Raw genomic sequence first — 57,671 nt, forward strand, 5'->3', positions numbered from 1 at the left:
CGCCCGCTCTGGCTGTTATCGAGGCTGGCGCTGGTGAGTGTCAGTTGCGCGTCGCTGAGTATCTGCCCGCCCCGGTTGACAACGCCGTCATTGATAATGATCGACGCAACACCGGCGCTGCTGACGCTGCCCGCGCTGTTGGCCAGCGAGGCTGCACTCCCGGTCAGTGAACCGTCGCTGCGCAGCACACCCTGATCATTCTTCAGTGCCCCGCTGACGGTCAGACCAAGACTGCTTTTGGCAAAAACGCTGCCCCCACCGGTATTGTTCAGTTGGCCCAGGTTCAGTTGCACGCCCTGCTGCCCGGAAACGATCCCGTTCAGGTTATTCAAGCCGCCCGCGGTCAATAGCAGCGCGCCATTGGCCAGCAGGCGACCTTTTTCGCGATTATCGAACTGGCCGATGGTGGCCGTCAGGCTGCCCAGGCTGGACAGTTCGGCGTTGCGGTTATCCAACGCTGCGGCGCTCAGGGTGACGCCGTTGGCGGAGATCTGCCCGCGCAGGTTGGTCAGCAGCTGAGCGATACGCACGATCAACGCTTTGTCGCTGACCAGCGAGCCGTCAGTGTTGTCCAACGAAGTCGCTGCCAGCGTGAAATCGTTGGCGCTGGAGATCTTGCCGCTCTGGTTATTGACCACTGTGAGGTTTTTCAGCAGCAACTGACCAGGTGCAGTGATCTGGCCGCCCTGGTTGGTCAACAGGCCATTGCTCAGGTCCAGGCTGACATCGCTGTTGCTGTACAAGCGCCCGTCATTGGTCTGATTGAGGCCCGTAACCACGGCAGTCAGAGCCATGGCGCTGGCAATACGACCGGCGTCACTGTTGTCGACCAGCCCGGCATTCAGCTGGAGTGCGCCGGTACTGGTCAGGTGGCCGTCCTGATGGTTGTCGAAGACTCCAGTACCGAGCACCAGACCTTTACCGGAAATACGACCGCTCCGGCTGTTATCAAGGCTGCCACTGGTGAGTGTCAGTTGTGCATCGCTGACTATCTGCCCACCCTGATTGACCACCGCACCGTTGAAATTGAGCACACCTGTGCCGGCACTGGTCACACTGCCGTTGGTGTTGGCCAGACCGGCTGCCTTGAGGTCCATTGCGCCATCACTGCGCAATACGCCCTGATCGTTTTGCAACACACCGCCCAGCGTCAGGTTCAGCGCATCCTTAGCGTAAACGCTGCCCCCACCGGTATTGTTCAATTGCCCCAGGTTCAGTTGCACGCCCTGCTGACCGGAAACGATCCCGTTCAGGTTGTTCAAGCCGTCCGCAGTCAACAGCAGCGCGCCACTGGCCAGCAGGCGGCCTTTTTCACGGTTATCGAACTGGCCAACGTTGGCCGTCAGCCTGCCAAGGCTGGATATTTCGCCATTGCGGTTGTTCAGTGAGCCCGCTGTCAGATCAAGACCGGTCGCAGAAACCAGACCGCGAAGGTTGGTCAGCAACTGATTGATGCGCACAACGAGCGCTTTATCGCTGAGTATCGAACCGTCGGTGTTGTCCAGCGAAGTGGCTGCCAGCGTGAAGCTGTTGGCGCTGGAAATCTTGCCGCTCTGATTATTGACCGCCGTGAGGTTTTTCAGCAGCAACTGACCAGGCGCAGTGATCTGGCCGCCCTGGTTGGTCAACAGGCCATTGCTCAGGTCCAGGCTGACATCGCTGTTGCTGTACAGTCGGCCATCGTTGGTCTGATCAAGGCCGGTAACCACGGCAGTCAGCGCCATGGCGCTGGCGATGCGACCGGCGTCGCTGTTGTTGACCAGCCCGGCGTTCAGTTGAAACGCGCCGGTACTGGTGACGCGGCCGTCCTGATGGTTGTCAAAAGCGCCAGTGGTAAGCACCACGCCATTGCCGGCAATGCGACCACTCTGACTGTTATCCAAACTGCCGCTGGAAAGCGTCAGGCCCGCATCGCTCAGAATCTGTCCGCCACGGTTGGCGACTGCGCCCGTTGTGCTGACGGTAGCCGTGCCGGCACTGGTCACGCTGCCGCTATTGTTACTCAGAGAGGCCGCGCGCACGGCCAGTGTGCCGTCGCTGCGCAGCACGCCCTGATCGTTGCCCAAAGCGCCGTTGACGGCCACATTCAGGTTGCTTTTGCCGTAGACACTGCCGTTGCCGGTGTTGGTCAGTTGCCCCAGATTCAGCTGTACGCCTTGCTGTCCGGCGACCGAGCCGTTCTGGTTGTTCAGGTGGTCAGAGGTCAGCTGCAGCGCGCCGTTGGCCAGCAGACGGCCTTTTTCGCGGTTGTCGAACTGGCTGACGGTCGAGGTCAGGCTGCCGAGACTGGAGATTTCCGCGCTGCGGTTGTCCACGCTTGCCGCGTTGAGCAGCAGATCGCCATTGGCGCTGATAAGCCCCAACTGGTTGAGCAACGGCCCGGAAATACGGGCGGACAAAGCGCTGCTGCTGAACAGCTTGCCTTGCTGGCTGTTGTCCAGCGAACCCGCAGTGATCGTCATAGTGCCATTGCTGCTGATCAGCCCGCTCTGGCTGTTGAGCACCTGAGACGCGTTGATATCGACAGTGCCGCCCTGGCTCAAAATTCGGCCTGACTGACGATTGTCGATGGCAGTAGCCACGATGCGTGTGCTCGACTGACCGTTCAGTGTAGCCCCCTGATTGTTCAGGGTCTGGCTGATGCTGGCTTGCAGGGCGCGGCTGGCGGTGATGCTGCCGCTGTTGTTCAGCCCGTTGGCAGACAGCGTCACATCGCCCGATATGTTGCGGCTGTTGTCTGCATTGACGCCCGCCTCGATCACCGCGGTGTTATTGATCTGACCGCCTGCGGAAAGTGTCAGTGCATCGCGTGCAGCGACGTTCTGCCGGGTGATGAGATCACCTGCCGTGGTCATGCCCAGTGACGACCCAGCATAAACCGGCCCGTTGACCTCGGCACTATTGGCCTTGACCGCCACAGCACCGCTGGCAGCGGTCTGCATCATGCTCAAGTGGCCGTTGGCATCAAGCTGGATATCTCCGCCACTGGCCGCCAGATCGCCAGCCAGCCTGACGCCGACACCCGCCTCGGTGCCCACCAGACGGATAGCGCCGGCATACATGCCGCCCAGCGCCGAGCTGTCGACGGCCAGTTCCGGTTTGGCGCTGCCGTCGTCAGGCAAGGCGGTGGGGTTCAGCGTCTGTGCGTCGACATCGTTGCGACCGGCAATGATGTTGAGGCGCTTGGCGTGTATCTCGGCATTGATCTTCGCGCTACGGGTGATGATGTCGAACTGGTCGACGTTGTCTGCGTTCAGCCCCACACCGTCGATGGATATGCTGCCGCCCTGCACATTGAAACGCTGCAACTGCCCGTTGGCATCCAGCACCGGTTTGCCGGTGGTCAGCGTGACCTGCGGGGTATTGATGAAACCGCAGCCGTTGCAACTGATGCCGTAGGGGTTGGCGACGATGACACGTGCCGCCTGCCCGGCCACTTCCGTATAGCCTCTAAGCTGACTGGCGTTGGCCCCGACCACTTCGTTGAGAATGGTGGTGGCCGCCGTGCCGCGCAGGTTGGAGTTGCCGACGATGATGCCGCCCAGTTGAGTGCTCTGGGTCTGGTTGGTGGAGTTGTTGAGGATGACGCCCTGGCTGTCGACGTTGAACTGCTGATACTGGTTGTGTGACAGGCCGCTGGCATTGGGCGCGGCAATATTGACGATAGGCACGCCATTGCCGGCCTGATTCAGGCTGGTATTCGTGCCGCTGACCACGATGCCTTCGGCTTGAACCAGCAGCGGCTGCCAGAACATCGCATTGGCGAGAATCAGCGCGAGGCCGCGCTTGGGCATTCCCCAGAAAGACCGGCGCTCGACCAGCACAGCAGAAGGCTGACGAGCAAGCAGAGCCAGTTGGTGAACGTCCATGTAAATGACCTCGGAACAGGTAGGTTGAATACGGTGTGGTTAGAGGAAAAAGTCCATACGGAAATAGATCGGCGCTTCGCGCTCGATCACATCGGGACGTTCCAGGGAATGAGCGAACGTCACTGAGGCAGCAACGTGCTGGCCACTCGTAAACAGCTCGAACGAGTTACTGGACAAGCGCCCATGCTGACTGCCGTTGTAACGATCGTTGCGGATAACACCCTGGTCGTAACCGGCAGCCGCGCCATACTCGGCGAACACCGGGCGCAGCCAGTCCAGGGCGACCGGGCGAGTCAGGCGCAACTCGTTACGCCAATAACCACCGCTGTCGCCAGACAGAAACTCATCCTTGTAACCGCGCACCGATGCTGATCCGCCCAGGCTGGTGCGTTGCGAGCTGAACAGCACATCCTCACTGCGCTGCCCGGTGGCCAGGCTGGTGAAGCTCAGGTTTTCGCCCCACAGTTGAAAGGGGTGCAGGTAGCTGAGGGTGCCGGTGTATTTGCGATAACGTGCATCAGCCTCACCCGGGCGAGGATCGTGGTTGCCCTGCGCGTCCAGTGCACCGATGCCTTGCTGCATGCCCAGATCGATGTTGACGAACGCCGAGCCAACCCGCCGCCCATGGTTGATACCGAACTGCGCCTCGGTGATGCGATTGCTGCTGACCGCCAGCTTGCTGTCTTCGACATAATTGTTGGTGCGCAGGTAGGACAGACCGGCATTGAGCGAGGTCTTGCTCAGCGCGTCGCGATACACGACCCGCTCGGCCTTGAACTGGTGGTTCTGGCTATCGCCGTCCTGCTTGAAGTTGACGTTCGAGGCCTGCGCCACCGAACGATATTCACTGGTGTTGTACAGGTAGCTGAACGTCCACCAGCCCCACGGCAGGCTGTAGGCAAGCGAGGCGTTGCGGGAGGCTTTCTGCCGATCGCTGATCGCATCGTGGCCGCCGCGCAGGCTGAACTGGTCGGCCAGCCCCAACGGATTATCCCACTCAAGGCCAGCGTTCCATTGCTGCTCGCCGGTGCTGCGCTGACCTTCGTTGGTACGCGACAGGTTGGCCCGCCATGGTTTTTGCGGAGTGTTCTTGACCACTACGTCACTGCCGCCGACGACTTGGCCGGGGGTCAGTTCCATCTGCGCCTGATTGGATGGCAGGCGATTGAGCTGATCGACCATCTGCTCGATTTCGCGCAGGTTGACCATCTGGCCTTCTTTACCGGGAAACGTCATGGCCAGCTCACGCGCCGACAGACCGCTGGCGGCATCGCCACGCAGATGCTCCAGCTTGCCTTCGATGACCAACACTTGCAGGTCGCCAGTGGACAGATCCTGTTGCGGCAGGTAGGCGCGAGTCGTCACCAGGCCTTTTTCGAGGTAGTGATCGGTGATGACTTTCAGAAGCTCATTGAGCTGCGCAACACCAAGGCACTTGCCAATATAGGGCTTGGTCAACGCATCGCGCTCGGCGGCCGACAGCGAGTCGGCGCCCTTGAGCTCGATACGATTGATGGTGAAACAACGTGTATCGGCCGGAGAACTCGGGGCAGCGGGTGCGGCTTGTTTGCCCGGCAGGTCCTTGAGTTCTTCAAGACGGCGGCGCTGCTCTTCGAGCAGGCGATCCTGACGATCACGAATAAGATCCTGGTCACCTGGCAAACTGGCGGGAGCAGTGGCTGCAAGCAAGGTAGCTGGCGCGAGGGCGAGCAGTAGCAGCAAAGCCAGTTTTAGGGCATGAGGATACACGGCGCGTCCTTGCGGTAGCATATTGATATCAAAAAGGCGGGCAATACTAGAACGCCATCATAGCGGCGTCAAATATTTGTATCGACCTTGTATCCGATTTGTTGAACTTTTTTTGAAGTTGATTTTTACAACACTGACCTTTAGCCAGCGCCCAAGGGTCATGTGCTTAGTATTGATAGGGGACAGCGTATCTTTTCGACATAGTATTAAGGTCATAATTAAATATATGCAGAAATGCTGATCGGCTAGCACGCGAAAACCGGCTCGTGTCAAGGCCGCAGATACACTATTAAAATGACTATGGTCTAAGGAAACAGGCGCAAGCATGCTGACCTTCCAGGGCTCTGGAGCGGCGCCGACGGTCCTTTTTTGCATGGACAGGGTGTAAAACAGAGGCAGCAGGTTTCGATCAAACCCTGTGGTGTGGCGCATGAGCAAAACGGGGATGAGCAATAACAACTAGTTGTCGGCCAACACTCGACAATGAACCGCTATGCCAGAATCAGTGCCGTCTCCCGCTGTATGCAGTATCGCGAGGTGTGCAGCCCTGCATTTGTTTAAAAGCGAGTCATCGACTCTACAGCCTCCCGCGCCACGCACGGGAGGCCTATCGAATCACTGTTGCCCGGACAACTTCATGATCATTCGCGACAGCAAGTAGATCCGCGGCGCCACGCTGCCCACTTCGGCATACTCTTCGGGCGTATGGATATTGCCGCCGACAATCCCGAAGCCGTCCAGCGTTGGTGTACCCACGCTGGCAGACAGGCTTGAATCTGCCGCCCCGCCGCTGCCCTCGATGGTCAGGGTGCGACCCAGTTCGCCGTAGATGCCTTGCGCCATCGCGACCAATGCATCGGACTGCGCGGTCTGCGGCATCGGTGGCAGGCCACGGACCAGACTGGTCTTGACCTCGGTATCGGGCACCAGCTTGTTGGCCGACACCCTGGCCAGGTCCTGCTCGACGCGGTCGAACTCTTCCGGTACGGCAGCGCGCACATCGGCCTTGGCGCTGGCCTGATCGGGAATCACGTTGGTGCGATCCCCCGCCTTGAGCACGGTGAAGTTGATGGTGGTTTTCTTCTCCTCGTCACCCAGCTTGCCGAGTTGCAGGATCTGATGGGCAACTTCGGTCGCGGCGTTACGTCCCAGCTCAGGCGCAACGCCTGCATGCGAGGCCTTGCCTTTGACTTCGACCAGCGCGGTTGCCGAGCCTTTGCGCCACACCACCAGACCGTCGGCCGGACGCCCCGGCTCCAGGTTGAGGGTGACGTCATGCTCCTTCGCGGTTTTCTTGATCAGCTCGGTAGCAACGCCTGAGCCGGTCTCCTCGCTGGCGTCGAGCAACACCGTGATTTGCGCGTAGTCGGTGAATTTCAAGTTGTGCAGCACCTTCAGTGCATAGATAGCTGCAACGATGCCGCCCTTGTCATCCATCACCCCTGGGCCATAGGCACGCCCGTCCTTGATGTGAAACGGACGCTCGGCCGCGGAGCCTTCCTTGAACACGGTGTCCATGTGCGCCATCAGCAGAATCTTCGCCTTGCCGGTGCCTTTCAGGGTGGCGATGACGTGGTTGCTGGCCTCTGGCGTATTTGGAACGAGCTCGATGGTGGCACCGAGCTTTTTCAGTTCTTCGATCGCGATGTCGCTGACCTTGGTCAGGCCCGGTACATACCCGGAACCCGAGTCGATGTTCACCAGACGCTCCAGCAGCTTCAAGGCTTCGTCCTTGTATTGCTCGGCATCGGCCTGGATGGCCTTGTGCGGTTCGGCCATGGCCAATGGCGCCAGGGCTGTCAACGCAAGCGCCAGGGCGAGATGGGCGGCCAGTGGCGAGCGGGTAAATGAGCGCATGTGTTTCATCCTTGTGTTCGATCATCGAGGTTTTCTCAGGACCATACCTTACACACGTACCGGCCGTCATGGCTCAGCTCGCCCTGCGCCAGCGCTCGAAGCGGTCGAACAGCAGCGCGTAGAGGATCGGAATCAGGCCCAGTGTCACCAGCGTACCCAACGCAAGGCCACCCATGATGGTGATCGCCATGCCCTCCCAGAGCGGGCCGGCAAACAGCATCAGCGGCACCAGCCCGATGATGCAGGTCAGTTTGGTCATCACGATCGGCCGCAAGCGCTTGATAGCTGCATTAACCACTGCATCACGCACCGCCAGGCCTTGCTCGCGTTCAGCCTCGATACGTTCGAGCAGCAGCACGGCGTTGTTGACGATGATGCCGGCCAGCGACAGCAGCCCGAAGGTGGCCATGAAGCCGAACGGATAGCCGGTGAGCACCAACGCCAGCGCCACGCCGATCAGCACGAAGGGCACGCTGGAGATGACGATCAGCAACTTGCGGAACGAATTGAACTGCCAGACGAACAACAACAGCATCGCGACCAGTGCATGCGGCATGTACTGCAACAGCGCCTGATTGGCTTCGGCCGAGTCTTCAATTTCGCCACCGGGTTCGATGTGGTAACCCGCCGGCAGGCTGATTGCAGCTATCTGCGGTGCCAACTGTTCGACGATCGAGGTCGCCGTCATTGACGGATTGTGCCCCACCACCGTGATTGCGCGTTGCAGATTACGCCGCTGAATAGTCGATGCCTCGGCCCTGGGCTCGACAGTGGCAATGGCCGACAACATCACCGGCGCGCCCCCGGAAGCCGGGTAAATCAGGGTGCTGTCCAGATCATTGCCCGGCTTGCTCAGGGTGCTCTGCTCTCGCGCCACAATGGCGACAGCAGTATCGCCATCCTGCAGCGACGACACGGACAGCCCGCTGTTTCTCAGTTGCAGGGCCTGGGCGATGTCCTGAGTGGCAACACCGGCCTGCAGGGCTTTGTACGGATCGACGACAACGTCGTAACGCAGCAATCGGGTCCGCCAGTCATCGTGCACGTCCAAGGTTCCGGGCAACGCCGACAACGCCTGCTCGATCTGTCGGGCAGTACCGCGCAACACTTCCTCATCAGGACCGATGACCCGGTAGACCGCAATCCCCGCCTCGGTGGTGCCCATCGAGAATCGTTTGGGCTGCGCTTCGATTTCGGGGTGCTGCGCGAGGATAAACTGTCGTGTGCGCTCGATCACCGCATCGAGGTCGGCACCTTCACGCACGCTGACAGTGAAATACGCGATATTCGGCGCGGGCAACGGGGGATTGAGGCCCAGCACGATCCGCGGCCCGCCACTGGCGACATAACCAATGCTGTGTTCCACATCCTGATCGCTGCTTAGCCATTGGCTGATATCACGCACCGCTCGAGACGTGTCTCGCGAGCTGCTGCCGGGCTCGAGCACCAGCGGAATCTGGAACTGCATGCGGTCCGACTTCGGCAGAAAATCGTACGGCACCCGGGTCAGCACCACGATCGCCAACGCCAGCAAACCCATCATGCAGGCGATGAAGAGCAGCGAGTGATTCAGCAAACGCTCGATGACCTTGCGATAGCCACGGTAGAACAGCGATGCATACTCATCGGCATGATCCGCCGACGCTTTGCCGGCCGGCACCCTGGCGAAGTAAAAGCACAACAGAGGCGTCACCGTGATGCTGAGCAGCCAGGAGCTGATCAGCGTCGTGGCGAGCACAACCGCCAGCGAACGCAGGTATTCGTTGGTACTGGTCTGCCCCAGAAAGAAGGGCGAAAACGCCAGGACGATGACCAGTGAAGAAGTCAGCAGAGGGATCATCAAAGTGCGCCCGGCCTCCTCACAGGCGCGCTGTCGATCCTCCCCCGCATGCAGGCGTCGCTCGATGTCTTCGGCGATGACAATGCCGTTGTCCACCAGCAAGCCCAGCGCCAGGATGATCGCGGCAATCGACACCGTCTGCAGCTCGATCCCCAGTGCGCGCATGACCAGCAGCGTACTGAGGATGGTCAAGGGCACAATCACCCCGACCACCAGCCCGGTGCGCCAGCCCAGAAACAGCATGACCACGCACATCACGATCACCACCGTCTCGGCCATGACGTGATACATCTTGCTCATCTCGTGCTCGACCACGCTGGACTGGAAGGTCACCACGTGCAAGGTAAAACCCGTCGGAAGTTGCTGCTCCAGCTCAGCGAGTCGCTTGCGCAAGGCATCACCGAAGGTTTGCACATTGAGGCCTGGCTGCATCGAAACGGCCAGTACCACAGCATCCTGTCCCTGATAGATCGCTTCGGTTTCCGGCGGGTCGACAGGGCTCACCGATACCCTGCTCAGGTTCTGCAACGCGACCTTCTGACCACTGGGCAACTGCACCGGGAACTGCCGAAGCTGCTCCGGCGAAAGCACCTCGCCACTGATCGAAAGCGTGGTGCTCTGCTGCCCGATGACCGGGTTGCCTCCCGTCGCGATCAGGTTGCGGGCCTGCAGTTGCTGAAGCAGCTGTTGCGGGGAAAGTCCGGCGGCGGCCAGCGTCTGGTGATTGAAGTCGAGGTAAATGCGTTCATTCTGCAGCCCATACAGCTGGACCTGATCGACGCCCTTGAGCTCATAAAGCTGATTACGCAAGCGCTTGATCGGGCCACGCATCTCGCCCATGGTGAAGCCCGGCGCGGTCAGCGCGATCGAAGCCACGGCGACGCGACCGAAATCATCATCGACAAAAGGCCCTTGGGTGCCGGGCGGAAAACCACCGCTCGTTTCACTCACCTTCGCCCGGAGCCGTTGCCACAGCAGCCCGAGATCCTTGACGTTGTCATACGCCGTAACCTGCACGATCACTCGGCCAGGCTGGACCGTGGTGAGCACGTTCTTGATCTCGGCCAGTTCACGGATACGCTCTTCGAGCGGCCTGGCGAGCAGTTCCTCGGTGCGCTCTGCGGACAGCCCTTCCAGAGACACGCTGACCAATGCGTCGCGAACGGTCACCGAAGGTTCTTCCTGAGAAGGAAAGCTCAAAAACGTGACAACACCGGCCAGCAAAATCAGCAAGGCAGCGAACAGGGTCAGGCGGCTTGCGCCCATGGCGCGGGAGGTAAGGTTCATTGCGCGTCACCGGTCAGGCGAGTGTCTGAATGAAACAGCGTGACGGGCTGACCGTCCTGCAGAAAAGCGGTGCCGGCAGTGACCACCTGCTCACCTGCGACCAGCCCGCTGACGACCAGTGCCCGACCTTCTCTGACCATACCCAGCGTCACGGAGCGTACGGCGACTGTTCCTCCCGCCTGGTAAACGAAGACTTCAGCAAGGTGGCTGTTGGCACCCATCCTTAACGCTTGCACTGGAACCGACAGCGACTGTGCGTCGGCAGCGGGATGCATTTGCACAAGCAGCGTGACGCCACTGGGCAGCCTGCCGGCAGGCCGCAGCACTCGGAACACAGCCGTTCTGACCAGCCCGTCATCAGCGCGGGGCGAAATGCCTTCCAGGGCGAGATCAAACCCTACCGTACCGTCTGCGCTGCTGGAGGCCCTGGCGAGGTCGCCCGGCTCAAGCGACTCGGCAAGTGCCAACGGAACAGCCGCCACCACTTGTTGCTCTGCGGCGGACTCTATATCCAGCAGCACCTGCCCGGCGGGCAACACGCTCTGCGGTTGTGCATGACGGGCCACCACGCGCCCGGCAAAGGGTGCGATCAAGCGGGTGCGATCCAGTTCGCGACGGGCCAGGTCCAGCTCGGCCTGCGTGCGCATCAGCTCGGCGCTGGCTTGTTCACTGGACGAGTGGGCCGACTCGACCACGCTCTGGGCGACACTGCCCGCTGCGAGCAGGTTTTGCTGACGCTGGTAGTTACGCTGGCGCTCCAGCGCCTGAGCCCGAGCCAGCCGCAAAGCGGCCTGCGCCTCCTGCAGACGCAATTGCGCAGGCTGCGGATCAAGGCGGGCGAGCACCTGGCCCGGCTTGACGCTATCACCAATGTCGGCCCGCAGTTCTGTCAGGGTGCCTGCCGATTCAAACGCCAGACTGGCGCGATCCTGCTGCCGAACGGTGCCAATGAAGCGCAACGCAGCGCCCTCTCCTGCCCGGACCGTCTCAACCTTGACAGCCCGGACAGGCGGAACGCTGGCCGTCTGTTTATCACCGCAGCCACTGATCATCAGAGTGATCAGCACGACGCCGCAAGCGCGCGACACACACCGCCGTAGGGCCGGAAACGCATCAGGATTCAATCGCATGGCAGGCTTCAACCCTTCAGAAAGCGTAATTCAAGGCAATCAGGCCACTGCCTTCGGCATCGGTCTCGACCAGCGGACTGCCGCGGGTCTGGTCGGTGTAATGCGTTACCCCGACGCTTGCGACGGTTGACCAGTGGGCGTCGAAGGTATGCTGCCAGGCGAGCGCCGCCGAGTAGGCGTAAATGCCGCTGTCTGCGCTGAAACTGGAGAAGCCGGTGCGCTGACTCTGGATCGGGCTCACGCCGAAATAGGTCTGGTTGTAACGGCCGTCACCAGCGTGCGCATCGATGTCGAGGGTCACCGTATCGGTCTGACTGTGGTAGGCGATGCCCTCGAAACCCAACCGGTAACGATTGCCACGTTTTTCACCAGCCACCCGCAGTTCGGCCTCGGCACTGACGGACAGCCACGGCATGAGTTGCTGGGAAACCATGAAGTCGCCAACGGTCGCGCCCTTGACAGTGCCCATCCCTCTCAGCTCGTTGGAACCAGGCCGATTCGTACTGTTTTTCTCGGTACGACCGAAATCGTAATTGAGTGCAGCGCTGGCACCGAACCCGGAATCCGACTGCCATTGCAGCCCCAGACCGCGCGTGGTGTCGGCGAAGAAGATACCGCGCTGGACCGTCAGCATGGGCACCACCTGACTGCGGTATTCATCGGCCCCCATGTAGCGCGGCAGCACGGCCATGCCGAGCCCGAAATTGACGTTGAACCGGTCACCCAGCATCGACTGGCCTTCGGCAGTGCTGTCCTGGGCGCAGGCCTGACCTGCCAGGGTCATGGCCGCAGAGGTGATCAACACGGTCAGCACAGGTTTAAGCAGCGCAGACCGCAGGTGAGTACGAGAGATTGCAGGGCTCATGGGGATACTCCGGTGTCATTCAGGATTGGGGTGGGGTTGTCGGTTCTGCTCCGTGCAGCACTCGAAACAGATCGATGCGGTTTTGCTGCAGCGCATCGAGGGACTGGCGAGCGGCTGCGTCGGCTTCAGCAATACGGAGAGTGGAAACCAGCAATGCAGTGCGCTCGACGGCGCCCGCATTGAGTTCAAAGGACAGGCGCCGCACTTTTTCCTGGACCAGCGCAACCCGCTCGACCTCGTTGCGGACATGGTTCAGGGCCTGCTGACGGCGGGTCAGCACAGCGGACATTTCACGGAAGGCGTTCTGCACAGCCTTTTCATACTCGGCCACCGCGATCTGCTGACGCACCTTGGCAAGGTCCAGGTTGGCCTGATTACGCCCGCCGTCGAACAGCGGCAGATTCAACTGCGGCGTAAACAGCCAGGCCCCGCTGCCGTTGCTGAACAAGGTGCGCAGGCTGTCGCTCTGCAAGCCCACGCCGGTACTGAGTTTTATGGACGGAAAGAACGCCGCACGGGCAGCACCAATGTTGGCATTGCTGGCCTTGAGGGCTTCTTCGCGCTGACGGATGTCAAAGCGTTCCAGCAGACGCTGAGACGGCAGATTCGACAGCCAGGACGGCGTCTCGACCAGCGCGGTGGTCAGCGCAGGGGTGTCTGGCGTGCTGACGGGCAATACCGTCGAATAGCCGGTGAGTAACAACAAGGCCTGCGACGCGTTGGCGTGATCGCTTGCCGCATCCTGCACCTGCTGTTGCGCGCTCAGGGTGTCGAGGCGCTGTGCCATCAGATCATCCAGCGAAAGCGCACCTTGACGCTGCTGCTCTTCGGCCGCCTTGACCAGCATCAGCCGGGCCTCGTGAACCGCCTGCGCATCCTGTTGCACAGCAGCGGCCAGACGCTCGGCCAGCCAGGCGCGGGCGACTTCCGCAATCAACGCACTGCGTGCCGCCTGCTGGCCGTAGGTGCTGGCCAGATAATCGTGCCGCGCCGCCTCTGACAGGCTGCGCACGCGCCCGAAGAAATCCAGTTCAAAGTCAGAGACGCCCACCGACGCGATGGAAATGTCCTGGCCATAACGCTCGTCGGCGGCCGCATTATCGAAGTGCTGACGATCGCGCTCGACACCTGCAGCAAGGGTCGGAAAGCGATCGGCGCGGGTAATGCCGCGCATTGCCCTGGCCTCCTCCACACGCAGCACCGCCACACGAAAATCGCGATTGAACGCGAGGGCCGATTGCAGCAACCGGCGCAGTTCGCCTTTTGGCGACAACTCGCCAGCCAGCGCTTCTTCGTCGGCACTGAGCACGACGGCGCTGGAGGTATTCGAGGCCGGGACCACAGCGGACGCCTGATCGACCGGGACCGGCAACGCCGGACGCTGATAGGCCGGTATCAACGAGCAGCCCGAAAGAGTCAGGCTCGCCAGCATGGCCAGGCAACGCCAGCGGCGGTTGCGGATACGCTTGGACAGCGGTGTACTCATCGGCATAGGATCTGTCCGCGACAGTGGGCTCTGGACAGCATCCTGAACGTCGACTTTCAACAAACCGTTCGTGAATTATCAAGATTTGATCAAGAGGCGCGCTCGTGTCAGGAAAACGCATTCTTATCGTTGAAGACGACGCCGACAGTGCCAGCATTCTCGAGGCTTACCTGCGTCGTGACGGTTTCAACGTCGGGCTGGCCGAAAACGGTCAGCGCGGTATCGATATGCACCGTCAGTGGAAACCCGACCTGATTCTGCTGGACGTCATGCTGCCGCTTGTCAGTGGCACCGACGTGCTGTCGGCCGTCCGGCGCTGCAGCGACACGCCGGTGATCATGGTCACCGCCATGGGCGACGAACCGGAAAAGCTCGGCGCATTGCGCTATGGGGCTGACGATTACGTGGTCAAGCCCTACAACCCCAAGGAAGTGGTGGCCCGTGTGCACGCGGTGCTGCGCCGCTCCCAGCAGAACGCCAGTAATGACCGCCATTTGCGTTACCAGAACCTGCTGGTGGACCTGAATGCAGTCACCGCCATCATTGAAGGACACGACGGCACAGACACACTGCTCGACCTGACACCCACCGAGTTCAAGATCCTTTCGACCTTGCTGAAAACACCCTCCAAAGCCTTCACCCGCGAAGAATTGCTGGAAATCTGCCTGCCCGACAGCGAGGCGCTGGCCAGGGTTGTCGATGCGCACGTGCACAATCTGCGTCGCAAACTCGAAATTCACGGCGTGGATAATGTGCTGGTGACAGTCCGCTCTGTCGGCTATCGATTCAGGTGAGCCTCATGCGACGTTTTTTCAGACACCGGCAGAAACCTTTATGGCACTGGGTCGGCATGCGCATGAGCATGCTGGCCGTCGGTGCGGTCATCGTGATCGCGTTCTGCATGTGGCTGCACGTCACGGTGTCTGACTGGCTCACGTTGCAGGCAATGCCAGCCGATGTGCGCACGGAGTTCCTGAGGTTGCAGGCCGAGCCTGCCATGGACATGGTCAAGCTTCGCGAGTTGTTCTTCGAGTATTACCCGATCGAAAACCTGCTGCCGGGCATCGCCAACAAGGAGTGGTGGGTATTGGCAGCGCTGGTGATGATGGCCATCCCGATCATCATCTTTTTCGGCTTTCTGTTCTCCCGCCCGCTTTCCAGCCAGTTCTCTTCGATTGCCAAGGGCGCGCGTCAGGTCGCCCAGGGCGACTTCAAGACGCGCCTGCCCATGAGCGACAAAGACCCGGACGAGCTACAGGCGCTGGTCAGCGACTTCAACACCATGACCACCCAGCTAGGCCGTTACGAACTGGAGGTCAGCGAGTCCAGCGCGATGATCGCCCATGAACTGCGCACGCCACTGAACGCGGCCATGGGGCGCATTCAGGGCATGATCGATGAAGTGTTCCCGCGCGATCTGGCACAACTGGAAATGGTCCACCGCCAACTCAACCAGTTGAACAAACTGGTGAGCGATCTGCACCTTCTCTCACTGGCCAGCGCTGGCCAGCTGACCCTGGACAAGACGGTATTTTCCCTTGAGAAACTGGTGGCCGAACGCCTGAGCTGGTTTGCCGCACAGCTCGATGAAGCGGGCGTTGTCGTGACGATCGACATCCCCCAACGACTGACCGTCACCGCCGACCGTGACCGGATCGGCCAGGTGGTCAATATTCTCGTCGATAATGCGCTGCGCTATTCGGCGATGGGCGGTGAACTGCTGATTGTCGGCAGGGCCCGCGCACGGAGCATGGAACTGACCGTCTCCGACCGCGGGCCCGGCTTCGGCTCGGAAAACCTTGAACAGGTGTTCGACCGTTTCTGGCGCGCCGAACGTTCGCGGGCGCGCTATTCGGGAGGCAGCGGCCTCGGCCTGTCCATCGCCCGGGCTATTTGCCTCGAGCATGACGGCACTATCGGGGTGCGCAACAGGCCTGGCGGCGGGTCGGTGATCCGCCTGGAAATCCCGGCCTGACCCTGCTGACCCGAACCTGCGGATCAATGCCCCATCAACGAATCGATAGCGTCCGGTTTGTCGTGCACGCCAAAGCGGTCCACCAGCGTGGCCGTCGCCCGGTTCATGCCGACAACGTCCACGCTGATACCCGCCCTCCTCAACTTGAGCACGACCTTGTCCAGCGCGGCAACCGCAGTGATGTCCCAGAAATGCGCCTCGCGCAGATCAATGGCGAGTGTTTCGACGTTTTCGCGCAGGTCGAAGGACGCCATGAAGCGCTCGGCAGAAGCGAAAAACACCTGGCCGGTCACGTAATAAGTGCGGTGGCTGTGCTCAGGGTCTCGGCGCGAAGTGACGTCGAGATAACGGGCGATCTTGCTGGCAAAGAACATTGCGGCCAGCAGAGAACCCACCAGCACGCCGTAGGCGAGATTATGGGTAGCCACAACCACGATTACCGTCACGACCATCACAATATTGGTCGAGAGCGGGTACTGTTTAAGGTTGCGGATCGACTCCCAACTGAACGTACTTATAGACACCATGATCATCACCGCCACCAGCGCTGCCATCGGAATACGCGCCAGCCAGTCGCCCAGAAACAGCATCATGATCAACAGCAGCAAGCCCGCGCTGAGGGTCGAGAGGCGCGTTTTGCCCCCCGACTTCACGTTGATCATTGATTGGCCGATCATCGCGCAACCGGCCATGCCGCCGATCAGACCACTGGCGATATTGGCAATGCCCTGCCCTTTGCACTCACGATTCCTGTCGCTGGCGGTATCGGTCAGATCATCGACAATGGTTGCGGTCATCATCGACTCAAGCAGGCCCACCACCGCCAACGCCACGGAATACGGCAGGATGATCCACAGCGTGTCGAGATTCAGCGCAACGTCCGGCCACATGAACACCGGCAGACTGTCAGGCATTGCGCCCATGTCACCGACTGTTCGTACATCAAGGCCCATGTAAATGGACATTGCCGTGAGCAGCAGAATGCACACCAGCGGCGACGGCAGCAGTTTGCCCAGCAATGGCAGGCGCGGGAACAGATAGATAATCGCCAGGCCCGCCGCCGTCATCGCATAGACCGGCCAGGTCGCGTGGGTCAGCTCTGGCAGTTGGGCCATGAAAATCAGAATCGCCAGCGCGTTCACAAAGCCGGTCACCACCGATCGTGAAACAAAGCGCATCAGTTCTCCGAGGCGCAAATACCCCGCAACAATCTGCAGCACGCCGCACAGTAACGTGGCGGCCAGCAAATACTGAAGACCATGCTCTTTCACCAGGTTCACCATCAGCAGTGCCATCGCCCCTGTGGCTGCGGAAATCATCGCCGGGCGGCCGCCCACGAAAGCAATGACCACGCAGATACAGAACGAAGCGTAAAGCCCGACTTTCGGGTCTACCCCCGTGATGATGGAGAACGCGATAGCCTCTGGAATCAGGGCCAGTGCAACGACAAGCCCGGCCAGAACATCGGCCCGGACGTTGGAAAACCACGTAGCTTTGATTTTTTCGAGCATGGAAATACCTGTGTCGAACACAGCAGAGCGCGCAGCAGCGAGTGCCGGACGTGCGTGTGCATCGGTTTTCGAATGAGTAGTGATTGAGGTGGCGGCGACCGTAAAACGGACACAGCGACAGGCGACCGCAGTCAGTGGCAGTCAGGGTGTGGCGAGGGGGCGAAGCGCTAAGGCGGCGTAGGCAGCCAGCTGGAACGGGACAAAAGTGATTCCTTCGATGGGTCGCAGGACGTGAGCATCATAGACCCATCCGTTTGAGGGGTTCAAGACGCAGATGCCTGCCCGACAGCAACACCGCGCAGCTGATATGCTTTTTCCAGGATAACTTGCCCCTGTTTGCAAAGGCGGTTTTCACTCATGATGCAGGCATCATTTGCCCCGATGCCTTCTATGAAACGCTACGAAAAATTCGCCGCCGACATTTCGGAAATGATTCGCAGCGGCGTGTTGCCCGCCGGTGAGAAAGTCCCCTCCGTCAGGGTTGCCAGTCGCACGTATTCGGTGAGCCCCGCCACCGTCTTCAAGGCGTATTACCTGCTGGAAGACAAAGGCCTGATTCAGGCTCGCGCACGCTCCGGGTATTACGTACGCGAGCATGCTGCCAATGCGCTGACCGAGCCTGAGTTGGTCAGGCACACCAGCGAAGGCACCGAACTGGGCGTCAGCGACCTGATTTTTTCCGTGCTTGGCTCGCTCAAGAACCCGGACACCGTCCCTTTCGGCTCGGCATTTCCCAGCCCGCACCTTTACCCATTGCCGCGCCTGGCCAAGTCGATGTCTTCAGCGGTGCGGGCGATGACGCCAGCGGGCATTGTCAGCGACATGACCACCGGGAACTCCGAACTGCGCCGACAGATCGCCCTGCGCTACATGATCAGTGGCGTGCGCTTGCCCGCTGACGAACTGGTCATCACCAATGGCGCCATGGAAGCCCTGAACCTGTGCCTGCATTGCGTCACCGAGCCCGGCGACCTGGTCGCCATCGAAGCTCCGGCGTTCTATGCCTGCCTTCAAGTGCTGGAGCGTCTGAAGCTGAAAGCCGTCGAAATCCCCGTGCATCCGCGTGACGGGGTGGACCTCGATTCGCTGCAGGACAGCCTGACACGCCTGCCGATCAAAGCCTGCTGGTTCATGAGCAGCTTCCAGAACCCACTGGGCGCGAGCATGACCCAGGCGAAAAAACTCAGGCTCTACAACCTGCTGGAACGGCAGCAGATCCCGCTGATCGAGGACGATGTGTACGCCGAACTGTATTACGGCGCCAATGCACCCCATCCGGTCAAAAGCCTGGATCGCAGCGGGCTGGTGATGCACTGCAGCTCGTTTTCCAAGACCCTGGCTCCCGGCTACCGTGTCGGCTGGGTGGCAGGCGGACGTTATACCGAACAGATCAATCGGCTGAAACTGATGACCACCATTTCACCCTCTGTCCCCGCCCAGGCAGCGATTGCCGACTACCTCAAACATGGCGGCTACGATCGCCACCTGCGCAAATTGCGCGACACCCTCGAACTGCAACAAGGCGCGATGCTGGCTGCTGCCGCTCGTTATTTCCCGGCAGCGACACGCGTCACACGCCCCGCTGGCGGGTACTTTCTGTGGTTCGAATTCCCCGAGCAAGTGGACTCGCTGCAGGTGTTCCAGATGGCCCTGGCCCAAGGTATCAGCCTGGCACCCGGCCCGATCTTCTCGGCCTCGCAGCGCTTCAAGAACTGCGCACGCCTGAACTACGGCACGCCCTGGGATGAACGCAGCGAGCAGGCCATGGCGATGCTTGGACGAATCATCGCGTCGTTCTGAAGTGTTTACGTTCGGCCCACGTACAACTGATCCGTATTTTTAAGCTGTTTCTGAATCTGTACCAGAATCTGCCTGCGCAGGATAATGGCCACGCATTAAAACGCGCAGGACAACCGTCATAGACCGGAACCTGCGACTCGTTACAGACAGATCGATCAGCAGGAGACGCTCATGGGCAAGCTCGGACTTTCATTGATAGGTTTTTTGTTGCTGGCGATAGCGGTGGGTTTGCTGGGGACTATTTCGCCGTATTGAGCATTGATTATCGCCGTGATACTCATCGCTCACGGTTATACACACGTCCTGATGACTATCGCGCCCATGCTGCGCATTGGCGCGATAGTCTGCTCCAGACTCGTTCAGCAGCCGATTAATTAGTTTTCCTCATATGCCCTTGCCGATTTACCCGTCTAGTATCTCAGCCTCCCCTCGCATAACTTCCTTTCGACCGATGTTGCTGCAGTGCAATCGTCACTGAGAACAGCCCATCCATGTTTTTTCGCCCGCGAGCTGTGCTGGTTCGCTCCACGGGAGGCACACGATGCAAAAACGCAATTTAGGCAACAGTTCTCTTCAGGTATCGGCGCTGGGGCTTGGCTGTATGAGCATGACCTCGGCCTATGGCCCGGCCGCCGACCGGCAGGCCATGATCAGCCTGATCCGCAGCGCGCACGAGCGTGGGGTCAACTTCTTTGATACCGCGGAAGCCTACGGCCCGTTCAGCAACGAAGAGCTACTGGGCGAAGCCTTGCAGCCGATTCGTGATCACGTGGTCGTCGCCACCAAATTCGGCTTCGATATCGACCTGATCAGCGGTGCCAGAGGCGCGGGCACGAACAGTCGCCCTGAGCATATTCGCGCCGTCGCCGAAGCGGCGTTGAAGCGTCTGCGCACTGACCGCATTGATCTTTTCTACCAGCACCGCGTCGACCCCGCCGTCCCCATCGAAGATGTCGCAGGCACCGTCAAAGACCTGATTGCCGAGGGCAAGGTCAAGCATTTTGGCCTGTCCGAGGCGAGTATCGATACCGTTCGCCGCGCCCATGCGGTGCAGCCGGTGACAGCTGTGCAGAGCGAATACTCGCTGTTCTGGCGTGGTCCCGAGCAGGACCTTCTGCCTGGGCTTGAAGCACTAGGGATCGGTTTCGTGCCATTCAGCCCACTGGGTGCGGGGTTCCTGACCGGAAAGATCGACGAGCACACGCAGTTCGATGCCTCGGACTTTCGCAGCGTCGTACCGCGCTTTTCCCAGGACGCACGCAAGGCCAACATGGCGCTGGTCGACGTCGTCAAGGCGGTTGCCCAGCGCAAGAACGCTACGCCTGCGCAAGTGGCGCTGGCCTGGCTGTTGGCCCAAAAGCCCTGGATCGTCCCGATACCCGGCACTACGAAACAACACCGTCTTGATGAAAACCTCGGGGCCGTCGAACTGGAACTGACTGCGGAGGACCTGCACATGATTCACGAGCAGACAGACCGCATCGCTCTGCTCGGTGATCGCCTGCCCGAAGCGGCGCTGAAGATGACCGGTCTGTGACCGCACATTGATCAAGGCTGCTGCCAATGCGCAGCAGCGTCCCTTCCCTGTCAGGAACTATTCCGATGAAAACCCTGATTGCCCTGCCTGTTGTCTTCTCGTTGGTCACCGGAGTGGCGCATGCCGAGCAGTCCGCGGACATCCGCATTACCCGTGGAGGCACGCAGCCTTCCATTCAAGGCAGCGCCGAAAACTTTACCGGCGCAGTGCGTGTTGACAGCCTTTTCAAGGCAGACAGTCCAGCCCGCATTGGCGGTGGCACCGTGACCTTCGAACCTGGCGCACGCACCGCCTGGCACACCCATCCGCTCGGGCAAACGCTCATCGTGGTTGCCGGTGTCGGCTATGTGCAAAAAGAAAGTGGGCCTCGTCAGGAAATACGTCCCGGGGACGTCGTCTGGATCCCACCGTCGGTACGCCACTGGCACGGAGCGACGGCCACCAACGGCATCACGCATATCGCGCTGGCAGAAGCTTTGGAAGGTAAAGCTGTTACATGGGCCGAAAAGGTCTCCGACGCAGAATACGAGGGCATGCGCCAATGACACCGTCGCTTTTCGGCTCAGTACTTCATCGCAGAGCCCGCCCACTGGCTGCTTTACTGGCAGCGTGCCTCGGGTTGGGAAATGTAACGGCCGCTGTCGCTCAGGAGCGTGCGACAGCGCCCGCCATGACAAAAACGACGCCACCGGCTGGCACGCTGTCTGGCAAGCAGCAAGCCATTCCATTGATCGCCGCGTTCATGGCGACCAGCGATATGCCAAAGCTTGACTCGGCGCTGAATCAGGGGCTCGACGCGGGCCTAACCATCAGTGAGGCCAAGGAGATTCTGGTTCAGCTCTACGCCTATGCCGGGTTTCCACGCAGCCTCAATGCGTTGGGCGAACTGATGAAAACGGTTGAGGCACGCAAACAGCGCGGTATTCAGGACGCAACCGGAAACGAACCCGGCCGGGCGATCCCCACAGGCGAGGCGTTGCGTGAGGCAGGAGTAGCCAATCAGACACGCATTTCCGGTGGCGCCGTCAAAGGGCCTTTATTCGACTTCGCCCCTGTCATCAATCAGTTCCTGCAAACCCATCTGTTCGGCGACATCTTCGAGCGCGACAACCTCGACTGGCAAAGCCGCGAGCTGGCCACCGTCGGCGCCCTGGCAGCAACGCCGGGTGCCGAGCCGCAGTTGCGTTCCCATATGCTGGCAAGCATGAGGGTGGGTTTAAGCGCTGCACAGTTGCGCGAAGTGACCAACATACTTGCCGAACAGGCAGATGGAACCATCGCCAGACGCGCACGCGAGGCGCTGACACAAGCACTCGAAACGTCAAAGGACTGATCATGAACATGGCAAGAAACCTTCTGGCGCTTGCTATGGCGGGCATGCTGGCAGCCTGTGCGGTGAGTTCCAGCGAACCGGGCAATAACAGCGCGCCGCTGACGATCCAGAAACAAGGCAGCTTTACCGCCGGTGGCGAGATGATCACTGCACCGGGCACGTTCAACCCGCGCAAACCCATGCAGCCCGATGGCCAGACTTACCACGGGGACCATGCCTATGTGTTTTATCAAGTGCCGGTCAACGCACGAAAACTGCCAATCGTCATGTGGCACGGCGCAGGTCAGTTCTCCAGGACCTGGGAAACTACCGCTGATGGCCGTGAGGGTTTTCAGAATATATTTCTGCGGCGCCGGTTCGGCGTCTACCTGATCGATCAGCCGCGCCGCGGCGACGCCGGTCGCAGCATGGTCGAGGCAACACTCAAACCCACACCGGACGAGCAACTCTGGTTCAACCAGTTTCGCATCGGCCTGTGGCCCGAGTACTTCAATGGCGTGCAGGTTGCTCGTGATCCCGGCACACGCGAGCAGTTTTTCAGGGCCATGACGCCAAACACCGGGCCATTCGATATGAACGTCATCTCTGACGGGGTATCGGCAATATTCGACAAGATCGGCCCCGGCATTCTGTTCACTCACTCCCAGGCGGGCGGCCCGGGCTGGCTGACGGTCATCAAGAACGAAAAACCCGCCATAAAGGCGGGTTTTTTCTTGTTCAATGGCATTGCCTGGCAGCGTTGAAATACTGTCTGGCTCCACGAGCTGGACTTGAATAGAAGTATAGGCACCCAAAAATCACAAACGCTTATGCGAAAAACAACGCGCTAAACACGGTCTATGTACTTGGCTCCGCTGGCCCAATGGGCTGCGAAATCGGCAGAGCGCACTGCAGGATTACAACTCAGGATATCGAAAGTCGCCAACCGGTGAACATCGAACGGATCTTCGGCGACCATTCGTTGAATGTCCGCGATGTGTTCACCGTGCGCAAGGATGAAGCCCCCGTTCCCATCGGCGAGAGGGCCGGCAAACAGTACAGTTCCGGACTGTATATAGTTGACCAGCCACGCTTTGTGGGCGTCCAGATGAGCGTTGACTTCCTCAGCAGGACGAAGGTAAGTAAGTTTGATAGCAAATAGCATAAAATCAAGCCTCCAGACTGGGTGAGTTATTGAGCAGGGACTGACAACCCTGCAATGACAGCGGACATTGCAGCGGTTGCTTTTTCAACGCCCTGATCTCGTACTGGTTGGCCTCTGGAAACGCCCTCAGCGCGGATGAAGTGGACATCGCTAATTCCCAGAAAACCAAAAAATGCCCTGAGATAGCTTTCCTGGAAGTCCATTTTTTGCAGTGGTCCGTCCGCGTAGAATCCCCCACGAGCCGAGACCACGATGACGCGTTTGCCGCCGGACAAACCTACAGGGCCATGTTCTGTGTATTTAAAAGTTCGTCCGACCTGAGCGATCCTGTCCAGCCAGGCCTTTAGCTGGCTCGATACGCTGAAATTGTACATAGGAGCACCGATAACCAGCACATCGCTCGCCAGGAACTCCATAACCAGGATTTCTGACAGTTGATGCTCCTGCAGAATGGCCTCCGGAAAATCATTGATCCCGGTTTGCCGGAACCCTGCTGCAATAGGACCCGTGAGATGCTTCAACTCATCATCGACCAGGTCTCGGTACTTCACATGAGCCTCGCGGTGGCTGCCTTGAATGTGTGCAACAAGGGTCGAGGAAAGTGCACGGGTTATGGAGTTGCTGCCCATTATGCTTGAGTCAATATGCAGTATTTTCATGCTTGAGGCCCTTGAGATAAGTAATGGTTGTTGTCAAAAAAGCCGTGAACACTTTTCATCGTCCGGCTTCTCTGGCGGCGTGATCAATGAACTTGGCTACCGTATCGGGATGAGAAACTAGTGACAGATGGCTGGATCGAATTGATAAGGTCTGCGCTCCAATCTGTTTCGCGATAGCCCGCTGTACCGACGGTAAAAGCGCCTTGTCATCCGTTGTTTGCAAGTACCAGCTTGGCTTGTCGTGCCACGCCGCGTGCTGGATCTTCTCCGCGAAACAGGCTGCTGCGATAGGCTGTTGGACTGATGCAAGCAACTGCGCTTTTTTCATCGGCAAGTCCGCCGCCATGACGAGATGAAACTGCGCGGGATCGTCCAGCCAAAGCCAACCCTCCTCATCGGGTGTCAGGCCAGTCATAGGTGCATTCAGTCGCTGCAGGAGGCCCGCTGCTGATTCACCGCTGTCGGGCACCAGAGCGGAGAGATAGACCAGGCCCTTCACATTGGAGGCGTTACCGGCCTGTGTTATCACGGTGCCAGCCCATGAGTGCCCTACCAGGAGCACGTCGCCTTTTTGTCGGCGAAGCACGCGCTGCGTTGCCAAAACGTCATCTTGCAATGAGGTCATCGGGTTCTGCACTGCGGTGACGTAATAGCCCATGGCGGTCAGTTGCTTAATCACCGACGACCAGTTCGAGCCATCGGCAAATGCGCCATGTACCAGCACGATGTTGCGCACAGTGCCGTTAGGCAACGCAGCCATGGCCGGGCCACTGGAGAACAACAGCGATAAACCCAAGGCCAGGCCAAGCCGGCTCAGCCAGCTCAGTTGACTGGGACGTTTCTCTTCTTGACGCATGGAGTTCGTGTGGAGCGGCAGTTTCATGTCGGAGCGCCGTTGCAAATGACTGTGCACAGCTTAAGCAGGCCCAACTGGAACTGTTAGATAACAAATAGGCCACACTTCATGCAAAACTCGCCAACTTGATTGCCAAAGCAGGATTTGCCATGCGCATTGCGATTGTTGCTGTGGAAGGTAGCTTGATGTCCGCCATCACTGGGCTGGCTGATTTGTTCTGGATGACCAATCAGGCGCTGAAATCACCACCGCCCGGGTTGGCTTCGGAAATGAGGGCCAAGATCGATGTTGAATTTGAGACGATCATCGTCAGTTCGGATGGCAAGGCGCTGCGCGATCCTCAGGGCAGACTGATTCCCGTTGATGCAGACTTTTACACCGCGGGGTCTTTTGATGCAGTCCTCGTTACCGGCATGGCCTTGGGCCCGGATAAATTGCCGCCCACGTCCGACTCCCTCAAACGCGCGGCGGATTGGCTCAAAGTGAACCACCAACAAGGCGTACTGGTCTGTGGGGCGTGCGCGGGTACGTTTGTTCTGGGAGAGGCTGGGCTGCTCGACAACAGACGTTGCACCACTACCTGGTGGCTGCATCACGCTTTCAAAAAACGATTTCCAAAGGCTCAGCCCGTGTGGGGCGCTGCGGTGGAGCAGCAAGACGGCATCATTACCACTGGAGGGCCGTTGTCCTGGATTGATCTAGCCCTCTACGTGATCAGGTGCCTGGCCGGTGCCGATGTCGCCAGGTTGACCGCAGATATTTCTGTGACCGACAGCTTGCCACTGCCTCAACTGGTTTATGCACCCCGCGGTTTTATAAATAGTGCTGATCCGCTGCTTCTGGAAACCGAGCAAATCATTCGCCATGCCAGACCCGGGCTGACGGCTGAAGAGCTCGCCAAAATGTTGAATCTGAGCGAGCGGACAATGCATCGACGATTCAAGAAATTAACCAATGAGTCGCCTAAAGAGCTCATTACCCGAGTGAGGATAGAAACGGCTTGCGTCCTCCTCCAGACACCGGGAGCCAGCATTAAACAAGTGGCACTCAAGTGCGGCTACAACGAGGATACCTCGTTCCGACGGGCTTTCATTCAACTTACCGGGATGACGCCTGCGGATTACAAGCGCAGGTCTAAAGCGCAGTCCTCCGATGCGAGCGGATCAACGACGCGTTCGGTGCAGACGTAAGATTCATTTCTGGTACTGGAGGCGATTTAAAAACTACTCAAGGTGTTTTCTCAGCCAAGTCCATGAATTGTCGCGTTGCCAGCGCTCGGCGCCAAAACGAAAAAACCCGCCAGAAGGCGGGTTTTCGGTGTTTCAAAGATTTTTAAAGTCTTCTCTGAAACCTTGTCTGGCTCCACGACCTGGACTCGAACCAGGGACCCAGTGATTAACAGTCACTTGCTCTACCAACTGAGCTATCGCGGAATGAGCGCTATGTTACTGATTAGGAAAAGGAAGTCAAGCGAGGGGCTGAAAAATTTTCTGCGTGCGGCTTACGCGATATCGGTTGTTCCTGATGCACCCACGGGAGAGTACCTCTAGCGCCTTACGCGACACGGGACGCAGCTGATCGTACTGAAGTTGGCACTTCTGTCACATCAAGAAACATCTATCCCGGTCGACATCTGAGTCAGGTAATTCCTTTCCTACGGATCAGGTATAACAAAAAAATGGCCTCGCTCAAGACAGTACAAGCTCGCTACACCGCAACCTTCGTAGGATTCATGGCGCTGGTCATTGTTCTGACGGTTTATGGCATCGGTCAGTTCGTGTCCCCCAGGCTTACCGCCAACGATGAAAACATGCTGACCGCAAAGGCGGCAGACATCAGCAATGAGATCAAGACCGAGTTGGCCCGCGTACAGGCGCAGGCGCGGGTGATCACCGAGCTGGTGCCGCAGCTGTCCAGTGACGATATCGACCGCCTGCTGCCGTTCATGGTCAACCAGTACGGCGAAGCCAAGGTATTCGGCGGCGGGATCTGGCCTTTGCCGAACGTGCGCACGCCCGGTCGTGCCAAGCACAGCACCTTTTACCATCGCGATGCGTCGGGCAAGTTGATCGTCAACACCCATTGGAACTCGCCTGAGTCGCTCAACTATTTCGAACAGGGCTGGCACAAAGGCGGCTTGAACTCCCCTGCTGGCCAATGCGCCTGGGCGCCCGCCTATCAGGATGCCGCCAGCCCGGAACCGCGCACCAACTGCGCCATGGCCATCACCAAGGACGGCCAGCCGTGGGGCGTGTCGACCATCGACGTGACGCTGGGCTTCTTCAACAAGCTGGTTGAAGCCAAAGAGCAGGAAGTCCATGGCCGGATCATGATCATCGAGGCCGATGGCAAGATTCTGTCCAACGTGCCGGGCAGCAGCGACAAGATCGTGCTGCGCAATGTCTCCGAACTGGCGGCGCAATCGCCGTTCATTAATGGAATCAAGTCGGCACTCGCCGTCAAAGGTTCTGGCACCTCGCGTCTGACCTACCAGAACAGCGATGGCGAAGAATCAACGCTGTTTCTGATGCCGGTTGCTGGAACGCCCTGGTTGCTGGCCGTTTCGCAAAACACCGACCTGCTGAAAAGCCAGAGCGAAACCGTCCTCAAGACCTTGGCCTGGCTGCAGATCCCGATGGTTCTGGTGCTGCTGGTGCTGATGATCGTTGCGTTGCGCACGCTGATGAACCGTCTGGGCGTGCTCAAAACCAACATCGACACGCTGTCGGCCGGTGATGCCGATCTCACCCGGCGCATTGCTGTCAAAGGGCACGATGAAGTAGATCAGGTGGGTGAGTCGGTCAACAACTTCATTGCCTACCTGCAACGCATGATGCTCGACGTCAGCAGTTCCACCAGCGAGATTGCCAGCGGTATCGAACAACTTCGCAGTCAGGCGGGCGTTACCAATGCCATTCTGATCCGTCACGCCAACGAAACCGATCAGGCCGTTACTGCGATCACCGAGATGTCCTCCACCGCGGACGAAGTGGCCCGCAGCGCGGCGCAGACCGCAAGCTTCACGCAGTCGGCCAACGAGAACGCGCAGGTATCGAAAACCGTCGTTGCAGACTCTTCTGACAGCGTAAATGCACTGATCAGCGAGGTCGATTCGGCCACCAGCAAAGTGCAGTCGATGGAGCAGGACGCCAAGCGCATCAACGCGGTGCTGGCGGTGATTGGCGAAATCGCAGGGCAGACCAACCTGCTCGCGCTTAACGCCGCCATTGAAGCAGCGCGCGCCGGCGAACAGGGTCGTGGCTTCGCGGTCGTGGCCGACGAGGTGCGCGCCCTCGCCGCTCGTACCCAGGCCAGCACGTCGGAGATCAACGAAATGCTCGGCAGCCTGCAACAAGGCGTCAGCGCCGCAGTAGCCGCGATGGAAAAAACCCGTCAGAGCTGCCAGACCACGGCGGGCAAAACCACTGCCGTAACAAGCGGCCTGGACGACATGACTCGCTCGGTTCTGCAGATCAACGACCTGAGCACGCAAATCGCCACAGCGGCCGAGGAGCAAAGCGCGGTGTCCGAGGAAATCAGCCGTAACATCATTGCCGTTCGCCACATCGTCGAAGAGCTGGTCGAAGGCGGCTCCAGCAACGAACGCAGCACCGCTGCCCTTTCCGAGTCCAACACTCGCCTGATTGCGCTGGTACGGCGCTTCAAGGTCAGTTAAAACCTCTGCGGGCCTGCCGCAGCTTGCGTCAGGCCCGCTGTCTATTTGATCCGGTAGTGGAAGGTATTCTTCACCCCGGGCACGGTCACCGCCCTGCCCTCGACAACCCGTGGCTGATAACGAAAGGTTTGCGCTGCGGCCAGTGACGGACGGATGAACAATGGATGGCAGGCACCCTGCACTTGCGGGTTGACCACTGTGCCTTGCGGTGACACGTCGTAGACCACCGTGCAATCACCCTCGATGCCTTTGTCCAGCGCCCGTTCGGGATAGTCCGGGGCCTCCTTGCTCAGCGGCTGGTACTGGCTGCTGTCGGCAGCGGCAGTCTGCTGCTGTGATGAGTGCTGCGCCTGGCGGGCACGCTCGGCGGACTGGCGTGCCTGCTCAGCCTGACGCTGCTGCTCGATTTGCTGACGTTGCTGTTCGGCCAATTGCTGTTCCTGCTGCCTGCGCTGCTCGGCCTCGCGCAGGCGTTGGGCATTCTGCAGTTGCTCGCGCTCGCGCTTTTGCTCTTCGACGCGCTTGCGGGCCACTGCAGCCTGGTCGGGTTGACGTTGCGGCTCTGTCTGCGGTTTCGCAGCTTCGAGCGGTTTGCTGACCGGCAACGATGCCGGTGCAGGGGGTGGCGGCATCTGCACGGGTTCGCTTACCGGTGCCGCTGCCACTGGAACCGGCTCAGGCGCGGGCGTTGGCGGCAGAATCAGTAATTGGGTGGTCAGGGTTCTGACCGGTTCGGGCGGTTTTTCCCAGGCGTTCCAGCCGAGCATCAGACCGCTCAGCAAAGCGCCATGCAACGCCAGCGCGACCGCCGCCGCGAGGCCATTGCGGCGCAGCCAGGGCCGGTTCCCCCATTCGCGGCGCGGCGGCTGATAGTCGAGGGTCAGGGTGTTCATTGCGGCGCCTCGGTCACCAGCCCCAGTTGCGTCACGCCACTGCGTTGCAGGGCCGCCATGGCAGCAACCACACGACCGTAATCGGCTTTGTCATCCGCACGGATGAACACTTGCGTGTCGTTGCGCTCGGCCACCAGTTGGCCAATGCGCGCCTGCATGTCTTCCAGGCTCGCGGCCTGATCGGTCTGCGCCTGAGTGTCGACGGTATCGCCCAGGTTCCAGTAGTAGCCGCCCTGCGCCTTGACGGACAACGTCACGATGCGCTGCCGGGTGTCGGTGACGAGCGCTTCGCTGGCCACTTTGGGTAACTCGATTTTCACGCCCTGGGTGAGCATCGGCGCCGTCACCATGAAAATCACCAGCAGCACCAGCATTACGTCGATGTAAGGCACGACATTCATTTCGGCCTTCGGGCCATGTTTGCGTTGCGGTTTGACCAGCATGACAAGTCCTCAGGCAGCAGCGGCCATGTTGCGTGTCAGGCCTTGCAGAGTGCGATTCAGGCGCACCTGCAGTTCGTTGCCGAAGCTGTAGTAGCGTGCCGTGAGGGTCTGGCCACGGGCGGCAAAGCGGTTGTAGGCGATCACCGCCGGAATGGCCGCGAACAGCCCGATGGCGGTGGCGATCAGCGCTTCGGCAATACCCGGCGCGACCGTCGATAGTGTGGCCTGCTGCACCTGCGACAGGCCGATGAAGGAATTCATGATCCCCCACACCGTGCCAAACAGGCCGATATACGGGCTGACCGAGCCTACCGTGGCGAGAAACTGCAGGCCTTTTTCCAATTGCAGCTCTTGCTCGCTGATGGCGACCTGCAGCGAGCGCTCGACGCCGGAGAGCACCACATCAGGCTCGATACCCGGCCGCTGCTTGAGCTGCATGTATTCGGCGTAACCCGCCTGAAATACGTCCTCGATCCCAGTCGCATCACGCTGCGCAGAGGATGCCTGCGCCTGCAGCGGTGCCAGGTCGGCGGCACTGCGAAAGCGTTGCTGGAAGGCATCCAGTGAGCGCTCGTAATGACGCAGGACAAGACTGCGCTGAATGATCAGGTACCAGCTGACCAGCGAGGCGAGCAGCAAAATCAGCATCACGGCCTTGACCAGCAGGCTGGCATCGCTGATCAGGCCCCAGATGGTCATGTGTTCGAGAGTGGCGTGCATCGGGGTAGTCCTCTGTAATGGAACGAATGATTAGCACCGCTTGATGACAAACGACTTACGGCAGCTTCAAGGTCTTCATGACCTCCGCCCACGGCATGAACTTGAAGTTCTGCGCCTGCTCGGGCATGCGCTTGCGCCCGTCCTGAACCACCAGCATGCCTTTGCTCCAGGGGCCGCCGAGGTTCATGGCGGTCACTTCGATGCCGTCGGTTTCCGAGGTGCCGTCAATCCCCGCCTTCGCGTTCAGGCCGACCCGAAAGGCGCCGCGCAGTGCATAAGGCGGCTCGGCATCCACCACCACATAGCTGTCGTTGCCCTGACTGGAAATCAGCAGATAGTCATGGCCATCGCTCTGGTACAGCGCCAGCCCCTCGACATCGGCGTGCACCACTTCACCCACCTTGATCACGCTGGACAGCGTTGCAGGCTGATCCGCCCGCGCATCGACTTCCCAGACACCTACGTCTTCTTCACCGAGAAACAGGCGCTGACGCTGGTCATCGGCCACGCAGCCTTCCGGTTGGGTGTCGACCTTGAAGCGGCGCACCAGCTCGCCTTTGGCCTTGCCGTCCGGGGCGCTGAGCCGGTATTGGAGAAAGCTGCCGTCCTTGCCGTTGGCGAAGGCATACAGCTCGCCACTGGCAGGCTTGAACAGGCAGACGCCGTAGATTTCCGCCAATGGCGTGGCAATTTCCCCCGCCTCGTGAAGCGTGCCGCTGGCGCGGTCAATGCTGAACAGGCTCAGGCTGTTGCGATCGCGATTACTCGCCACGGCCAGGTCGACGTTCTTGTTGCCCAGCATGAAACCGGGGCGCACATCGACATTGTTCAAACGCCCGACCGGCAGCTCCTGTAACTGCTTGCCGCTCAGGTCGTAAGCCAGCAGACCCTGCTTCTTGTTGGTACCCAGCACCCGGCTGAGTGCCGGATTTTTCGGGTTGACCCAGATCGCCGGGTCGTCGGCGGCGTCACCCTGACGCCCGACCGACTGGCTCTGGATGGCCGGCATGACACTCGGCAGCGGCGCAGCAACCGCGACCGGTTTGGGCGTCCAGTTCAGCGCCCCCTGATACAGACGCTCACCGTCCTTGTCGTTGACCAGCACCTGCAAACCACCCTTGTTCTCATGCACCGAGAGACCTTCGGGCTTCTTCAGGTTCATCAATGACAGATCGGCCACCGGCACCCAGGCTGCCTGCTGTTGATCATCCTGCTGCTGATAGAGATGCAACGACTTGCCCTTCGGGTCCAGCGCCAGCAGACCGCCAGGCACAACAGCCATTGCCCCAGCGGCCTGTTTCAGCTCGCCAAACGGCTCGCGCAGCGCCACCGGCTGCCGGGCGACATCGGCCTCGGGATGCGCCGGGTAAGCCCACCAGCCGATGTTCGCTTCATTGACGAACAACCTGTGCGCGGCATCGTCGACCTGACAAAACTCGGCGTTGGGAGGCAGCGGCAGATTGCGCACCAGGCACGGCTCGCCATTGAGCCGGTTGTTCGCACCAATCAGCCATTGCTCGCCCTTGCCCTCTTCGCCCACCAAAAATACAAACAGGTTGCTGGCGTCATCGCGATACAGACACAGGCCGGCCACTGAATAGTCGCGTGCCGGCAGGTAGACCGGCTTCGACCAGTGCATCTTCGCCGGGTCCAGCTGGGTCAGCAGTGCCTGTTGACGTGCGTTGTCCAGCGTCGCGAGCAAGACACTCTCGCCCGTTGAGCGGCTGTCGAGCCCTTGAAATGAACCGGGCATGCTTGCCAATTCGCGGCCCTGCTCATCCAGCAGCAACAGGCCGGCCTTGATGCTCACGGCCAGGCGCCGACTGCCGTCACTGTCCGGCAAGAAGGCGACAGACTGAGCCTTGAACGAGGCGTTTTCAGCCCAGCGCGTCAGGTTCAGGTCCATCGGCGAGGAGGCCTGCGCAGCCCCGGCCGTCAGGCAAAGCAAGAGCGCCAGGCACACTGGCTTGGGTGATAGCGAAATCATCATGAACGGTTGAATCCTTTGAATGAGCGCTTCAGATCGATCAGAAATGGGTGAAGGTCAGGCCGACCTTGTAAGTCGGGCCGTACTCTTCGTACTGGCCGTTGTAGGCACGATGGCCGCTGTAGACGAAGTACGGCTGATCGGTAAGGTTCTGCGCCTCGAAGCTGACCTTGAGGTTCTTCGTCAGTGAATAGCGCGCGCTGAAATCAACGAAGGTCTGCGCGTCCACATACTGGTCATGGTCCTTGTCGCCGATCGCCGCCAGCTCGTAGAGGTAGGCCGACTTGTAGTTGGCGGACAGACGCAGACTGAGCTTGTCGTTCTCCCAGCCGAGCATGACGTTACCGACGGTTTTCGACTGGCTGGGCAGGTCGATATCGCGTTTGCGATTGCTGCCGGTGCTCTGGTCGAAACCGTTGATGCTGGCATCCGAGCGGCTCAACGTGGCATTGGCGCCCAGCAGCAGACCGTTCCATGGCGCAGGCAACCAGTCGAGCTTCTGCGAGTAGGCCAGTTCCAGGCCATACAGCTTGGCCTTGTCGCCATTGGCAAAGGTGTTGGCCTCGGAGAAGTTCGCCCACTGCCCGGTGCCGGCCAGGTCGGTGTTGTAGACGAAATTCTGGATGTCCTTGTAGAACACGAACGCCGACACCGTGCCTGCGCGGCCCATGAAGTGTTCGATGCCCAGGTCCAGGTTGCTTGACTCCAGCGGCTTGAGATTCGGGTTACCGAAAGACGCTTCGTCATCGTCGATCACAAAACCCGGTGCCAGTTGTCCGAACGTGGGACGTACCACGGTTTTGGTCCATGCAGCGCGCAGTTGGGTACTCTTGTCGATCTGATAACGGGCATGCAGGCCCGGCAGCCAGTGATGATAGCGACGGCTGGTGGTACTGGACTCGAACGCGCCATCACGCACACCAGTGCCCTTGGCGTCCATTTCCGTGCCTTCGTAGCGCAGGCCGGCGATGAAGCGCCACTTGTCGACATCCAGGGTATTCATGAAATAACCGGCGTTGATGTCTTCGTTGATCTTGAAGTCATTGGCGCGGCTTTCGGCCTCGTCGTAGGCGTCAGCAGCGTTGAGGCCACCGATCAGCCCCTTGATCGCACCGGGGCTGATGCCGCTGCCGAAGTTGCCCAGCCGGTAGTCGATGTTGCCTTTCTGGAACTGCGTCAGGTTGAGTTGCTGGTCGCTGAAGCCCAGGTCATCGAAATCCTCGTATTTCCAGACTTCCAGGTCATTGCTCTTGTCGCGACGGCTGACCTTGCCACCAAACTTGAACTGCGAGGCATAGCCCTTGAAATCGTAATCACGGGCCAGGTCAAGACGCAGGTTTTTCTCGGTGTCCTTGGTGTACTGCTTTTCCCAGTCGACCTTGTCCAGGGTGAAGTTCGAGTTGTCGTAGAACGAGGAGCCGACAATCGGCCGCGGCTTGTCGCGGTCGTAGAAACCGGTGTCGGCAAAGTCATCGTTGCCGACGAACGTGGCGCCTGCGATATGGCCAGGGCTGTCCTCGCTGGATTCGCTGTAACCGGCCTGGCCGCTGAGGGTCCACAGGCCGACCATGCGCTCGCCACCGAACACGTAGGACTGGATTTCCTGGGTTTCAGTACGCGCCTTGAGCTTGCGCGTGCCTTCGGCATCGCCCGTCTGCCCTGCGCTTTGCGCATCGGCAAACTCGAAACCGTTGGTGGTGCGGACTTCGTCGTCCTTGAAGCGGCTGTACAGGGTGCGCAGGTAATACTTGCTGACGTCATCGGGCCGGTAATCGAAGTTCAGGCCGCCACCGGCGCGCTCGCGACTGATGTCGTAGTCGCGCTGTTCGAATGATTGCAGCCGCGCGCCATCCCAGTCACCGCCGGTTTCGACGTTGTCGGAGCCGAAGTCACGCTTCTGCCAGCTCAGCGCTGCTGCCACGCCGAAGTTGTCGATGCCGTCGCCGAGGCTGAAACGATTGCTCGCCGCGCCGGAAAACTTGGGACTGGTCTGACGGGTGTTCTTGTCGTAGCTGGCCTCGCTGCTGCCGGTGTAGAACAGGCCCTTGTGGTCGAAGGCCGAGAGGCTCTCGACATCGATGGTGCCACCCAGCGAATTGGCGTCCATGTCCGGGGTCAGGGTCTTGATCACTGACAGGGACTGCACCAGTTCGGCGGGCAGGACATCCAGCGCCACGGCGCGTCGATCACTTTCCGGGGCAGGCACCATGGTGCCGTTGATGGTCACGCTGTTCAGGTCGGGGGCCAGGCCACGAACGGTGACAAAGCGCCCCTCGCCCTGATCGCGCTCGACGCTGACGCCCGGCAGGCGCTGCACCGCTTCGGCGACGTTCTGGTCCGGTAACTGCGCAACACCGTCGGCATGCACCACGCTCTTGATGCTGTCGGAGCTGCGTTGCTCCTTGAGCGCGTTGTCGATGCTCGCGGCCTGGCCGACCACTTGCACGTGCTCGGTGGTATCGGCTTCGGCGGCCTGCAAACGTTCGCTGCCGATGGCAAACGCCAGCGCGCTGAGTGTGAAACCGACCAGTTGGGCCCTGCTGCGACGCCTGTGCATGTAAGTCCTCCCCCATAAACCCGACAGACCAGGCAAATGGCCCGGCAACTGGAGGCGCAAGCTAGAGTCGTGCAGTGACGGTTCTGTGACAGGTAACGGGCCCAGGGGCTGAAAACAGCGGGTTTGAGGGGAATCGGGCAGGTAAATGAGCTGATTTGACTTTCAGGCGGGGCTGAAGCTGTAGGCCGTACTGATGCTCGGTGTGTCTGGCGCATTGTATGTACCGACTCTACTGTCGGTTCCCGACAGATCGCGAGCAAGCTCGCTCCCACGGCCGCTGGCCAGAATCAAACGCCGACAGGCAGGCAACTCTGATACGACACAACCTCATGCGTTACCCGCAACCGCTGCCAACGCAGCAATGACACTGACGACGCAGAGTGCGACGTAAGTGACGGCTGAGTCCTGGCGCTGATCAGAGGTGGCTTACACGTCAGATGCGAAGCAAAAACCTGTAACACACGTGAGCTGATTCGACCTTTCGCGGTCCGCGTTACCCGTCACCGAAGTGTCATGTGCATCTGTTCTGCTGGCCGATAATCAGCACCTCGGGAGCCGTCTGTTCATGTTCAGGATCATCCAACCTCATCGCTGGAAACTCGCCGTGCTGATGGTCGCCTCCAATCTCGGCCTGCTGGCGTTTCTGGCATTCGGCACGCTCAAACATGTCAGCGAATGGCAGTGGCTGGACATCGTCGGTGAAGGTGGCTCAGCCCTGCTGTCGCTGGTCTGGCTGTTTCTGGTGTTCAAGAGCAGACCGGCCGGCCGGGTGACCAATTACCTGTCGATCGGCCTGAGTTGCGTGTTCTTCTCGTGGTGGATCGACGCGCTCGACGAATTCATCCGCCTGCCCGCTGCGATCGAATGGGATCACTGGCTGGAATCCGGCCCGATGCCGGTCGGCCTGATTCTGTTGACCCTGGGCATCTACCACTGGCATCGCGAACAACTGGCAATCAGCGCACAAATGGAAAAACGCGAGCGCGGCTTCCGGGAGCACCGGTTGTACGACAAACTCACCCCGCTGGGCAGCGCCGACTACCTGAAGCGCCAACTGGTGGTCAGCCTGGAACAGAGTGTCTGCCAACAGCAGCCGCTGTCGCTGCTGGCGCTGGACGTGGATGGTTTCAGCGCGATCAACAATGCCTTCGGGCATGCCGAAGGCGATGAGGTGCTGTCGGCGCTCAGCCACTTGCTGGTGCTCAATCTGCGCCGTCAGGACCTGCTCTGCCGTCTGGCTGGCGACCGTTTCGTGGTGTTGTTGCCCAACACCGGAGAAAGCCAGGCAAAGCTGCTGGCGCTTGAGTTGCAGCAGGCGGTCGCCAGTCTGGCGCACAAGACCCGCCAACAGGGCGAACGCATTCACCTGTCGGCCAGCGTGGCGGTCGTCATGGCACTCAATGAAACGCCGGACAACCTGCTGCGCCGCCTCAATCTGTCGCTGGCTCGCGCCCGACGCCCTCTGACCTGCACTGCCTGAGCGCCTGCCATGACGCTTAAAAGTGACTGGTATGAAATCGACAGCCGCTTCATCCCCGGCCACTACCAGCCGGCAACGCTGATTGATCTGGCCTTGTCGCGCGGCATTGACAGCCATCGCCTGCTCAAAGGCACCGGGCTGTTTTACGAGGACATCGTTGCGGGCAAGACGCGCCTGAGCCCGCAACAGTTTTTCGTCCTGATCGGTAACGCGCAACGTCAGATGGAAGCCGACGACACCAGCTTCCTGTTCGGCCAGCGGCTGTTTCCCGGCCACTACGGCGCGGCCAGTCACGCGCTGCGTCATGCGCAAAACCTGCATCAGGCGCTGGAGATACTGATCCGCCAACAGGCGCTGCTCAGCCCGCTGCTGATACCGCGTCTGGAGCTGGACGAACAGTTCGCCTATCTCTACTGGCTGGACAGTTGTGGTGCAGGTGAACAGCAACGCTTCCTGCTCGAAGCCGGCATGACCGCACTGGTGGCGATGAGTCAGTCGCTGAGCGGCGAGCGTTTGCCGTGGGAATGCAGTTTCTGTCACGAAGAGCCACGCTACATCGAGCAGTACTGGGTTCATCTGGGCGAAAACACGGCATTTGGCCGCCCGCTGAACATGATGCGCCTGCCCAGGCATTACCTTACCCATGCCTGGCCTGGCGCATCGCCCATTGCCGTGCAGGTCGCGCAGCAGGAAGCCGACGGGCAACTCGCCGCGCTGGGCATGTCGTTCAGCCTACTGGACCGCTTGCACCAGCACCTGCGTGAACATGTGCGACAGGCCACCAGCCTGGAACAGGTCGCTCACGCTTTCGCCATGAGCCCGGCCACGCTGAAGCGCAAGTTGCACAAGCACGGCACGCACTTTCAGGCGCAGCACGACCTGGCGCGCAAGCACGTCGCGTTGTACCTGTATCAGATCAAGGGGATGAGCAACGAAGCTGTGGCGGACTACCTGAACTTCAACGACCCGGCCAATTTCCGCCGCTCATTCAAACGCTGGACCGGCAGCACACCGACCCTGATCCAGCGCCTGTTCAACTTCGAATGAGTCCGCCTCAGCGCTGCGCGCACAGCTTGTAACCCAGGCCATGGGCCGTGTGCAGCAACGGCGTGTCGTGCCCGCCATCCAGTACCCGCCTGAGCACATGGATGTTGCTGCGCAAACTGCTGCTGTTCGGGGCATCACGGCCCCAAAGCGCCTCTTCCAGCTCGGCCCGCTTGACGATATGCGGGCTTTTGCGCATCAGCAGTTCCAATAGCTTCATGTTGGTCGGGTTGAGCTTCAAAGGCACGCCTTTGCGGGTGACCTCCAGGGTGTCGAGATCGAACTGCAGGTCGGCAACCACCATCATCCGGTTGTCCTGGCGCTGCCGTCGGCTAACGATCGCTTCTACCCTGGCGAGCACTTCGGACATTGCAAACGGCTTGGTGATGTAGTCGTCGGCCCCCACCTTGAAACCGGTGAGCCGATCATCCAGTTCATCGCGCGCGCTGAGCATCACAATCGCGACTTCCGACTTCGAATACTGGCGCAGGCTGTGGCAGATCTGGTTGCCGTCGATGCCGGGCAGCATGATGTCGAGAATGATCGCATCGAAGCGTTTCGACGCGGCCAGATGCAGCCCGCTCAGGCCGTCCAGCGCCCCTTCTACCGCATGCCCCCTGAGCTCGAAGAATTCCAGCAGGTTATCGTGGATATCACGATGGTCTTCAATAACCAGAATGTTCATTGCCGCGCCTTGTTGTTGTTCTACCCGGCCGACCGGGAACCTGTCGCCAGTGCGTCTGCAGGTCGAGTGACGAATGCATCAGGTTTGTTGACGGCCAACGCCTGGCGAATCGGCTGTTGCAACCTCGATCGGCCATAGAAGCACAAGGCAACCAGCAACGTGCTCAGCCACACCACAATACCTGCCCAGAAGGTGTGCGACATGAAGTGCCAGCCTTGCAGCACCCGCGTGGTGCCGTAAATCATCCCGAGCAGCAGAATGGTCGCCAGCAGAGTATTCGAATGCCGCCAGCAATAGCGACGAGCCACGAAGTATAGGGCCAGCAGACTGAACGCGCTTGACGCGTGACCGCCCGGCCAGCATCGCCCGGCGCCGGCCTCGTGCAGCAGGTTGAAGTTCCTGAACCACTCGATGTGCGCCTGACTGCCACCGTACAAGGTAGTCTCGACAGGACAGTAAACGCTGGTATGGCTTTTCAGGTAATGGATCATAGCGGTGCTCAGCGCAAAGGCAACGATGACGAAAAAGAAGTCCAGCCGGTGCCTGCGTGCAAAGCGCAGGAAGGTGCCCAACCGAGAGCCCGTCAGCCGCCTCGCGAGGCGCGAATCATCATATTTTTCCAGCAACGGCCAGACAAAGGACAGCATCGCACCAATGATCGCCAGCTCTCCGGTCCAGTTCGGAAGGATCCGCGCCCATCTGTGCGTGATGTTCTCGAACAGATGGCTCTGGCCGATGGGAAACACCCCGGCCGTCGAATCGAAAAACAGGTCACTCAGTTGCCGGTCGATCGTGGTCAGGTCGAAGGTGACGAAGACCAGTAACGCGAAAAACACCGGTACACCCAGGTTGATGCCGTAGAACCGCAGCCTGGCGCTGGAAGATGTCGTCAATTGAATTGCTCGCTGTTGAGGTTTGCCCATTGCCCGGCATTCAGGGAGCCGAGGATTTTCGGCGGATGGCTGCCGTCTATTTTTACGAAAAACGCTTGGGCGTACTCACTGGAGCGCTCGCCGCCAGGTACGCCGACCTTGCGCTCGAACTGATCGATGCAGCCACTGTGGGTCACCAGCACCATGTTCTCGCCGCTGACCTTGTGGGCCTGCACCGCTTTCATGAAGCCGCTGTCACAGTCGTTGATCCAGTCCTGGCCAGCCACCGCGTGCCCGGCCAACAGTTGCGCAGTCTGTTGCGTGCGGGTCTTGGGGCTGGCGATAATGCGCGCGTGGTCCATACCCATTTTCTGCAACCCGGCGCCCACCGCCAGAGCGGCGTCGCGGCCGTTGGAGGTAATGCCGTCGGCGTCGCTCATGCACGGGTTGCTCGAGCGGTCACAGCGTTCGGCGTGGCGAATCATCACCACCACATTGCCTTGCCGCCAGTGCTCGCGAAGGCCGGAAACGCTCAGGTTGCTGCCGACCCCCAGGTCCACCACATGCACGCCTGAGAACGCCGAGTAGAACCATGCACAGATAGCCGTCAGCACGACGGCAACGGACATCGATACGATGTGCCGATGCAATTTGTAGCGCTGACTGGTGCCCGAACGGGGAAGTACATTCTTGTTGATTATCGTGTCGGTCAAGGGACCACTCCTGCCATGAACCTATGTGTGGCGTTGACCCAGGGAGTGCCCGAGGTCTGTGCCGCTCCCGTGCAGGCAAGATAGGTTCAGCATCGTCCCGATGCGGTGAAGAAGATGTGAAAAACGTGTTGTGGCCCAGCGCCATGTTTTTCACGCGAACGCTCTGGAATGGGCCTTTGCGGTTTTACGGACGTGAACATGAAGATAATTTAAGCGTTTTTCCCGAAAGTTCAGTGCCCATCGGGACGGTTTTGGACCCACAGACCGTGTGCTGCAGCAGCTGTGCGCAAAGGATTAGCCACTAAAACGCTTATCGTTTACCATGCCGCGCGTCGGTTTCCGAGAGGAACTAACAGGGAATTCGCACGCCTTTCTCACCAGGCGAAAAACGAAACTGCCCCCGCAACTGTAGGCACCGAGCCTGCTCCATGACTGCCACTGGATCGTGATCCGGGAAGGCCGGAGCCTGGCGATGACGTGTCAGTCAGGAGACCTGCCGACCCGCTTCAATCCACTAACCGGCGGGGTGTCCGGGAAGGACATCCGCACGCGTCGGCATTTCCTGTCGTGCCCGGTGATCATCCGGGGATGTGTTTCCTGATGTGCATTGCGCCCTGGCACCTGCTCCAACGGAGACCGCATTTCATGTCGCTGCCCCGCCTCGCCGCATTCGCTGCCAGCCTGACGCTGTCCACCCTGGCCCTCGCCGCCCCCACTCAGTACCCGCTGACCCTTGAAAACTGTGGCGCGACCCTGACCTTCCAGCATGCGCCGACCAAGGCTGTCACCATTGGCCAGGCCGGCACCGAAATGCTTTACGAACTGGGCCTGGGCGACAGACTGGTCGGCACTTCCCTGTGGTTCAACAATGTATTGCCACGCTTCAAGGCGCAGAACGACAAGGTCGAGCGCCTGGCCGACAACGAGCCCAGTTTCGAGGCAGTGATTGGCAAGCGACCGGAACTGGTGGCCGTGCAACTGGAGTGGATGGTCGGCAAACAGGGCGTGGTCGGCACCCGCGAGCAGTTCCATGACCTGAAGATACCCACCTACATCCTGCCGTCCGACTGCGAAGGCAAGGACAATCTGGTCGGTGCCGATGGCACACGCCTGGAGCCGTTCCGCATCGACACCATCTACAAGAGCATCGAGCAACTGGCGCAGATTTTCGATGTGCGGGATCGCGGCGACGCGCTGGTTGCCGACCTCAAGGCCCGCCTGAGCGCAGCGATCGCCAACGTCCGGCAGAACAAGGCCAATGACGTCTCGGCGCTGTTCTGGTTCTCCAGCTCCGACCTCGCCAGCGACCCTTTCGTGGCCGGCCGCAAAGGCATTCCGGACTTCATGCTCAACAGCCTGGGCATGCGCAATATCGTTCAGTCCGACGAGGAATGGCCGACTGTGGGCTGGGAAACCATCGCCAAAGCCAACCCGAGCATTCTGGTCATCGCGCGCATGGATCGCCGCCGCTTCCCGGCCGACGATTACCTGAAAAAAATCGAATTCCTCAAGACCGACCCGGTGACCCGCAACATGGACGCGGTCAAGCATGACCGGATCGTGATCATCGACGCCGAGGGCATGCAGGCGGGCCTGCGCCTGTTCACCGGGTTCGAGGAACTGGCTGACGCCGCCAACCGTTTCAACGCTGCCAAATGAGATTGCCGATAGCGTTGGTTCATGTGCTCTGGGTCTCGGCAGTGCTGGTGCTGGCGATCATGATCGGAGCCGCGATCGGCGAAACCTCGATCAGCCTGAACGTGGTTTTCCAGGTGCTGGCCAACAAACTCTGGGGCGCTGGCTATGTACTCGACCCTATAGACGAAGGCATCGTCTGGAACTACCGGCTGACCCGCGCCATTGTCGCGGCGGCCTGCGGGGCCGGGCTGGCGATCTGTGGTGTGGTGTTGCAATCGTTATTGCGCAACCCGCTGGCAGACCCGTATCTGCTGGGGATTTCCGCAGGGGCTTCGACCGGCGCGGTACTGGTCGCCATTCTGGGCTTTGGTGCAGGTGCGATCTCAATGTCGGCAGGCGCCTTTGTCGGGGCCGTGGCGGCGTTTTCGCTGGTCGCCCTGCTGGCGCATTCCTCACGCGGCACTACGGCAGCCGGGCAGATCATTCTGGCCGGGATCGCCGGGTCGCAACTGTTCAATGCCCTGACCTCGTTTCTGATCACCAAATCGGCAAGCTCCGAGCAGGCACGCGGCATCATGTTCTGGCTGCTGGGTAACCTCAGCGGTGTGCGCTGGCACTCGGTCTGGCTGGCTGTGCCGACAGTACTGGCAGGCCTGCTGGTGTGCCTCTGGCACCGGCGAGCGCTGGACGCGTTCACCTTCGGCAGCGACTCGGCGGCATCACTGGGGATCGCGGTACGGCGCGTGCAGATCATCCTGATCGCCAGCGCTGCGCTGGTCACCGCGGTGATGGTCTCGATTGTCGGCTCCATCGGCTTCGTCGGGCTGGTGATCCCGCACGCGGTGCGGATGCTGGTCGGTGTCCGGCACGCCCGGCTGGTGCCGTTGAGCGCCTTGAGCGGCGCACTGTTTCTGATCGCTGCCGATATCCTTTCGCGCACCCTGATCAAGGGGCAGGCGCTGCCGATCGGGGTGATTACCGCACTGATCGGCGCACCGGTCTTCGCTTTGATTCTTATCCGGGGCAACAGCACGCGATGAATGCCTTACCTCATCCGCTCAGTGCACCGGTACTCGGTTGTTCCGGTCTGGGTTATTCGGTACGTGGCGCAGCGCTGCTGCGCGATGTCGACCTGAGCATTGCCGCAGGTGAAACCCTGGCCGTGGTCGGTCCCAACGGCTCGGGCAAATCCACCCTGCTCAAGCTACTGGCCGGTATTCAGAAGCCGGTCAGCGGCTCGGTCAGCCTGGGCGGGCGAGCACTTGAGGCCTTGAGCCGCAGGGACGTGGCGCGCCTGCTGGCGGTGGTCGAGCAGCAGGCTGAAACCAGCGACGCCGTGACCGTGCTGGATGCCGTCGAACTGGGCCGCACGCCCTGGCTGTCGGCACTCGAGCCGTGGAGCTCCGAGGACGATGCAATCGTTCGCCAGGCGCTGCAGGATGTGGACATGCTGCACCTGAAAAAACGCGCCTGGCACACCTTGTCCGGTGGCGAGCGGCAACGTGTTCACATCGCCAGGGCGCTGGCGCAACGGCCGCAGATCCTTCTGCTGGACGAACCGACCAATCATCTGGACATCCAGCATCAACTGACCATCCTCGGCCTGGTCAGGGCCCTGCCGGTGACCACCGTAATTGCCCTGCACGATCTGAATCAGGCGCTGGACTGCGACCGTGTGGCGGTCATGGAAAAGGGTCGGCTGGTCGCGCTGGGTGCGCCGCTCGAGGTACTGACTCCGGAACGCTTGCTGAGCACCTTCGGCGTGGTGGCGCACTGGCTGACAGACCCCAGTGACGGGGCGAAGATTCTGCGCCTGCGCTCGCGCTGAACCACGCCGATGGTCAGTCCGGCACCTGCTGCCATCTGCAACAGGTGCACCGCGCGGTCTGTGGCACTACAATGCGCGCTTTGCCCGCAGCCGGATCCCGTTGCCATGTCGTTACCCAAGCACCACCTGGAATTGCTCAGCCCTGCACGGGATGTGACCATCGCCCGTGAAGCCATCCTGCATGGTGCCGATGCGGTGTATATCGGCGGGCCGAGCTTTGGTGCGCGGCACAACGCCTGTAACGAGGTCAGCGACATTGCCGAGCTGGTCAAATTCGCGCACCGCTACCACGCGCGGATCTTTACCACCATCAACACCATCCTCCATGACGACGAGCTGGAGCCCGCGCGCAAGCTGATTCACCAGCTCTACGACGCCGGCGTGGATGCGTTGATCGTGCAGGACCTCGGGGTGATGGAGATGGACATTCCGCCCATCGAGCTGCACGCCAGCACGCAAACCGATATTCGCACCCTGAGCCGGGCGAAGTTTCTCGATCAGGCCGGTTTCTCGCAGCTGGTGCTGGCCCGGGAACTGAATCTGCAGGAAATCCGCGCAATCGCCGATGAAACCGATGCGGCCATCGAATTCTTCATCCACGGCGCCCTGTGCGTGGCGTTCTCCGGGCAGTGCAATATTTCCCACGCGCAAAACGGCCGCAGCGCCAACCGTGGCGACTGCTCGCAGGCCTGCCGCCTGCCGTACACCCTCAAGGATGATCAGGGTCGCGTTGTGGCCTTCGAAAAGCATCTGTTGTCGATGAAAGACAACAATCAGAGCGCCAACCTGCGTGCTTTGGTGGACGCCGGCGTGCGCTCGTTCAAGATCGAAGGGCGCTACAAGGATGCGGGCTACGTGAAAAACATCACGGCCTATTATCGCCAGCGTCTGGACGAGATTCTCGAAGACCGCACGGACCTCGCACCCGCTTCCAGCGGCCGTACCGCGCACTTTTTCGTGCCGGACCCGGAAAAGACCTTTCATCGCGGCAGCACCGATTATTTCGTCAGCGACCGCAAGATCGACATCGGCGCGTTCGACACGCCGACCTTCACCGGTCTGGCGGTGGGCACCGTTGAAAAGCTCGGCAAGCGCGACCTGATCGCCGTGACCCACGAGCCGCTGTCCAACGGCGACGGCCTCAATGTGCAGATCAAGCGTGAAGTGGTGGGCTTCCGTGCCAACATCGCCGAGCTCAAGGGCGAGTTCGAAGAGGACGGCCAGAAGCGCTGGCGCTATCGCGTAGAGCCCAACGAGATGCCCGCAGCGCTGTCGCGCGTACGCCCCAATCATCCGCTGAACCGCAACCTGGACCACAACTGGCAACAGGCGCTGCTCAAGACCTCGGCCGAACGTCGTATCGGCGTTCAGTGGCAGGTTACGCTGCGCGAAGATCACTTGAGCCTGGAAGCCACCAGCGAAGAAGGCGTGAGCGTCACGGTCGGTCTCGATGGACCGTTTGGCGCGGCCAACAAGCCCGAACAGGCGCTGGATCAGTTGCGTGACCTGCTCACTCAACTGGGCACCACGATCTATCATGCCCAGGACGTCAGGCTTGACGCGCCACAGGCGTTCTTCGTACCCAACTCGCAGCTCAAGACCCTGCGCCGCGACGCCATCGAGGCACTGACCGGAGCGCGAATCAAGGCTCATCCGCGCGGTGGCCGCAAGGCGGAGACGACCCCGCCACCGGTGTACCCGGAGTCGCATCTGTCTTTTCTGGCCAACGTCTACAACCAGAAGGCTCGCGACTTCTATCATCGCCACGGCGTACAGCTGATCGACGCGGCCTACGAGGCCCACGAAGAGACCGGCGAAGTGCCCGTGATGATCACCAAGCATTGCCTGCGCTTCTCGTTCAACCTGTGCCCGAAACAGGCCAAAGGTGTGACGGGCGTGCGCACCAAGGTCGCGCCGATGCAACTGGTGCACGGTGATGAAGTGTTGACCCTCAAGTTCGATTGCAAGCCTTGCGAAATGCACGTGATCGGCAAGATGAAAGGTCACATTCTCGACTTGCCGCTCCCCGGCAGCGCGGCGGCCAAATCGGTGGTCGGCCATATCACACCGGAAGACCTGCTCAAGACTGCGCGTCAGCGTTCTCCGCACTGATCGGTACAAGGGGGTTGGCGCCCTGCCAGCCCCTTTCGTCTTCTGACAAAGCCCTCTTAAAGAACGCGCTCCATATGGGTCGTGTTCCACACCGGATCGCTCTCCACATCGGTCACGGCAAAGCCTTGTTTCTCCCAGAAACGGATCGCGCCGGGCAGAAACGGATGGGTATGCAGGTACAAAACCTCTATGCCACCTGCCTCGGCATGGGCCCAGAGCGCCTGACATAAACGGCTGGCCAGCCCGTCGCCACGAAACTCCGGCCTGACGAACAGGCGCACGATCTCAACGGTTCTGCGCCCGCGATAATCGAGCTGCGGGAAACGATGATCAAACGGCAGGTAGCCCACAGCCGCGATGATCTGTCCTTCACTGCGGGCGATCAGAAACTTGCCGTCCTCCCCGTGCAGATACACCTGCTCGAAACCGGCCAGATCGGGCGGAACGGTGACAGTGTCGAGCAAGGGAAAGATTCCGGCACGCGCACGCATGACGAAATCGACGGTGTGCGGGATCTCGGAGGGGTGTACCTCAGTAATAGTGATGTTCATGAGCACGGACTTATTGGGGGAATTGCAGGGTGATACAAATGTTACGCCAGACTTGGGCTTTTGAACGCACTGCTTAACTATAGAACAAGCGGTGCGGCGCAGAATTGTGACGCAGAGCGTCACGACAGGCATTCCCACGCGGAGCGTTCCGCGTTGTACGCAAGTCCGCTTTTGATTCTGGCCAAAGGCCGTGGGAGCGAACTTGTTCGCGAAAGGGCCGGTACAGTCTGAGGAAATGCGTCGTCTTACCCACCGTCTTCGCGAACAATGAGGATCGCCGCCCCGGTCGCTCCTGCGCCCTGCGGGCAGAATCAATGACAGACCGCAGGCACGCCGTTATCGTGCCCACGCTCCGCGTACGGCGCACAGCTTTACAGCGCAAACCCTTCGATGCGCACCAATGCAAGGCAGGAAAAGTCATGCGCCGGACGCCGCCGTAAACGCTGCGCAGCCTTGCGTGCATTGCCAATTCGGGCTTGGAGCGCTGCCGACGCAAGCTGGCACAACCTCTGCATAATCCTCAACAACCCCACCATGAATGTGGTCGGGCCGCCCCGGTTGATCGACGTGGATCGCCAGTCTCGCAGAGACCAGAGGGCTACTCGGGTGCTTCCGGCAACGTGGCTCGATGGCACCCCCGAATACCCAATAAGACAACAGGCAAAGGCGCCTGGAACCGAACGGTTCCGGGCGCTTTTTTTTTGCTTTGAAAAACCTGATTGGCCTCGGCCGGGACTCGCTATGAACACCACAGTCTTCCCCCTCAACGATGTAAAAACCCTGATCGTCGTCGGTAATGGCATGGTCGGGCATCATTGCGTCGAGCAGTTGATCGCAGGCGGCGCACTCGAACGCTATCGCATCCACGTCTTTGGCGAGGAAACACAGCGCGCCTATGACCGCGTGCACCTGTCCGAATACTTCACAGGCCGCGACGCCGAATCGCTGGCCATGAGCGAGATGTCTGTCTACGAACAACCCGGCCTGACGTTGCACCTCGGCGTACCGGTGCTGGAAATCGATCGTGATCGTCACGAAATCATCACCGCCGAAGGCTGCTTCGGTTACGACAAACTGATCCTGGCCACGGGCTCCTACCCGTTCGTACCGCCTATCGAAGGCGCGCGGGGCAATTCCCGGCTGGTCTATCGCACACTCGAGGATCTGGACAGCATTCGCTATGCCGCGTCGAAGGCCCGACGAGGCGTAGTGGTCGGCGGCGGTCTGCTCGGACTCGAAGCGGCCAATGCGCTTAAATCCCTGGGGCTGGAAGCCCATGTCGTCGAGTTCGCGCCGCGTCTCATGCCGGTGCAACTGGACGACCTCGGTGGCGCTGCATTGAAGGCGCGTATCGAAGCGCTGGGCGTCGGCGTGCATTTGTCCCGCGCCACGCAGTCGATCAGCGACGGCAAGCAGTATCGCTATCGGATGAACTTCGCCAACGACGAGTTTCTCGAGACCGACCTGATCGTGTTCTCCGCAGGTATTCGTCCGCAAGACGCCCTGGCCCGTCAGTGTGAGCTGGCGCTCGGCCCACGCGGTGGCATCGCAATCGACGAGCACTGCCGCACCAGCGACGCTGATATCTATGCCATCGGCGAATGCGCAGCCTGGAACGGCAGCGTGTTCGGCCTGGTCGCGCCCGGCTATCAAATGGCCCGCGGTGTGGCAGCACAGTTGTGCGAACAGGATACCGACGCGTTCTTCGGCGCCGACATGTCCACCAAGCTCAAGTTGCTGGGTGTGGATGTCGGCTCCATCGGTGATGCGCATGGTGCGCTGGCCGGGGCCGTCAGTTATCGCTTCATTGATGAAGCCACCGCCAGCTACCGTCGCCTGGTGGTGTCGGCCGATGGCAAGCAGGTACTCGGCGCTGTGCTGGTCGGCGACAACAGCTATTACGACACGCTGCTGCAGTATGCGCAGAACGGCATCCCGCTGCCCGCCGATCCATCGAGCCTGATTCTGCCGCGTGGCGAAGGCGCGCCGACGCTGGGCGCCGATGCCCTGCCCGCCACAGCGACCATCTGCTCCTGCCATAACGTCAGCAAAGGCGCCGTGTGCTCGGCCATAGACAATGGGTGCACCGATCTGGCCGCAATCAAGTCCTGCACCAAGGCCGCCACCGGCTGCGGCGGTTGCACCGCACTGCTCAAACAGGTTTTCGAGCATGAACTGGTGGCCCGCGGCGTGGCGGTCGATAAAAGCCTGTGTGAACACTTCGCTCATACCCGCCAGGAGTTGTACTCGATGGTCCGCGTCGAAGGCATCGAAACCTTTGACGAACTGCTGACTCGCCATGGCAAAGGCGCGCATGGCTGCGACATCTGCAAGCCCGCAGTCGGCTCGATCCTGGCGTCGTGCTGGAACCGCCCCATCACCGAGCCTTCGCTGGTGCCTCTGCAGGACACCAACGATACGTTCATGGCCAACATGCAGAAAAACGGCACCTACTCGGTGGTGCCACGTATTCCGGGTGGCGAGATTACCCCTGACGGCCTGATAGCGATTGGCGCGGTGGCGAAAAAATACGACTTGTACACCAAGATCACCGGCGGCCAGCGCATCGACCTGTTCGGCGCGCAACTGCACGAGTTGCCGGATATCTGGAGCGAGCTGATCGAGGCAGGCTTCGAGACCGGCCATGCCTACGGCAAGTCGACCCGTACGGTTAAATCCTGCGTCGGCAGCACCTGGTGCCGGTACGGCGTGCAGGACAGTGTCGCCATGGCGCTGCGCATCGAGGACCGTTACAAGGGCCTGCGCTCGCCGCACAAACTCAAGTTTGCGGTATCCGGCTGCACCCGCGAATGCGCCGAAGCGCAGAGCAAGGACGTCGGCGTGATTGCCACCGAAAACGGCTGGAACCTTTACCTGTGCGGCAACGGCGGCATGCGTCCGCGTCACGCCGAGCTGTTCGCCACCGATCTGGATGATGAAACCCTGGTTCGTTACATCGACCGTTTCCTGATGCTCTACATCCGCACTGCCGACAAGCTGCAGCGTACCTCGGTCTGGCGTGAATCGCTGGAAGGCGGCCTCGACTATCTCAAGGCGGTCATCATCGACGACAGCCTGGGCCTGGCCGCAGAGCTGGAGTCGCAGATGCAACTGGTGGTCGACCGCTACGAATGCGAATGGGCCAATGCCCTCAAGGACCCGGAAAAGCTCAAGCGCTTCCGCACCTTCGTCAACGACGGGCGTGCTGACCCCGACGTGCAGTTCGTCAAGGAACGCGCCCAGCGCCGGCCGGCAAAACCCGAAGAGCTGGCCCTTATCCCGTTGTTCAAGGAGGTGGTGTGATGAACGCGTCTCAGACAATAATCGCCGGCAACAATGCGCCCGCGGCAGCGCAGTTACACTGGCAGCCCCTGTGCGGACGCGCGGACCTGGTTGCCAATTCAGGCGTCGTGGCGTGGCTGGACGGCGCGCAGGTCGCGCTGTTCTACCTGCCCGAAACCGCACAGGGCGAGCAGCTCTTTGCCATCGACAACCGCGATCCCAAATCCGGGGCCAACGTGATCGGGCGTGGTCTGATCGGGCAGATCGCGGGCGAGCTGGTCATCGCCTCGCCGCTGTACAAGCAGCACTTTCGCCTGCACGACGGCAGTTGCATCGAATACCCGGAACAGCGGCTCGACGTCTGGCCGGTGAGGCTCAAGGGTGATCTGGTAGAAATTGCCGTGTAATCGGCAGTGCCGGTCGCAGGCAACCTGGTGGCTGTCGGACCAGGTTGCTGCATGGCATGACGTGCAGCTTATTGAAGCTCGGAGACCAGTGCCTTGTTGAAGCCCTGCGGATCCTCCATCTGCGGGGCATGGCCCTTGCCCTTGAACTCCACCAGCCTGGCGCCTGGAATCATCTGCGTCACCTGCTTGCCCAGTACCTTGTAATTGCCGATCTTTGCCTTGACCTCAGGCGGCGCGATGTCGCTGCCGATGGCAGTGGTATCGGCATCGCCAATCATCAGCACCGTCGGCACCTGCAACCTGGGAAACTCGTAGAACACCGGCTGGGTGAAAATCATGTCGTAGATCAACGCCGAGTTCCAGGCCACGATCTTGTGCCCCGGCCCTTTGTTCAGACCGGCCAGCATGTCGACCCACTTGTCATATTCCGGCTTCCAGCGGCCATCGTAGTAGGTCTTCTGCTCGTAAGCGCGAATACCTTCGGCGGTGGTCTTCAGCTCTCGTTCATACCATTGATCGACGCTGCGGTACGGCACGCCGAGTGCTTTCCAGTCTTCCAGACCGATAGGGTTGACCATCACCAGCTTCTCGGTCTGCTTCGGGTACATCAACGCATAACGCGTGGCCAGCATGCCGCCCGTGGAGTGACCGACTACCGACACCTTGTCGATACCCAGTTTTTCCAGCAGCGCATGGGTATTCATCGACAACTGCTGGAAGCTGTACTGGTAGTGTTCCGGCTTGGTCGAGGTGCAGAAACCGATCTGATCCGGTGCGACAACGCGATAGCCCGCAGCGCTCAGCCCCTTGATGGTGTCTTCCCAGGTCGCAGCGCAAAAATTCTTGCCATGCAGCAGCACCGCCGTGCGGCCATTGGCCTTGCCGCTCGGCGCGACGTCCATGTAACCCATTCCCAGCGTCTGGCCCTGGGACTGGAAACTGAATTTATGCAGCGCGTGAGGGTAAGTAAAACCTTCCAGTTGCTGGCCATAACCGGGCGTTTCAGCCAGTGCTGCGCCTGATAGCGTCAGCGACATCAACATACCGGCAATCTTTGCAGCCCGCATAAGGGGCACCTCCTGTAGCTAGGGATCGGGAATCCAAGGCGGTTTTTACGTTAAACCGCAGGCCTGCCAGTAGACCCTGTTTCCCCTTACAGATTCGCCCTTTTCCTGCCCGAAGAACCGTAAGCAGACGTTTCATCATGCAGAGGCAAAATGCTGGACGCCTTCTGCGTGGACTGCCTAGACTTGGCCGTCCAGGTCTGATGCCAAGGAACAGCAATGAATCGAAATGAACTGCGCAAGGCCGACATCAACCTGATGGTGGTATTCGAAACATTGATGCAGGAGCGTAACGTCACCCGCGCAGCCGAAAAACTGTTTCTCGGCCAACCTACGATAAGCGCTGCCTTGAATCGCCTGCGCAGTCTGCTCAATGACCCACTGTTCATCCGCGTCGGCCACCGCATGGAACCCACCGCGCGCGCTCACGAGATTCTCAAGCACCTGACGCCTGCGCTGGACGCCATGTCCACAGCGCTGAGCCTGACCACCGACTTCGACCCGTCGGTCAGCAAGATGACCTTTCGCATCGGCCTGACCGATGACGTCGAATTCGGCCTGCTGCCGGCGATGCTCAAGGCCATCCGCCAGGAAGCGCCCGGCGTGGTGATCGTGGTCAAGCACGTCGACTACCTGAATATTTCCGAGGTGCTGATGTCCGGCGATATCACCGTTGGCGTCTGCCTGACCCGTGAACTGCCCGCCAATGCCAAGCGCAAGACGCTGCGTAACGTGCAGCCGAGGCTGGTGCGCGCCGACAAGCCTGCCAGCCCCATGAGCCTGGACGAATACTGCTCGCGCCCACATGTTGTGGTGTCGCACGTCGCGAGTGTCAGCAGTTTCGCCGATGAGTGGCTGACCGCGCTGGGGCGCAAGCGTCAGGTGGTGTTGTCGGTGCCGCAGTTCGCCACCCTGCCCGCATTGATGGCCGGCACCGACATGATTTCGGGGCTGTCCGACTATGCGGCAAAGGCCATGAGCGCATTGGGCTTGCTGTATGACGAGCCACTGCCCTTCCCCACACCGGGGCTGGACCTGTCGATGACGTGGCTGAGTGTGATGGACAGCGACCCTGCCGAGCGTTGGCTACGCAGCAGGATCGAGGAGTTCATGGGCGAGCGCCAGGAAGCGCCCGCCCTGGCCGGATGATCAGCCGAAACGACCAGTGATGTAATCTTCGGTCTGGGTCTTGGAGGGCTTGGTGAAGATGGTATCGGTGTCGCCGTGCTCGATCAGTTCACCCATGAACATGAAGGCGGTGTAGTCGGAGCAACGCGCCGCCTGCTGCATGTTGTGAGTCACGATGATCACGGTGAACTGCTCTTTAAGCTCGGTGATCAGCTGTTCGATACGACCAGTCGAGATCGGATCGAGCGCGGAGGTCGGCTCGTCAAGCAGCAATACCTGAGGACGCAGCGCGATGGTACGGGCGATGCACAGACGCTGCTGCTGACCGCCGGACAGACCGGTCGCGCTCTGCTTGAGCTTGTCCTTGACCTCGTCCCACAAGGCCGCGCCACGCAGGGCCTGCTCGACGCGATCTTCCATTTCCCGACGCGATAGTTTTTCGTGATGTTTGATGGCGTAGGAAATGTTGTCGTAGATCGACATCGGGAACGGCACCGGCTTCTGGAACACCATGCCCACATGACTGCGCAGGCGGTTCATCGAATAACCTGGGGCCAGGATGTTTTCGCCATTGAGCAGCACTTCACCACGCGCTTCCTGCTTCGGGTACATCGCGTAGATGCGGTTGAAGACGCGCAGCAGGGTCGATTTACCGCAACCCGACGGGCCGATGATCGCCGTGATGCGCTTCTCGGGGATGGTCATGTCGATGGACTTCAACGACTTCTGGTTGTTGTAGAAAAACTCCAGACCGCGCACTTGGATCTTGGTTTTTTCGTTGGCCAGGGAAAGGTTGTTCATCAGGACGCCCTATTGCGCAGAAGAATTAAGCGAGACAGCAGACTCAGTATCAGTACGAACAACGTCATGACCAGCGCACCGGCCCATGCCAGGGAGTGCCAGTCATCGAACGGGCTCATGGCGTACTGGAAAACCACCACCGGAACACTGGCGATGGGTTTGAGCAGATCGCTGCTCCAGAACTGGTTGCCGAAAGCGGTGAACAGCAGCGGCGCGGTTTCGCCGGTGATGCGTGCCAATGCGAGCAATACGCCGGTTACCACACCAGCCTTGGCCGCGCGAAGGACGATTTGCAGGGTCAGCTTCCATTGCGGCACACCCAGCGCCAGCGCAGCTTCACGCATGGTCGAGGGTTGCAGTTGCATCATCTCGTCAGTGGTACGCACCACCACAGGGATCACCAGCAATGCCAGCGCCAGCGCACCGGCAATCGCTGAAAAGCCCACCTGATGGCCTGTCACCGCGTTGAGTGGCAGTACCACGACGGTGTAGACGAACAGACCGAGCACAATCGAAGGTGCCGACAGCAGGATGTCGTTGATGAAGCGCACGGCGTTGCCCAGTTTGGTGTAGCGGGCAAACTCGGCCAGCCAGATGCCGGCCATCAGGCCGATCGGCGTACCGATCAGCAGGCCGATGCCGGACATCAGCACGCTGCCGTAGAACGCGTTGGCCAGTCCACCCTCGGTACCAGGCGGCGGAGTCATGCCGGTGAACAGTTGCAGGTTGAGCGCGTCGATGCCCTTGATGATAGTGGTCAGCAGAATCCACACCAGCCACAGCAGGCCGAAGGCAGTGGCACCACAGCTGAGCACCATCGCAATCTTGTTCTTGATGCTGCGGACCCGATACAGGTGCTCGCTGCCGGTCACATCCTTACTCATAACCCCTCCTTACGCGAAAGGCGCGACAGCATCAGGCGTGCAAGGGCCAGCACGATGAAGGTGACGACGAACAACAGGAAGCCAAGGGCGATCAGTGCCGAACGGTGCAAGTCGGTGTAAGCCTCGTTGAACTCGTTGGCGATCACCGAAGCGATCGAACTGCTCGGCATCATCAGCGAAGCCGAGAACTGATGCGCGTTGCCCAGTACGAAGGTTACCGCCATGGTTTCGCCGAGCGCGCGCCCCAGCCCCAGAAACACACCGCCGACCACGGCCGATCGGGTGTACGGCAGCACGATATCCCAGACCACTTCCCAGGTTGTACCGCCCAGTGCATAGGCCGACTCTTTGAGGGCCACGGGCACGGTGCGGAAGACTTCCTGCATCACCGAGGTAATGAACGGCGTGATCATGATCGCCAGTACGATACCGGCTGTCAGCATGCCGATACCCAACGGCGGCCCTTGGAACATCGGACCGATCAGCGGCAGTGCGCCAAGGTTTTCGGTGATCCACGGCGACAGGTGTTCAGCCATGAACGGGCCGAAGACGAACAGCCCCCACATGCCGTAGATGATCGAAGGGATACCGGCCAGCAGCTCGATGGCCGAGGCGATCGGCATGCGCAACCAGGGCGGCGCCACTTCGGTAAGAAAGATTGCAATGCCGAAACTCACCGGTACGGCGATCAGCAAAGCCAGAAAAGAGGTCACCAGGGTGCCGTAGATCGGAACCAGAGCGCCAAACTTGCCGGCGTTCACGTCCCACTCGGTACTGGTCAGAAAGCCAAACCCGAAAGTCTGGAATGCCAGACTGCCGCCCCACAGGGTCGACAAGGCAATACAACCCAGCAAAGCAAGCACCAGCATCGCTGCAGCCTGCAATGAACGCTTGAACCACAGGTCATGACGATGATCCCGTTTGGCGCGCTTCTCGCCCTCGGACTCACCAGCGGAGACGTTAGCGGACAGGTATTGGGTGTTTTCAGTCATGTTGAGGCCACTCGCAAGGAAAAGCCCCTGTCACCGAGCCGATATCGCGGCTGATGACAGGGGTGGTACGGGTTGAATCACTTACTTGGTGAATTCCGTTTTCCAGTAGCTTTCCACGCGATCAACCAGCGATTTCGGCAACGCTACATATTCCAGTTTCTCGGCCTGCTTCTGGCCGTTTTCCAGGGACCACTTGAAGAAGTCGAAAGCAGCCGTGCTTTTCTCTTCGTTCTTGGCTTTCTTGTACATGATGATCCAGGTGGTCGCGGTGATCGGCCATGCAGCCTCACCCGGCGCGTTGGTCATGATCAGGTTGAAGTCTTTGGCGCTTGCCCAGTCGGCAGTGTCGGCGGCGGCAGCAAATGCCTTGGCGTCAGGCTTGATGAATTTGCCGGCAGCGTTTTTCAACTGGGTGTAGGACAGTTTGTTGGTGGTTGCGTAGGAGTACTCGACGTAGCCGATCGAACCCTTGATCTGCTTCACGTAGGCCGAAACACCTTCGTTACCCTTGCCGCCCACGCCTGCTGGCCACTGCACGGTCGAACCGAACTTCAGCTTCTCGTTCCACTCCGGGCTGACTTTGCTCAGGTAGTTGGTGAAGTTGTACGTGGTGCCCGAACCGTCCGAACGGTGAACGACGGTGATTGCGGTATCAGGCAGTTTGACGCCCGAGTTCAGCGCAGTGATTGCCGGGTCGTTCCACTTCTTGATGTCGCCCATGAAGATCTTGGCGATGGTTGGACCGTCCAGCTTCAGCTCGCCGCTTTCGACGCCTTCGACGTTGACGATCGGCACGATACCGCCGATCACGCTTGGGAACTGACCCAGGCCGCCGGCCTGCAGATCTTCTGCAGACATCGGGGCGTCGGATGCACCGAAGTCAACGGTCGCAGCCTTGATCTGGGCAATACCACCACCCGAACCGATGGACTGATAGTTGATACGGTTATCCTTGCTCTTGCTGTAGTCCTGGGACCACGCCGAAATAACCGGGTAGACGAAACTCGAACCAGCGCCTGTTACATCAGTCGCGTGAGCCACACCGCTAAGGCACAGCGATGCGATCAGAAGCGACAAGCGTTTTTTAGTCAGCAGAATCACGGTAATACCTCAGTCCAGGAGATTGTGTGGTGGTCCACTTAAGGAGGCCCGAGGCGGATTTAAAACCTCAAATGTTGCTGTTTAATGACAATCCAACGAATCGTGTCGTTAGGGGAACTTTTTTGTAAGTGATTTCCTACGTCGCCAGCTACGAAAACCCCTTCCAAACCCAATGTTTACGGGACATTTTCGACCCGCAAGCCCAAATAGCCTTCTGCCACCACTCATCAGGTAGCGGAATGCCCGCTTCGTTATAAAAATGTAAGAAAGTGTGATTTTAAGAAGCTTTGTAAATGACCGAGTGGTCAAGTTATAGCTAAATCAACTTAAAACTTCGCTGTCGACGGCGTTAAGGGGGGCGTGAATGACCGAAAAGGGCGCGCGATGACTCTCACGGCGGACAGCAACGGCGTAAGCCTTGATGCATCGAACATATCTACCGTTCGTCGGGTTCGACGGCACCTATGGCCACTGGCCAATGACCAACGTGAGTACTTTAAAACAACGGAGTAATCATCATGATCAAGACCAAACTGACTGCCCTGACTCTTGCTGGCCTGATGGCTGTAGCTTCGGGTGCCGCCTTTGCCGAGTCGACCACCACCCCTGAAACCCCGATCAACAAGAATGCGACCAAACTGCCGGGCACCAATACCCAGCCGATGGACCGCACCTCGTCCGAGACTCCAGGCGCGCAAGCTGAAAGCAAGGAAGCGGCAGCCGAGCGTTCGATGAAGCACGACAACAAGACGACACACGGTACGCACGACAAGAGCACCACCACTGAAAAGACCAAGACTCAGTAATCAGGCGTCTTACGCGGGTAGGACCATGCCCTGCCCGCGGGTCTACCCTTCTCGCGGCACAGTTTCAGTCAACGTACTGTTTCGATCAAAGTACTCACGGAGTTTGCACCATGATCAGGAATAGATTGGGGGCGATAAGCCTGGCGACATTTTTGGCCCTGTCGGCGACCAGTGCGCTTGCAGGTTCGACCGGACCGACCAACCCGGTCAGCGACGGTCCGAAAGTCCCGGGCACCGGAATGGAAAAGAACGTCGACGGCACCAGCCCCGGCGCACCAGGCACAAGCCCCGGCACCAAAGGCATGGACCCCTTGCCGGGAAAGAACGGCAGCGCGGACGACAAGCCTCATGATTCGAAACAGCCCCATGATGCGGATCATCAGGACACTCAGGACGGGCACAAGGCCCCTTGATGATCTGACAGGTCGCTACTGACGCAGGCACTGTCGTCAGTCGCCCATTGCACGTAACACACCTCCACCGGCATGCCATGCTCGGCACAGAAGTCCAGCCAGCGCAGTTGGTTGTCCTGGAGGCGGTCACCCGGCCCCTTGACCTCGATCATTCGATAACGACGCTGCTCCGGAAAAAACTGGATCAGGTCGGGCATCCCGGTCCGGTTGGCTTTTATGTCCTGCAACAGCCGACGAAACCAGCGAAGCAAGTGCTCTGCCGGCAGGCAATGAAGCGCCTGTTCCAGAAGCTCCGGCGTCAGTGCTCCCCAGAATACAAAGGGTGATTGCAGACCGTATTTGCTCTCAAAATGCTCACGAATGGTTGTCAGGTATTCATCAGACTCCAGTTGCGTCAGACAGGCATCGAACAACGATGCTCTGCGCTGATAAAAGTCAGGGCTGTACAGGTCACTCGGCGCACTGTGAAACGGATGAAAGAATGCACCCGGCAAAGGCGCGAAAATGGCTCGCCAGCACAGCAGCCCGAACAGTGAATTGATCAGCGCATTCTCGACGTAATGCACCTCCCCGCCCTGCTCTTCTTCGAGGTGCAGGCGTATCAAACGCTCGACACTCATGCCCGACACTGGCGTGACCTGCACGTCCAGCCGCGCAATGGCCCGCACCGTGCGCTTGCGCGCGGCAGTCAGGCCA

At 60.1% G+C, this 57,671-nt stretch carries 44 protein-coding genes, 1 tRNA gene, 3 pseudogenes and 1 riboswitch (2 of these 49 cut by a window edge); of the genes and pseudogenes, 21 read left to right on the forward strand and 27 right to left on the reverse strand.

The genetic code is table 11. The features are described 5' to 3' along the window. The 7 genes from PI739_RS20905 to PI739_RS20935 form a co-directional block, all read right to left on the reverse strand. Nucleotides 1-3,869 carry the beginning of a two-partner secretion domain-containing protein gene (locus PI739_RS20905; protein WP_271352164.1) on the reverse strand. The gene continues 13,105 nt to the left of window position 1, outside the view, so the window shows 3,869 of its 16,974 coding nt (coding positions 1-3,869); its start codon is at nt 3,867-3,869; its stop codon lies beyond the left edge, outside the window. A 39-nt stretch (nt 3,870-3,908) separates the two neighbouring features. Further along, nucleotides 3,909-5,618, reverse strand: coding sequence for a ShlB/FhaC/HecB family hemolysin secretion/activation protein (locus PI739_RS20910; RefSeq protein ID WP_271352165.1), 1,710 nt, complete (start codon nt 5,616-5,618; stop codon nt 3,909-3,911). Between the two features lie 615 nt (nt 5,619-6,233). Beyond that, nucleotides 6,234-7,475 (reverse strand): M20/M25/M40 family metallo-hydrolase, encoded by a 1,242-nt coding sequence (locus PI739_RS20915; RefSeq protein ID WP_054081052.1) that lies wholly within the window; start codon nt 7,473-7,475, stop codon nt 6,234-6,236. A gap of 73 nt (nt 7,476-7,548) precedes the next feature. Beyond that, nucleotides 7,549-10,602: an efflux RND transporter permease subunit gene (locus PI739_RS20920; protein WP_003372029.1), complete on the reverse strand. Its 3,054-nt coding sequence runs from the start codon at nt 10,600-10,602 to the stop codon at nt 7,549-7,551. Further along, nucleotides 10,599-11,732 (reverse strand): efflux RND transporter periplasmic adaptor subunit, encoded by a 1,134-nt coding sequence (locus PI739_RS20925; protein ID WP_054081054.1) that lies wholly within the window; start codon nt 11,730-11,732, stop codon nt 10,599-10,601. Before PI739_RS20925 ends, PI739_RS20920 begins: the two co-directional genes overlap by 4 nt. A 16-nt stretch (nt 11,733-11,748) precedes the next feature. After that, on the reverse strand, nt 11,749-12,597 hold the full coding sequence (locus PI739_RS20930) for a MipA/OmpV family protein (protein ID WP_003435876.1): 849 nt from the start codon (nt 12,595-12,597) through the stop codon (nt 11,749-11,751). A 19-nt stretch (nt 12,598-12,616) separates the two neighbouring features. Next, entirely contained in the window at nt 12,617-14,089 is a 1,473-nt protein-coding gene (locus PI739_RS20935; protein WP_003372021.1) for an efflux transporter outer membrane subunit, read from the reverse strand. Nucleotides 14,090-14,187: 98 nt separating this feature from the next. Here PI739_RS20935 and PI739_RS20940 point away from each other — a divergent pair, with 98 nt between their 5' ends. Together PI739_RS20940 and PI739_RS20945 are read left to right on the forward strand one after the other, a co-directional pair. Continuing rightward, nucleotides 14,188-14,877 carry a response regulator gene (locus tag PI739_RS20940; RefSeq protein WP_054081055.1) on the forward strand — a complete coding sequence of 230 codons (690 nt, stop codon included), beginning with the start codon at nt 14,188-14,190 and terminating at the stop codon, nt 14,875-14,877. A gap of 5 nt (nt 14,878-14,882) precedes the next feature. Then, nucleotides 14,883-16,058 (forward strand): sensor histidine kinase, encoded by a 1,176-nt coding sequence (locus tag PI739_RS20945; protein ID WP_003372016.1) that lies wholly within the window; start codon nt 14,883-14,885, stop codon nt 16,056-16,058. A 23-nt stretch (nt 16,059-16,081) separates the two neighbouring features. On the opposite strand, the gene PI739_RS20950 is transcribed toward PI739_RS20945, so the two are convergent. Next, nucleotides 16,082-17,569 carry a SulP family inorganic anion transporter gene (locus PI739_RS20950; RefSeq protein WP_003372013.1) on the reverse strand — a complete coding sequence of 496 codons (1,488 nt, stop codon included), beginning with the start codon at nt 17,567-17,569 and terminating at the stop codon, nt 16,082-16,084. A gap of 390 nt (nt 17,570-17,959) precedes the next feature. On the opposite strand from PI739_RS20950, the gene mapR reads away from it, so the two are divergent. The 5 genes and pseudogenes from mapR to PI739_RS20975 form a co-directional block, all read left to right on the forward strand. Further along, nucleotides 17,960-19,369 (forward strand): GntR family transcriptional regulator MpaR, encoded by a 1,410-nt coding sequence (gene mapR, locus PI739_RS20955; RefSeq protein ID WP_054081109.1) that lies wholly within the window; start codon nt 17,960-17,962, stop codon nt 19,367-19,369. Nucleotides 19,370-19,910: 541 nt separating this feature from the next. Further along, a complete protein-coding gene (locus PI739_RS20960; protein WP_003372005.1) occupies nt 19,911-20,906 on the forward strand; it encodes an aldo/keto reductase in 996 nt (331 codons plus the stop codon). Between the two features lie 65 nt (nt 20,907-20,971). Beyond that, nucleotides 20,972-21,451 carry a (R)-mandelonitrile lyase gene (locus tag PI739_RS20965; RefSeq protein ID WP_003372002.1) on the forward strand — a complete coding sequence of 160 codons (480 nt, stop codon included), beginning with the start codon at nt 20,972-20,974 and terminating at the stop codon, nt 21,449-21,451. Nucleotides 21,452-21,576: 125 nt separating this feature from the next. Continuing rightward, nucleotides 21,577-22,239: a carboxymuconolactone decarboxylase family protein gene (locus tag PI739_RS20970; RefSeq protein WP_003372000.1), complete on the forward strand. Its 663-nt coding sequence runs from the start codon at nt 21,577-21,579 to the stop codon at nt 22,237-22,239. Between the two features lie 2 nt (nt 22,240-22,241). Beyond that, a pseudogene (locus PI739_RS20975) lies at nt 22,242-22,928 on the forward strand (alpha/beta hydrolase); the annotation flags it as partial. Between the two features lie 137 nt (nt 22,929-23,065). Here the strand turns inward: PI739_RS20975 and PI739_RS20980 are convergent. Genes PI739_RS20980 through PI739_RS20990 form a run of 3 tightly spaced genes read right to left on the reverse strand, consistent with a single transcriptional unit; the run spans nt 23,066 to nt 24,925 of the window. Then, nucleotides 23,066-23,383, reverse strand: a complete 318-nt coding sequence (locus tag PI739_RS20980) for a YciI family protein (protein WP_003435885.1) — start codon at nt 23,381-23,383, stop codon at nt 23,066-23,068. Between the two features lie 26 nt (nt 23,384-23,409). Beyond that, nucleotides 23,410-24,042, reverse strand: a complete 633-nt coding sequence (locus PI739_RS20985) for an FMN-dependent NADH-azoreductase (RefSeq protein WP_003371994.1) — start codon at nt 24,040-24,042, stop codon at nt 23,410-23,412. Nucleotides 24,043-24,097: 55 nt separating this feature from the next. Then, on the reverse strand, nt 24,098-24,925 hold the full coding sequence (locus PI739_RS20990; protein ID WP_003371992.1) for an alpha/beta hydrolase: 828 nt from the start codon (nt 24,923-24,925) through the stop codon (nt 24,098-24,100). Nucleotides 24,926-25,047: 122 nt separating this feature from the next. On the opposite strand from PI739_RS20990, the gene PI739_RS20995 reads away from it, so the two are divergent. Next, nucleotides 25,048-26,088 (forward strand): GlxA family transcriptional regulator, encoded by a 1,041-nt coding sequence (locus tag PI739_RS20995; RefSeq protein ID WP_003435886.1) that lies wholly within the window; start codon nt 25,048-25,050, stop codon nt 26,086-26,088. Between the two features lie 167 nt (nt 26,089-26,255). Here the strand turns inward: PI739_RS20995 and PI739_RS21000 are convergent. Further along, nucleotides 26,256-26,331, reverse strand: a tRNA-Asn gene (locus PI739_RS21000). A gap of 512 nt (nt 26,332-26,843) precedes the next feature. Between PI739_RS21000 and PI739_RS24980 the strand changes: the two are divergent. Beyond that, nucleotides 26,844-27,713, forward strand: a pseudogene (locus tag PI739_RS24980) (HAMP domain-containing protein); the annotation flags it as partial. Nucleotides 27,714-28,043: 330 nt separating this feature from the next. Beyond that, nucleotides 28,044-28,574, forward strand: a pseudogene (locus tag PI739_RS24985) (methyl-accepting chemotaxis protein); the annotation flags it as partial. Between the two features lie 41 nt (nt 28,575-28,615). Here PI739_RS24985 and PI739_RS21010 read toward each other — a convergent pair. From PI739_RS21010 to PI739_RS21030, 5 genes are read right to left on the reverse strand one after another with little or no spacing between them, the layout of a single operon-like run. Further along, nucleotides 28,616-29,467 (reverse strand): energy transducer TonB, encoded by an 852-nt coding sequence (locus tag PI739_RS21010; protein WP_003435888.1) that lies wholly within the window; start codon nt 29,465-29,467, stop codon nt 28,616-28,618. Beyond that, the gene (tolR, locus tag PI739_RS21015; protein ID WP_271352166.1) at nt 29,464-29,910 is read right to left on the reverse strand and encodes a protein TolR; all 447 of its coding nucleotides are present in this window, start codon (nt 29,908-29,910) and stop codon (nt 29,464-29,466) included. Before tolR ends, PI739_RS21010 begins: the two co-directional genes overlap by 4 nt. A 9-nt stretch (nt 29,911-29,919) precedes the next feature. Next, on the reverse strand, nt 29,920-30,630 hold the full coding sequence (gene tolQ, locus PI739_RS21020) for a protein TolQ (protein WP_054081056.1): 711 nt from the start codon (nt 30,628-30,630) through the stop codon (nt 29,920-29,922). A gap of 55 nt (nt 30,631-30,685) precedes the next feature. Continuing rightward, nucleotides 30,686-32,620 (reverse strand): phytase, encoded by a 1,935-nt coding sequence (locus tag PI739_RS21025; protein WP_271352167.1) that lies wholly within the window; start codon nt 32,618-32,620, stop codon nt 30,686-30,688. Between the two features lie 37 nt (nt 32,621-32,657). Then, a complete protein-coding gene (locus PI739_RS21030; protein ID WP_003435893.1) occupies nt 32,658-35,174 on the reverse strand; it encodes a TonB-dependent receptor in 2,517 nt (838 codons plus the stop codon). A 565-nt stretch (nt 35,175-35,739) separates the two neighbouring features. Between PI739_RS21030 and PI739_RS21035 the strand changes: the two genes are divergently transcribed. Both PI739_RS21035 and PI739_RS21040 read left to right on the forward strand, forming a co-directional pair. Next, nucleotides 35,740-36,654, forward strand: a complete 915-nt coding sequence (locus PI739_RS21035) for a GGDEF domain-containing protein (RefSeq protein ID WP_003411459.1) — start codon at nt 35,740-35,742, stop codon at nt 36,652-36,654. Between the two features lie 9 nt (nt 36,655-36,663). Continuing rightward, nucleotides 36,664-37,701, forward strand: a complete 1,038-nt coding sequence (locus tag PI739_RS21040) for an AraC family transcriptional regulator (protein ID WP_003371972.1) — start codon at nt 36,664-36,666, stop codon at nt 37,699-37,701. Between the two features lie 7 nt (nt 37,702-37,708). On the opposite strand, the gene PI739_RS21045 is transcribed toward PI739_RS21040, so the two are convergent. Genes PI739_RS21045 through pmrG form a run of 3 tightly spaced genes read right to left on the reverse strand, consistent with a single transcriptional unit; the run spans nt 37,709 to nt 39,968 of the window. After that, nucleotides 37,709-38,383: a response regulator transcription factor gene (locus PI739_RS21045; protein WP_003435895.1), complete on the reverse strand. Its 675-nt coding sequence runs from the start codon at nt 38,381-38,383 to the stop codon at nt 37,709-37,711. Nucleotides 38,384-38,403: 20 nt separating this feature from the next. Next, nucleotides 38,404-39,306, reverse strand: coding sequence for a phosphatase PAP2 family protein (locus PI739_RS21050; protein ID WP_044308774.1), 903 nt, complete (start codon nt 39,304-39,306; stop codon nt 38,404-38,406). Beyond that, entirely contained in the window at nt 39,273-39,968 is a 696-nt protein-coding gene (gene pmrG / locus PI739_RS21055; protein WP_054081058.1) for a lipopolysaccharide core heptose(II)-phosphate phosphatase PmrG, read from the reverse strand. Before pmrG ends, PI739_RS21050 begins: the two co-directional genes overlap by 34 nt. A 316-nt stretch (nt 39,969-40,284) precedes the next feature. After that, a riboswitch (cobalamin riboswitch) is annotated at nt 40,285-40,483 on the forward strand. 130 nt (nt 40,484-40,613) lie between these two features. On the opposite strand from pmrG, the gene PI739_RS21060 reads away from it, so the two are divergent. The 4 genes from PI739_RS21060 (at nt 40,614) to PI739_RS21075 (ending at nt 45,546) form a co-directional block, all read left to right on the forward strand. Further along, the gene (locus PI739_RS21060) at nt 40,614-41,627 is read left to right on the forward strand and encodes an ABC transporter substrate-binding protein (RefSeq protein WP_054081059.1); all 1,014 of its coding nucleotides are present in this window, start codon (nt 40,614-40,616) and stop codon (nt 41,625-41,627) included. Further along, on the forward strand, nt 41,624-42,646 hold the full coding sequence (locus PI739_RS21065) for a FecCD family ABC transporter permease (RefSeq protein WP_032609862.1): 1,023 nt from the start codon (nt 41,624-41,626) through the stop codon (nt 42,644-42,646). The genes PI739_RS21060 and PI739_RS21065 overlap by 4 nt, the downstream gene beginning before the upstream one ends. Further along, nucleotides 42,643-43,434, forward strand: a complete 792-nt coding sequence (locus PI739_RS21070; RefSeq protein WP_054081060.1) for an ABC transporter ATP-binding protein — start codon at nt 42,643-42,645, stop codon at nt 43,432-43,434. Before PI739_RS21065 ends, PI739_RS21070 begins: the two co-directional genes overlap by 4 nt. A gap of 105 nt (nt 43,435-43,539) precedes the next feature. After that, nucleotides 43,540-45,546: a peptidase U32 family protein gene (locus tag PI739_RS21075; protein ID WP_060707932.1), complete on the forward strand. Its 2,007-nt coding sequence runs from the start codon at nt 43,540-43,542 to the stop codon at nt 45,544-45,546. A 56-nt stretch (nt 45,547-45,602) separates the two neighbouring features. Here PI739_RS21075 and PI739_RS21080 read toward each other — a convergent pair whose 3' ends face one another. Further along, nucleotides 45,603-46,097, reverse strand: coding sequence for a GNAT family N-acetyltransferase (locus tag PI739_RS21080; protein WP_003435905.1), 495 nt, complete (start codon nt 46,095-46,097; stop codon nt 45,603-45,605). 741 nt (nt 46,098-46,838) lie between these two features. Between PI739_RS21080 and nirB the strand changes: the two genes are divergently transcribed. Next, nucleotides 46,839-49,400, forward strand: a complete 2,562-nt coding sequence (nirB, locus tag PI739_RS21085) for a nitrite reductase large subunit NirB (protein WP_054081062.1) — start codon at nt 46,839-46,841, stop codon at nt 49,398-49,400. Next, a complete protein-coding gene (gene nirD / locus PI739_RS21090; protein WP_003435908.1) occupies nt 49,400-49,786 on the forward strand; it encodes a nitrite reductase small subunit NirD in 387 nt (128 codons plus the stop codon). Before nirB ends, nirD begins: the two co-directional genes overlap by 1 nt. Before the next feature lie 68 nt (nt 49,787-49,854). On the opposite strand, the gene PI739_RS21095 is transcribed toward nirD, so the two are convergent. Further along, complete coding sequence (locus tag PI739_RS21095) at nt 49,855-50,853, reverse strand: alpha/beta fold hydrolase (protein WP_054081063.1); 999 nt, start codon at nt 50,851-50,853, stop codon at nt 49,855-49,857. A 216-nt stretch (nt 50,854-51,069) separates the two neighbouring features. On the opposite strand from PI739_RS21095, the gene PI739_RS21100 reads away from it, so the two are divergent. After that, a complete protein-coding gene (locus tag PI739_RS21100; protein WP_003371946.1) occupies nt 51,070-51,999 on the forward strand; it encodes a LysR family transcriptional regulator in 930 nt (309 codons plus the stop codon). Here PI739_RS21100 and pstB read toward each other — a convergent pair whose 3' ends face one another. The 4 genes from pstB to pstS all read right to left on the reverse strand — a co-directional run bounded on the left by pstB (nt 52,000) and on the right by pstS (nt 55,756). Further along, nucleotides 52,000-52,779 (reverse strand): phosphate ABC transporter ATP-binding protein PstB, encoded by a 780-nt coding sequence (pstB, locus tag PI739_RS21105; RefSeq protein ID WP_002553918.1) that lies wholly within the window; start codon nt 52,777-52,779, stop codon nt 52,000-52,002. Beyond that, nucleotides 52,779-53,663: a phosphate ABC transporter permease PstA gene (gene pstA, locus PI739_RS21110; protein ID WP_003435912.1), complete on the reverse strand. Its 885-nt coding sequence runs from the start codon at nt 53,661-53,663 to the stop codon at nt 52,779-52,781. The genes pstB and pstA overlap by 1 nt, the downstream gene beginning before the upstream one ends. Beyond that, on the reverse strand, nt 53,660-54,655 hold the full coding sequence (gene pstC / locus PI739_RS21115) for a phosphate ABC transporter permease subunit PstC (RefSeq protein WP_003371940.1): 996 nt from the start codon (nt 54,653-54,655) through the stop codon (nt 53,660-53,662). The genes pstA and pstC overlap by 4 nt, the downstream gene beginning before the upstream one ends. A gap of 81 nt (nt 54,656-54,736) precedes the next feature. Further along, a complete protein-coding gene (pstS, locus tag PI739_RS21120) occupies nt 54,737-55,756 on the reverse strand; it encodes a phosphate ABC transporter substrate-binding protein PstS (protein WP_003371938.1) in 1,020 nt (339 codons plus the stop codon). 518 nt (nt 55,757-56,274) lie between these two features. On the opposite strand from pstS, the gene PI739_RS21125 reads away from it, so the two are divergent. Beyond that, complete coding sequence (locus PI739_RS21125; protein WP_003371935.1) at nt 56,275-56,562, forward strand: hypothetical protein; 288 nt, start codon at nt 56,275-56,277, stop codon at nt 56,560-56,562. A gap of 110 nt (nt 56,563-56,672) precedes the next feature. Next, nucleotides 56,673-56,975, forward strand: a complete 303-nt coding sequence (locus PI739_RS21130) for a hypothetical protein (protein WP_054081064.1) — start codon at nt 56,673-56,675, stop codon at nt 56,973-56,975. Here PI739_RS21130 and PI739_RS21135 read toward each other — a convergent pair. Beyond that, nucleotides 56,951-57,671: the 3' portion of a VRR-NUC domain-containing protein gene (locus PI739_RS21135; RefSeq protein ID WP_054081065.1), read on the reverse strand. The gene runs 983 nt beyond the window's last position; the window shows 721 of its 1,704 coding nt (coding positions 984-1,704); its start codon lies off the right edge, out of view; its stop codon occupies nt 56,951-56,953. The two genes, PI739_RS21130 and PI739_RS21135, sit on opposite strands and share 25 nt — an antisense overlap.

The sequence above is a fragment of the Pseudomonas cerasi genome (assembly GCF_027983475.1).
GTDB lineage: Bacteria > Pseudomonadota > Gammaproteobacteria > Pseudomonadales > Pseudomonadaceae > Aquipseudomonas > Aquipseudomonas cerasi.

Coding starts and splice junctions, on each gene's coding strand:
- PI739_RS20980 (WP_003435885.1), bottom strand. CDS start 23,383: ATGCTATTTGCTATCAAACTTACTTACCTTCGTCCTGCTGAGGAAGTC.
- PI739_RS21030 (WP_003435893.1), bottom strand. CDS start 35,174: ATGCACAGGCGTCGCAGCAGGGCCCAACTGGTCGGTTTCACACTCAGC.
- PI739_RS21070 (WP_054081060.1), top strand. CDS start 42,643: ATGAATGCCTTACCTCATCCGCTCAGTGCACCGGTACTCGGTTGTTCC.
- PI739_RS20985 (WP_003371994.1), bottom strand. CDS start 24,042: ATGAAAATACTGCATATTGACTCAAGCATAATGGGCAGCAACTCCATA.
- PI739_RS21025 (WP_271352167.1), bottom strand. CDS start 32,620: ATGATGATTTCGCTATCACCCAAGCCAGTGTGCCTGGCGCTCTTGCTT.
- PI739_RS20950 (WP_003372013.1), bottom strand. CDS start 17,569: ATGCTCGAAAAAATCAAAGCTACGTGGTTTTCCAACGTCCGGGCCGAT.
- nirB (WP_054081062.1), top strand. CDS start 46,839: ATGAACACCACAGTCTTCCCCCTCAACGATGTAAAAACCCTGATCGTC.
- PI739_RS21095 (WP_054081063.1), bottom strand. CDS start 50,853: ATGCGGGCTGCAAAGATTGCCGGTATGTTGATGTCGCTGACGCTATCA.
- tolQ (WP_054081056.1), bottom strand. CDS start 30,630: ATGCACGCCACTCTCGAACACATGACCATCTGGGGCCTGATCAGCGAT.
- PI739_RS20965 (WP_003372002.1), top strand. CDS start 20,972: ATGAAAACCCTGATTGCCCTGCCTGTTGTCTTCTCGTTGGTCACCGGA.
- PI739_RS20915 (WP_054081052.1), bottom strand. CDS start 7,475: ATGCGCTCATTTACCCGCTCGCCACTGGCCGCCCATCTCGCCCTGGCG.
- PI739_RS21080 (WP_003435905.1), bottom strand. CDS start 46,097: ATGAACATCACTATTACTGAGGTACACCCCTCCGAGATCCCGCACACC.
- PI739_RS20990 (WP_003371992.1), bottom strand. CDS start 24,925: ATGAAACTGCCGCTCCACACGAACTCCATGCGTCAAGAAGAGAAACGT.
- pstA (WP_003435912.1), bottom strand. CDS start 53,663: ATGAGTAAGGATGTGACCGGCAGCGAGCACCTGTATCGGGTCCGCAGC.
- PI739_RS20995 (WP_003435886.1), top strand. CDS start 25,048: ATGCGCATTGCGATTGTTGCTGTGGAAGGTAGCTTGATGTCCGCCATC.
- mapR (WP_054081109.1), top strand. CDS start 17,960: ATGAAACGCTACGAAAAATTCGCCGCCGACATTTCGGAAATGATTCGC.
- PI739_RS20925 (WP_054081054.1), bottom strand. CDS start 11,732: ATGCGATTGAATCCTGATGCGTTTCCGGCCCTACGGCGGTGTGTGTCG.
- PI739_RS20920 (WP_003372029.1), bottom strand. CDS start 10,602: ATGAACCTTACCTCCCGCGCCATGGGCGCAAGCCGCCTGACCCTGTTC.
- PI739_RS21040 (WP_003371972.1), top strand. CDS start 36,664: ATGACGCTTAAAAGTGACTGGTATGAAATCGACAGCCGCTTCATCCCC.
- nirD (WP_003435908.1), top strand. CDS start 49,400: ATGAACGCGTCTCAGACAATAATCGCCGGCAACAATGCGCCCGCGGCA.
- PI739_RS21035 (WP_003411459.1), top strand. CDS start 35,740: ATGTTCAGGATCATCCAACCTCATCGCTGGAAACTCGCCGTGCTGATG.
- PI739_RS20945 (WP_003372016.1), top strand. CDS start 14,883: ATGCGACGTTTTTTCAGACACCGGCAGAAACCTTTATGGCACTGGGTC.
- pstB (WP_002553918.1), bottom strand. CDS start 52,779: ATGAACAACCTTTCCCTGGCCAACGAAAAAACCAAGATCCAAGTGCGC.
- pstC (WP_003371940.1), bottom strand. CDS start 54,655: ATGACTGAAAACACCCAATACCTGTCCGCTAACGTCTCCGCTGGTGAG.
- PI739_RS20960 (WP_003372005.1), top strand. CDS start 19,911: ATGCAAAAACGCAATTTAGGCAACAGTTCTCTTCAGGTATCGGCGCTG.
- PI739_RS20970 (WP_003372000.1), top strand. CDS start 21,577: ATGACAAAAACGACGCCACCGGCTGGCACGCTGTCTGGCAAGCAGCAA.
- PI739_RS21125 (WP_003371935.1), top strand. CDS start 56,275: ATGATCAAGACCAAACTGACTGCCCTGACTCTTGCTGGCCTGATGGCT.
- PI739_RS20930 (WP_003435876.1), bottom strand. CDS start 12,597: ATGAGCCCTGCAATCTCTCGTACTCACCTGCGGTCTGCGCTGCTTAAA.
- PI739_RS20935 (WP_003372021.1), bottom strand. CDS start 14,089: ATGCCGATGAGTACACCGCTGTCCAAGCGTATCCGCAACCGCCGCTGG.
- PI739_RS21065 (WP_032609862.1), top strand. CDS start 41,624: ATGAGATTGCCGATAGCGTTGGTTCATGTGCTCTGGGTCTCGGCAGTG.
- PI739_RS21050 (WP_044308774.1), bottom strand. CDS start 39,306: ATGGGCAAACCTCAACAGCGAGCAATTCAATTGACGACATCTTCCAGC.
- PI739_RS21100 (WP_003371946.1), top strand. CDS start 51,070: ATGAATCGAAATGAACTGCGCAAGGCCGACATCAACCTGATGGTGGTA.
- PI739_RS21130 (WP_054081064.1), top strand. CDS start 56,673: ATGATCAGGAATAGATTGGGGGCGATAAGCCTGGCGACATTTTTGGCC.
- PI739_RS21075 (WP_060707932.1), top strand. CDS start 43,540: ATGTCGTTACCCAAGCACCACCTGGAATTGCTCAGCCCTGCACGGGAT.
- PI739_RS21060 (WP_054081059.1), top strand. CDS start 40,614: ATGTCGCTGCCCCGCCTCGCCGCATTCGCTGCCAGCCTGACGCTGTCC.
- PI739_RS21045 (WP_003435895.1), bottom strand. CDS start 38,383: ATGAACATTCTGGTTATTGAAGACCATCGTGATATCCACGATAACCTG.
- tolR (WP_271352166.1), bottom strand. CDS start 29,910: ATGCTGGTCAAACCGCAACGCAAACATGGCCCGAAGGCCGAAATGAAT.
- PI739_RS21010 (WP_003435888.1), bottom strand. CDS start 29,467: ATGAACACCCTGACCCTCGACTATCAGCCGCCGCGCCGCGAATGGGGG.